This window comes from Clostridium sp. Marseille-P7770, assembly GCF_902143525.1.
GTDB lineage: Bacteria > Bacillota > Clostridia > Lachnospirales > Lachnospiraceae > Pilosibacter.
Genome location: NZ_CABFVC010000011.1, coordinates 1 through 57,671 on the forward strand (window position 1 = coordinate 1; position 57,671 = coordinate 57,671).

A 57,671-nucleotide genomic window follows, 5' to 3' on the forward strand; every position below is an offset into this window, starting at 1 on the left:
GTGGGAAGACTGCGTAAGCAGGATTCCCATAGCTGAAAGAGAAAGCCAGCGCCTTGAGACGCTGGCCTAGTAACGGTGGGCTTATAGCCCTAGTGCAAACCACCCTTTTGAAGGGTGGTGGTGACTTTCAAGGAAGATCCTGATCAGATCCGTTTCAGCTCATACTGTCTCGTGCCGAGACCGATCTTTTCCGCCTGATCGAGAGTCGCCTGCCATTCGATATTTGGGTTGGAATCCTTGAAATGATCATGGTGGCAGTGCCATCCCGGCTGGGAGAGATGTTCTCCAAGCTGGCTATTGGCGATTGGAGCTGCCTTCAGACAGGCATCCGCGCAGGCCTGGTCCAGAGCCACCGGATCGAAGCTTGCGAACATTCCGATATCCGGAAGGATCGGGGCATCATTTTCACCGTGGCAGTCACAGTTCGGACTGATATCCTGCACAAGGGAAATATGGAAGCACGGGCGGTCATAACAGACAGCCTGCGCGTACTCTGCCATCTTGCGGTCTAAAAGCTCGTTGGCATTGTAGTTCGGATTGTAGATAGCATCAAAGCTGCAGGCACCGATACAGCGGCCGCATCCTTTGCACTTGTCATAATCGATGACGGCTTTCTTATTTACATATGTAATAGCATCGCTTCCGCACTCCTTCGCACAGCGTCTGCAGCCGCGGCATAGCTTTTCACGGACGGACGGCTTCCCGCTTGCATGCTGCTGCATTTTTCCGGCACGGCTTCCGCAGCCCATACCGATGTTTTTGATGGCACCGCCGAAACCGGTGGACTCATGACCTTTGAAATGGGTCAGGCTGATAAAAACGTCGGCGTCCATAACCGCGTGTCCGATGAGGGCCGTCTTGCAGTACTCTCCGTTTACGACCGGAACTTCCACCTCGTCGGTTCCTCGAAGACCGTCACCGATGATGATCTGGCAGCCGGTGGAGATCGGGTTGAAGCCATTGAGGTTTGCACAGTCTAAATGATCCAGAGCATTTTTTCTGCTGCCCGGATACAGGGTGTTGCAGTCGGTCAGAAACGGCATGCCGCCCTGTTCCTTACAGAGATCTGCTACCGCTTTTGCGTAGTTTGGACGAAGGAAGGCGAGGTTTCCAAGTTCACCGAAATGCATTTTGATCGCGACGAATTTTCCGTCCATGTCAATGTTTTTGATTCCTGCAGCAACGCAGAGCTTTTTCAGCTTGTCCAACTGGCTGGTTCCAACCGAACACCGGAAATCGGTAAAATAAACCGTTGATTTTTCCATACTTATAAAGTCCTCCTTTAATAAATACTTCGCAACGCTCCAGTACCGTAAAGTCTGCGTTTTACTGCGGCGAGTACGGCCGGCGCGACCAGTGCGGTCAGCGCGCAGCCTGCTGAACCGTTACGATCTTTCTAATAAAAGTATCCCCGTAAGTCTTAAATTAGTCAAGGATAAATTTTGCAGAATTTTTTTAAGGATAAATTTTGCAGAAATTTTTACATTGTGGTATAGTAAACGGGAATCGGTGTGTGCCGATGCATACCAGAAACAAAAAAGGAAGCTGTGAAGAACAGTTATAAAAGGTGATCGTATGAACATAAGAAAACTGGCAAGACCAGCGGCAGCGCTTTTGGCCGCCGCAGCCCTGATGGCGGGGATCCCTGAACTTCGGATGGAAGCGCAGGCGGCGTTTCCGGAATACTTAAAATCCGTGACCTACTTCGGCGATGCCTGGCCGATCAACTACTGGGGAACTGAAGATGATAACATGGGGGCAAATTTTGCCCGCATCAAGGCGGACGGCTTCAACAGCATCATTCTCGTGATCCCGTGGAGAGAGTTTCAGCCGGGGGATATGGGAAATATGTACAATGAGGCTGCTTTCGCCAAGCTCGATCAGGTCATGAAGTGTGCGGATGACCACGGACTTATGGTGACGCTGCGGATCGGTTATTGCTGGGATTACAGCGGTGAAGCGTCCCTTCCGGAGCGATATGCCGGTGTGGTGCAGGACGGAAGCAATGACAGGAAGATGTGGATAGATTACTGTAAGACGATCTATGACCGGGTATCCGACTACGGGAACTTTCAGGGTGGATTTATTACCTGGGAGGACTTCTGGGACTATACGTCAAACATGGACCGGGATCTCACAAGAGCCCTCAGTATCCGTCTGGCATCCAGATGCGGATATCAGGATTACCTGAAGGCCCACTACTCCCTTGCGGAGGTCGGCGCGGTCTACGGAAAGACATTCCAGGATTATTCCGAGATCTGGATCCCGGAGAGAAAGCGCCCGGAGGCGAAGCTGTTTTTTGAGTTCTATGACAGCTTTTTAAATAAGCTCCTCTCCGAGAGTCAGGGAGTGTTCCCCGGACTATCCATGGAGGTTCGGTCCGACGGAGACCCGATCTACCAGCTGGATGGAAGCTATACCTACTATTCCCACTCCGCCACGTATCCGTGTGCCGATGCCGAGTACTCTGCTCTTATGTACAGCGTGTCCCTCGGACAGCAGAACGTGGGAGACCATATTTCCGCGGAAACAGCGCTGGCATCCATGCAGAACAGCATGAACGGTCTGGTGGAAAAGAGCGGAAAGAAGTATTTTATGGAGCAGTTCCTCTATGCGGATTCCACAGAGGCATTCTCCTACAATACCCAGATCGAGGAGTCTCAGGTGGCGGACTTTGTGAAGAGATCCGCTCCGATCTTAAAAGATACCACCTGCGGCTACGGTCTCTGGGTATACCGGAATTATGTAAATGATTGTGTATACAATGGTCAGTTCGCGCTGGGACTCACGGGGTGGGATACTACCGGAAATGTTGAGAAAACGGAACATGACAGATCAAAGGCAGTCACCCTGTCAAAAGACAGTGTGCTCAGCCAGAATGTCCATGGACGTCTTGGAAAAAGGGACAAGATCTATGTAAAATTCTGGGCGGCACCGAAGAACGGTGCAGCGAAGGTCACCTTCCAGATCGGTGACGCTAAAAAGTCGGTCCAGGTGACGGAAGCGGGAAATTATGAGTGTTCCATCCCGTGGCAGGAAAACTACAATCTCTCGATCACGACAGACCGAAGCGTGACACTGGACAATATTAAAATGTATTCCCACGAGCAGTACGGCAGGATCTATGACACAGACGGCAACGAGCAGGATCTTGCGGCGGCGTTTCGGGAGTTAAATGCGGCACTGGATCAGACACAGACTTTGGAGCCTGTTCCGGCAGCCGATTCCAGTAAATAAAATTTCTGTAAAAAAAACATAAAGAAATTTGAAATTCCTACTTGCGGAATTGCTCAGACTACGATATAATCTCCGGGATAGTTTGACAGGGATCGATAAAAACCTGTCAGTATCCCGGAGATTTTTATGCGGGCAATGAGTCTAAGCCTGTGTCCGCATATCAGGAATGTTTTGGAGAGCCGCCCCAAAGCTTATGTTTCCGGGTGTGTTGCGCGGTTAAAAAAAGGAGGATTACATGGAGAAAAAGAAAAGTTCACTCGCTGTCAGAATGAGTATTTCCCTCGTCTGCGGTCTGGTAGCAGGTCTTCTGTTAATGTTCTTAAGAGAAAACCTCAACAGCACAGGCAAGGAAGCCGTATGGGCAACGATCAACAGCATCCTGTTCCAGGACATCACAGCGGCAGGCGCTGAAAAGGCACTCGGTATCTTCTATATTATTGGTCAGTTGTTTATCCGTTCTTTACAGCTTGTCATCGTACCGATGGTATTCACATCCATCACACTTGCGATCGGACAGATTTCCGATACAAGAACTCTCGGCAGAATTTCCGTAAAAACGATCGCAGGTTTCCTGATCTGCTCTTTCTTCGCATTACTTATGGCATGCGTAGTCGGAATCATGATCTACAATGCAGGTGTATTCAATATTCAGGTGGAGGGTCTTGAAGGTTCCGCCGGATCTACCGGTTCCAACCCGTTAAATGTGATCCTTAACATTGTTCCGTCCAATATCACAGCGGTATTCAGCACAAACACTTCCGTTCTCGCGATCGTGTTCTTAGCGGTTTCCCTCGGTCTCTGCATGAAGGCAGTCGGCGACGAGAAGAGCGCAACATTAAAGAAGCTCATCACAGAAGTAAACGATATCGTTGTTGTATTCTTAAACTACGTTGTTACAAAGTTTGGTCCGTTCGCGATTTTCGTTCTCCTTGCAAGAACATTCGCGACATACGGAATCAATCACTTAAAACCGGCTCTGGCATACGTTGTCGTAACCGTTATCCTGCTTCTCTTATTCCTCTTCGTAGGATACCCGATCTTTGTAGCAGTTACAACAAAGCAGAATCCGGTGAAGTTCGCAAAGAAGATCTTCCGTGTAGCAGTATTCGGATTCTCCACTTCCTCCAGTGCGGCTGCTCTTCCGCTTAACGTGAAGACGACCACAGAGGAGCTCGGTGTTGATGAGAAGATCGCTTCCTTCGTACTTCCGCTCGGTATGACCATCAACATGAACGGTACCGCGATCATGCAGGTCGTTGCGACTCTGTTTATCGCAGGCTGCGCAGGCTACGATGTAACCCTGTCCCAGCTCATCGTGATCGCTCTCTTAGCCCTGATCGCATCCGCCGGTACACCGGCAGCTCCGGGCGCAGGCGCGATCATCCTGTTCACGATCCTTTCCGGTCTTGGCTACATCAACGACGGTGCACTCTTAGCATACAGCCTGATCCTTGCGATCAACCGCCCGATCGAGATGTTAGTAACGGCGCTTAACGTTGTCGGCGACTCCGCAACTGCAATCTACGTTGCGAAATCCGAGGGAATGTTAAACGAGGATATCTACAATTCATAAGGAAAATACCGGCCTGGTTTACGGTCGGTGTGCAAAGCTCCGGAAGACCTGAGGGAAGAAGCCCAGGCCTTCCGGATTTTTTTATGTAACAGGAAATCCCGGGGAATTCCCTGTTACATAAAAAGGCACTGACGTGCCAAAGATGCGCACTCGCGCGAAGATGTAGACTGTCGCAAGCGACCGCGCGAGGCGCGAGAATGTGCCAAGGCACATTCTTTTTTATGAAACAGTGTGTCTGTGAAGCGCCTCCGCTTGACATTTTCTAAACAAATAAACAGAAAAATGTGATATGATAAAAACATGTGAAAGAGGCAGACAAGAACATTCAGTCTGCGGGGACAGGGGGAGCTTTATGACAGGAACCATGTTTTTCAACATGCTTTTAAATATCGGACTGCTGGTGCTTCTGGCAACGCTGCTCACCAATATGGCATCGGTGCGGAAGCTGTTCCGGGGAGAGAGCAGCACGATCATCCAGAAGATGGCGTTGGCAGTGATCTTCGGTGCCATCAGCATCGTGTCGACCTACACAGGGACAAAGACCGGCGGGGCCATCGTCAATACCCGCGTCATCGGCGTCCTGACCGCGGGGATCCTGGGAGGACCGTTTGTCGGAATGATGACGGCACTCATCGCCGGAGCCCACCGGTTCCTGTTTGATATCGGCGGCTTTACAGCAGCCTCCTGCGCGGTCTCAACGCTGGTGGAAGGCGTGCTGGGAAGTCTGGTCTATAAAAAGTACAAGGCAGGAGAGATGGACAGCGTCGATCTGTTTTTCCTGACTGCAGAGGCGGAGATCCTGCAGATGGTGATCATTCTGATGATCTCGAAGCCTCTCAGCGCGGCCATGGAGCTTGTGGGAAAGATTGCCGTCCCGATGATCGTCATGAATTCTGTGGGAATGGTGCTCTTTTTCAAGACCTTTGATATGGTATATATGCGAGAGGACAGTCTGTTTGCGGAGCGGATGCGTCTTTCCATGGGGATCGCGGACAAGAGTCTCGTCTATCTGAGAAAAGGTTTCGGAAAGCGGGAAAATATGGAAGCTGTGACTGATATCATTTTTGGTGAGATCCCATGTCAGGCGGTAATCATCACGGATGAAAAGGAAGTTCTGGCGGTGAGTTCCCTGATCGATGACAGCCGTTTCCGCCGGGAAAAGTTTCTGGAACATCTGACAGGACCGGCAAAAGGAATGAAAGCAGAATGTATCTGGGAGGAAGATCTCGATGAGGAGATACGGCCGCTGTTTCACTCCCTCGTGACGGTGACAGTTCCGGTCATGACCGGAGATGAGAAGATCGGAAGTCTGTCCATTGTCGTGAAAAAGAGACGCCGTGTGGAACGAAGCATCGGGGATTTTCTGGAGGAACTTGCGAAGATGTTTTCCACACAGTTAGGGGTCTACAATGTGGAATATCAGAAGAAATTGCGGAAAAAAGCGGAGTTTAAGGCGCTGCAGTCTCAGGTAAACCCGCATTTTCTCTACAACGCGCTGAATACGATCTCCTGCATCTGCGATGAGGATGCGGGAAAGGCCAGTGACCTGATCTTAACGTTAGCGTCCTACTACCGTCAGACTCTGGAGAACGACCAGTACATGCTGGATATCGATACGGAGATCAACCATGTCCGGACGTATCTGGAGATCGAGAAGGCGAGATTTGAGGAGAAGCTCCGGGTGGAGATCAACGTGGAAGACGGTCTCTCCTGTCAGGTCCCGTCCTTTATCCTGCAGCCCATCGTGGAGAACGCTGTCCGGTATGGAAACAGCGCGGACGGGGTGCGCAGAGTGGAGATCTCAGCAAAACGGGTGCAGAGCGGGCCCGGGGAGGAGCTGGTGAGGATCGGAGTCAGGGATCATGGAAAAGGTTTTGAACCGGAAGAGGCAGAGAGGATCCTGACCGGAAACAAGACCGGCAGCGTTGGATTAAAAAATGTGAATGAACGTTTGAAGAGTACATACGGAAAGCGTTATGGGCTGGAGATCCGGAATACGGATGACGGGGCGGATGTTTCGTTCTGTATTCCGTATCAGGCAGAGAGCTGACAGGAAAATACTGTGACCGGACGTAACTATTCAGTACCTTCATAGTTACGTGCAAAAATCCATTCCAGATCAGCTTCGCTGATGGGATTTTTGCCTTCCAGCCTATGTTTTCTTACGGTCAGCGCAGCAAGTGCGCAGACCTACTGAACAGTTACGACCGGACTATTTTATACATTGGGGAAACTATGAGAGACAGGGGGAGATGTTTTGAAGATCGCAGTGATCGATGATGAGAGACCGGCAAGAAAAATGCTGATCCGCAGGGTGAAGGAAGTGCGTCCGGACTGTGAGATTACGGAAGCGGAGAGCGGAGCGGACGCCTTAAAGATGTTTAATGAGGCAGATTCGTTTGATCTGATCTTTGTGGATATGGACCTCGGGGACATGGAGGGGACGACGCTGGCGGCCACGGCAAAACGGCTGTTTCCCGGGGCGAAGATCGTCTTTGCCACCGCCTATTCCCAGTATGCCGCGAAAGCGTACGAGATGGAGATCGATGACTATATTTTAAAACCGTTCGATCCGGAGCGGGTGCACCATGTTGTGAAAAAATGCATGGGGGAAGGAAAACGTGATCCTGCGGGGAAAATGGAGGAGCCGGAGGAAAAAACGGAACCGGCAGCAGCTGAAAAACAGGGAGCAGAGCAGGAAACCGCAGGCGTGGAAGAGAGGCGCGAATCAACGGTATTCGGCAAGATCCCTGTGACGGCCAGCCACGGAATCCTGTTTCTGGAGATCGCCCAGATCGTGTATGCGGAGACCGACGGACACGGCTGTGTGGTCCACACCACATCGAGATCCTATGAGGTCAACCAGCTTTTGGGAGAACTTGAGAAAAAGCTGGCGGACTTCGGATTCTTCCGGATCCATAAGAGTTATCTCATAAATCTGTCATTTATTTCGGAACTTTTCGCGGGCAGCGGAAACGGACTTTCCGTACATATGAAGGGGTATGAGAGCCGGGAACTCCCGGTGGGAAGAGAAAAACTGAAAACGTTAAAACAGCTGTTGAAGATCAGCTGACAGAAAGAGAAGCTGCGGCACTCCGTTCATGATGAAAGGAGTGCCGTTTGTGCAGATATCCATGCTGTTCATGCGGACCATCTTTAAATATTGTGCAAAATATACTATAATACATTTGCTTGAAGAAAAGAACTAAGCATAATGTATATTCAAGGAGGGATTTGTATGATTAGTTTTCTCGTCTGTCTGGCACTTTTAATCGGAGGCTACTTCGTTTACGGCAACCTCGTAAACAACATTTTCAGCCCGGATGACAGAGAGACACCGGCAGTCAGAATCAACGATGGCGTCGACTATGTGGTCATGCCCCAATGGAAGCTCTTTCTGATCCAGCTTCTTAATATCGCTGGTCTGGGCCCGATCTTCGGAGCCATGCAGGGTGCATTGTGGGGACCGATCGTATTCCTGTGGATCACCTTCGGTACGATCTTTGCAGGCGGTGTTCACGACTTCTTCTCCGGCATGATGTCCGAGAGAAACGACGGTGCTTCAATCTCAGAGGTGTGCGGAATCTACCTCGGCGGCCTGATGCAGAACGTAATGCGTGTATTCAGTGTTGTACTTCTTGTGATGGTCGGTACTGTTTTCGCAGTTGGTCCGGCCGGTCTGATCGTAACCCTGTTCAGCAACAGCGGAGCACAGGGCATGGTCGCAAACAAAGAGATGTGGCTCTGGATCATTCTGGCTTACTATTTTATCGCAACCTTTATTTCTATCGACAAGATCATTGGTAAGATCTATCCGATCTTTGGTATCTGCCTGATCATCATGGCACTCGGTGTTGCTTTCGGTATCTTCACAAAACCGGAATATGTGATCCCGGAGATCTGGAGCAATTTCAGAAACATGCATCCGAGTGGAACACCGATATGGAGCTTCATGTTCATCACCGTTGCCTGCGGTGCGATCTCCGGTTTCCACGCAACACAGTCACCTCTTATGGCGCGCTGCATGAAATCTGAGAAACAGGGTCATTTCGTATTCTACGGAGCAATGGTATGTGAAGGCATTATCGCCCTGATCTGGGCAGCAGCAGGATGCTCTCTCTACGAAGTAACAGGTGGTTTAAACACAGGTCTCGCAGAGATCATGAAGAACGGTCAGTCCGCAGCCATCTATGATGTCTGCCAGAAGACCATGGGCGGTGTCGGCATTGCTCTTGCCATGTTAGGTGTTATCGCCTGCCCGATCACTTCCGGTGATACAGCATTCAGAAGCGCACGTTTAACACTTGCTGACTGGTTCAAGGTTGACCAGAAGAACTGGAAGAACCGTCTGCTTCTCTGCGTACCGTTACTTGGAATCGGCGCTATCGTCGGACATATGGATTACAGCATCGTATGGAGATACTTCAGCTGGACAAACCAGACACTGGCTATGATCGTTCTCTGGACAGCAAGCATGTACCTCTACAAGGCAAAGAAGAACTACTGGCTCACAGCAGTTCCGGCAACCTTCATGAGCGCTGTTTCCATGACATATTTCTTCTGCGCAAAAGAGTGCTTAAACCTCGGTACTGCAGTTGCGTATCCGGTAGGCATCGTACTTGCGGTCGTATTCCTTGGAATCTTCATCCGCGCAACGAAGAAACAGACCGTATAATGTAAGATTATAATGACACGAAAGACAGGCTGCAAAGCTGGGAGTGTCTGACTGCAGATGATGCAGAAAGTATAAGCTGCCCCGGTGAAAGGCTGAGGGCAGCTTATACTGGTTATTCAGTATTTGGGAGGCGAGAGTTATGTTCTTAAAACCGGCAAAACTTGGAGAAAAAGAGATCCCGGAGAGTATTCTTTTGGAGGACAAAAAACACTGTAAGAAGATCGGGCCCTGCGGAATCGGAAAAGAGGCATTATACCTCAACAGCTTTTATCTGGAGCGGCGCTTTTACATCCCGGTATCTTCCGTCTCCCGTGTCTTTAAGCGCGTGGCGATGAGCAAAGGCGGATTCACCGGAAAGGGTCTGTTTGCGACGATGCCGTATCTGGTGGTTGTCTATGAGGACGGTAAGGAAAAACAGTGCAACTTTAAGTATGAGGACCAGGTGGACGCTTTTGTGGCATCCGTGAAGGAACGGTTCCCGCAGGTAAAGACCGTGAGTGAAGCGGCGGAAAAGCGCCTTGCGGAAGCTGAAAAAAAGCAGGCGGAGAAATGTCTCGTTCCGCTTTCTGAGCAGGCGAAGGAGACGGTAAATGTTCTGGAACAGGCAAAAACAGCCCTCACGAAGCGGTTGTCCCTGTTCACAGAGCTCACCAATGCGGCAAAGAAAAAGAGAACGTATGAGAAGACAAAGCCGTTTTACAAATGGCTCGCCTTATTCATGGTAGTCATGGGGGCGGCGGCACTTGCATACGGAGTGTTCTCCTTTATGAATCATGACGCGTTTGCCGTATACTTTGTCCTCTTCGGAATGGCGGCGATCTTCCTGTTCTCCGGAGCGAATGTCATGCCGACGAGTACGAATAACCGGAAAGCCATCGAAAAACGTCTTGCGGCGGCGGAAGAAGCCGTTACAGGCTATGTGGATAGTCTCCATCTCGGACTTCCGGTTCCGTCCTGTTATCTTCATCCGGTGACTGTAGAGCGGATGCAGCGTGCTGTCCGTGAGGGGCGCGCCGAGTCTGTGGAGGACGCGTTTGCCGTTGTAAAAAATGATCTGAAAAAGATTAACGCGGATGTATCCGTTACCCAGGAGGAATTCGACGAGATCATGGCGATCAAGCCGGTGTTCTTAGTCAGAGATTACGCGTAGATGAAAAATTGACTGCCGTATCAGCAGGCGTATGCTGGACGGCAGTCTTGTTTTATAAAAATTAAGGATTCCTGGTATTATATAAAAACCGGGATGCCGCGCAGATAGACGGCATCCCGGTTTTCTTCATACGATTTTAATAGATTTCTGCTATTTGCCTGCAGCCATCTGATAGATCTTAAGCATATCTTCCGCTTCCAGCTTCTTCGCGGATCCCTTCGGGCCGCCTGCAGCGATTCTCGCGTTTTTCGCCATGGTCTCAAGCTGTTCTTCTGTCGGATCGATGCCGAGTTCCTTTAAGTTTGTCGGCATATTGATGGCGCGGTAGAAGTCTTCCATGGCCTCGATGCCCTTTAAACCCGTCTCCATATCATCTTTTCCAGGATCAACACCCATGACATTCACTGCAAATTTTGCGAACCGCGGTGTACAGTTATCGATCACATATCTCGCCCAGCTTCCCCAGATCGCAGCCAGTCCGGCACCGTGGGCAACATCGAACATGCCGCCGATCTCATGCTCTAAGAGGTGGGAGGCAAAGTCTCCGCCGTCGTTTCCGCAGCCGGTGAGACCGTTGTGGGAGAGACTTCCGGACCACATCACCTCGGCTCTCGCGTCATAGTTATCCGGATCGTTCACAAGGATCTTCGCGTTCGTGATCACAGTGCGCATAAGACCTTCCGCAATGGCATCGGTGATCTCCATATTTCCGCCGTTTGTGAAATAGCGCTCCATGGTATGCATCAGAATATCGGTGCAGCCGCAGGCTGTCTGGTACGGCGGGAGAGTCATTGTGATCTCCGGGTTCATGACAGCGAATACAGGGCGGGAGATATCATTGTTGTAGCCGCGCTTTTCCAGTGTTTCATCGTTTGTGATAACAGAGCTGTTGCTCATCTCGCTTCCGGAAGCCGCGATGGTCAGAACAACGCCGATCGGAAGGCATGCGGATGCCTGACGTGTGTGCTCATAGAAATCCCAGACATCACCGTCGTTCGCGAGACCGTAACCGATGGCTTTCGCGGAGTCGATGACACTGCCGCCGCCGACAGCGAGAAGAAAATCAACGCCCTCCTTTCTGCAGAGCTCGATTCCCTCGCGGACCAGGGAAAGACGCGGATTTGGGACAACGCCGCCGAGTTCCACATAGGTGACTCCGGACGCGTCCAGGGACTCTTTGATCCGTCCAAGAAGACCAGAGCGGATCACGCTGCCGCTTCCGTAGTGGAGCAGGACTTTTTTACAGTTTACATTTTTTACAAGCTTTCCGATCCGGTATTCGGTTTCTTTTCCGAATACGACGCGGGTCGGGGTATAGAAATTAAAATTAAACATAAGACACCCTCCTGATAGATCAAGTATACTAAGGATCGCAGTGATCTGCAAGAAATACCTCCGGAATTTTCCGGATTTCCGGAAGTGTACCTGACACAGATTTTACACAGGCTTTAGATGATGACGGCAGCAGATTTTACAGAGGACGCATAGGATAAAGGCAGAAGCTGACAGACAGGTATAAAAGAAAAAGGCAGAGACGATCTGCAGGAGGAAACACATTATGAAAAAAATAAGACTGACAGCGCTTACTATGGCGGGATTGATGGCGGCGGCATCCATGACCGGCTGCGGTGCGAAAACAACGGAGACCACAGCGGCTCCGGAGACAACGACAGCGGCAGCAGGGACGATGGCGGCAGAGACAACAACTGTGGCGGAGACGGCTGGGAAGGTGTCCCAGACCAAACCGCTTGTAGTATATTTAAACGACTTCGATGAGATTATCCCGGAGATGTTTAAAAAGGCGACCGGATATGATGTGGAAGTCGTAGCAGGAAACGGTGCGGAGACGCTTGCAAGGATCGAGACGGAGGGCGACAACCCACAGTGGGATATCGTATGGCTGGATTCCATGCCAAGCATCAACTCTCTCGGAAAGAAGGGAATGCTTCTCACAGACTGGGAACCATCTAACGCGGGAAACCTCACCGATTTCTTTAAGGAGATCGTTCCGGCGGACAAGGCATACTATCCGACCGGGGCACACGCGGCAGGCGTGATCGCGTACAGGAATGATGTTTTCACAGAAGAAACAGCTCCGAAGACCTGGGAAGACTTCGCAAAACCGGAATATAAAGATAAGATCGGAATTGCAGACCCGAGCGTAGCGGCTCCGGCATATCCCTTCGTGTCATACTTCTTCAACTCGAAGGGAATGGACAGCGGAAAAGAGTACTTCAGTTCCTTATTTGAAAATGGCTTAAAGGTCTATCCGAAGAACCCGCAGGTGGTTCAGGCCCTTGCCAGCGGTGAGATCGCGGTGGCAGGACTTCAGGAGAGCAACGCATACGGCATGATCGCTTCCGGAGAGCCGATCAGCATCATCTGGCCGGAAGAAGGTGCACCGGCATCTGTCCGTGTGGCAGCGATCAGCGCAAAGACAGATCAGCCGGAGGTTGCAAAAAAATTCATCGAATTCCTTTTAAAGCCGGAGACACAGCAGCAGCTTGTGGATGCGGGAGATGAAGGATATTTTGAACCGTCCGTTGCAGGTGTAAACGAAAAAGAAGACCGTGAGAAAGATGGAAAGCTTGTCTATGCTGAGGCATCCTGGGCATCTGAACACGAAGCAGAGATCAAGGAGTGGTTTGCAGATGAGTCCGCGAAATAGTGGTAAATTAAGAAGTGCGGCACATAGAGGACAGGCAGAAGGGGCGATCGGCTGGATCGTCCTTTCCGTGCTTGCAGTTTTAATTATTTTGCCGCTGGGGGCCGTTCTTTTACAGATCGTAAGTCCCGGTTTTTTTGGAAATACGGAAAAAGCAGATGGAATGAGCCTGCTCTTTGAGGTCTTTGAAAAACCGCTCTGGTATAAGGCGCTCGGAAATTCCATGTCTCTTGGCATCTGGACGACATTTTTCGGTACGGTGTTTGGGGCGTTTCTTGCAAATTTCCGGGTAAAATGGGAGTTTAAGACAGCGAAACTTTTAGACATCGCGGCGTGGATCCTGATGATCATGCCGTCCTTCATCATTGCCCAGGGCTGGGTCTATTTCGCTTCCGGAAACGGGATCGCGAGATCCTGGCTTCACTGGGACAACATAAGCAGTCTGGTATTCAGCTTTCCGGGTCTGGTGTTTATCATGGTACTCAACAAGTTCCCGTTCGCTTATGTAACGATCAAGGCGGCTCTGGAGTGGAAACCGGAACGGCTGTCTCTGGCAGCAAGAATGAATGGGGCATCTCCGTGGGAAGAGTGGAAGACTGTGCAGGCACCTTTGTGCATTCCGGCCTATTGTTCCGCGGCGATCCTGATCTTTATGGATACGATCGGTGATTTCGGACTTCCGGCAGCGATCTCCGGAGTATATCGTTTCCCGACACTGCCATACGCGATCTACACGGCACTTTACAGTTCCCCGATCCGTCTGGATATGGCAGGCGTGTTATCCTTCTATCTGGTACTGATCATCATCGCAGCCATGCTCGTCCAGTATCGGATCATTGGGAAAAAACGGTACGATTTCCTTGATACGGGAACCGTGAAAGCGGTGCCGGTCCGCCCTGCCGCCGGAATCGGGATCCTTCTCAATCTTTCAGGTGCGTTCCTTGCGTTTCTCACGCTGTTTGTTCCGCTTGGTTCCACGGTTGTCATGTCCTTCTCCGACTCGATCTCCGTTGCAAATTTCAGTTTCACGTTAAAGAATTATGAGAAGGTCATCGTAGACAGCAAAGAGCTCTTAAATGGTCTGGAGCATTCCCTGATGATTGCCTTTGCGGCAGCCATCATTGGGCTGGTTCTCGGATTTTTCGTTTCCTATGTGCTGAACTATTCAGACTTCGTTTTAAAGCGCGTGATCGATGTGCTGTCCCTGGTTGCGCTGGCGGTTCCGGGAGTGGTTTTAGGTATCGGCTATATCTTTGTATGGAATCAGAGCTGGATAGAGGCAATGGGGCTTAAGATGTACGGAACGCCCAGGATCATTGTCCTTGCCAGCGTTGCGGCGGCGATCCCGGTCATCACGAGAGTTCTGACCGGCGGCATGGCAAAGATCCCGAGACCGATCCTGTTTGCAGCCCGGCTTTCCGGTGCCGGTCTTATCACACGGGTCCGGACGATCCTCTGGCCTCTCTTAAAGGCAACCGTCCTGTCCGCGTTTTTGTCCGCATTTGGCGGAAGCGTGTTCAACCTTGCGATCAATACGATCCTCTATCCGCCGAATTACCAGACACTGCCGGTCTACATCAGCAAAGGAGTGGAAAATCTGAAATTCGGATATTCCGCAGCGGCAACAGTGTTTGGCGGCGGAATCGTGGTCCTTCTCATTCTGGCGATGGAACTTTTGGGAAGAGACTGGAAGAGAAAGCCGGAAAAAGAACGAAGATCAGAAAAACTGCACGGAAAGCTTGACTTTAGAGGCAGGGAAATGCCGGGAGAAAATATGGCGGAACATGGGACGGCAGCCGGAGCATTCACGGCTTCCGCTGTTTCATCGGTTTCTGCGGCAAAGAGCGTATAGGTATGTGGAAGCTGTTTTAGGAGGAAGATATGGATATTCAGAATCAGGAAGTCATCTTAAAAATAGAAGGTCTGACAAAAAGCTTTGGAAAGACGGAAGTGCTTAAGGGAATCAGCATGGAAGTCCATAAAAACGAGATCATCAGCGTATTGGGTCCGTCCGGCTGCGGAAAATCCACCTTGCTGAACATTATCGCAGGCATGCTGGCTCCCGATGGCGGGCGCGTGACCATGAACGGGCAGGTGATCTCTGAGGCGGGAAAAGTCCTGCCTCCGGAGAAACGCCATATGAACATGGTGTTTCAGGATTTTGCACTGTGGCCGCATATGACAGCGTATGATAACATTGCTTACGGCTTAAAGCGGAGCAAAACCGGAAAAGAGGAGACCGAGGAGCGGGTACAGGAGCTCTTAAAGCTCCTGCATCTGGAGGGACTGGAAAAACGGTATCCGGCGGAGCTTTCCGGCGGTCAGCAGCAGAGAGTCGCGATCGCCCGGGCACTGATCACGAAGCCGGATATTCTCCTGATGGATGAGCCGCTCTGCAATCTGGATGTCCAGCTCCGCGTGGAGATGAGAACCGAAATGGCGTTCTTGTTCCGGAAGCTTGGGACAACCGTCTTTCACGTCACCCATGACCCGTCGGAGGCGTTCGCGATGGCGGACCGGATTGTGATCATGAACAGGGGAAATATCGACCAGATCGATTCCCCGAAAAACTGTTACAGGAATCCGGGAACGGAGTCGGCGGCGGCTCTTTTAGGTGCAGGAAACCGGGTACATGGATACGCGAGGGAGGACGGCGGCACGCAGATCGATCTCGGCGGCAGTGTCTGCGGAACACTCGGAAGGAACGGGATCCGCAAAGATGATATGGTGACTGTCCGCTTCCGCGCGGAGAACACGGTGTGGACCGGAAGCGAACGGCAGGAGAACAGCTTTCCGGTGGCGGTCGAGTATTCCTCCTTTGAGGGGGATTATTACCGCGTTATGGCGAAGATGGGAATGGGAGAACCGCTCTGCTTCTTAAGCCGTGACTATCTGGAAAAAGGTACGGAAGGCTACGTGAATGTGGAAGGGGACCGTCTCTATGTGTACGGCCCGGAGACAGCGGCATGAGCGGGAACCTGTATCTGATGAGCGACGTTCACGGATATTTTATTCCCTTTCTGCAAATACTGAAAAAGATCCGGTTTGAGGATGCGGACCGGATGGTGATCCTGGGGGATCTTGTGGCGAAAGGACCGGATTCCCTGGGACTTTTGCGCTTTGTGATGGAACATAAGAATATTCTGGCGCTGAGAGGGAATCATGAACAGCGGCTCTTACAGTATTTTGGAACAGACCGCGCGGCCGGGATCCCGGATTCCACGATGCGGTCCTGGGTGGCCGGAGACGGGGCGGGGATCATCAGGCAGATGAATATGCTGTCAGGGACAGGACGCAGGAAGGTTCTGGAGTTTATCGGAACGATGCCGTTATGGGCAGTCATGGAGATCTGCGGCAGGAAGTATGTGCTGGTTCACGGAGCGCCGGATAATGAAATGAAAAAAGAACTTCTGGCAGGGCAAAAAGATCCCGGAGGGAAAAGAAAAACAGCGGATTATGATATCCTCATAAACCGTTATGAATCCCCGGATTCGGATAACCGGCTTCCGGCGGGAATGACTGCCGTTGTGGGACACACGCCGACGTTCAAATATGGGACACAGTATGCAGGAGATATGATCATCAAGGACGATAAGATTTTTCTGGACTGCGGAGCCGGTCAGGGCTATGGATTGGGCTGTCTGGAAATATTGTCTGGCAATGACAAAAATTCCTATCGAAAATACTTTACAAATACGGAGAACGGGAGTATATTGTAAACAACCGCTGATGGAAATGACGGTCAGCGATGGGACAATTCAATAATACGTCTTCAGGGCAGGGTGCAAGTCCCTACCGGCGGTAAAGCCCGCGAGCCGAGAGGCATGATCCGGTGAGATTCCGGGGCCGACAGTATAGTCTGGATGAAAGAAGAATTTCAGGTTTGTTTGTGATATGCGGAAGCGATCCGGTGTTCGAAAAAAGAGGACAGGATCGAGAGATTCCGGATCACGGAAGATCGGATCGGTAGCTCTGGAATAGGAAACTGTTTCAGGGCTTTTTTGTGTAATAGGAGATTGATCCGGGAAAGCTGTGAATAGCAGAGAAAGTTATATTTCCGAATGAAACAACGGACCGAATATGGAAAACCCTGTAGGCATCTGCTTTACAGGGCTTTTTTTAACAGAAAATTCCTATGGAACTTCCTGCTTGCGCCCGTAAGGCAGGTTTGCGGAAAGGAGTGAAAAAGATGACGGACCGGGATTATATGCTGCGGGCCATTGAGCTTGCAAAAGGGGGACTTGGCTGGACGAGTCCGAATCCCCTCGTGGGAGCCGTGATCGTGAAAGACGGAAGGATCATAGGGGAAGGTTATCATGAACGGTGCGGCCAACTCCACGCGGAGCGAAATGCCATTGCGTCGCTTACGGAAAGCGCGGAGGGCGCGACACTCTATGTGACGTTAGAGCCGTGCTGCCATTACGGAAAGACACCGCCCTGCACGGAGGCGATCCTCGAGCAGAAGATCGCAAGAGTTGTGATCGGCTCAAGAGATCCGAATCCCCTGGTAGCAGGAAAAGGCGCGGCGATCCTAAGAGCAGCGGGAGTCCGGGTGGAAGAGGACTTTATGCGGGAGGAATGCGATGAGTTAAATCCGGTATTCTTCCATTACATCACAAAGAAAACGCCCTATGTGGTCATGAAATACGCCATGACGGCGGACGGAAAGATCGCTGCGCGGACCGGTGACTCCAAGTGGATTACAGGAGAAAGCGCAAGGAAAAAGGTGCAGGAGCTGCGCCACCGGTATATGGGGATCATGGCGGGGATCGGTACGGTCCTGGCAGACGATCCGATGTTGAACGTCCGGATCCCCGGGCTGAAGAGCCCGGTGCGGATCATTTGTGACAGCGGACTCAGGATCCCGATGGATTCACAGCTCGTGAAGACGGCAAAGGAGTACCGGACCATCGTAGCGTATGCGGGGGAATGTTCCGGGGAATGCTGTAAAGAAGCGGAAAAGAAAGCGGAACAGCTTCACGCGGCGGGTGTGGAGACCGTGTCGGTCCCGGACGCAGACGGGCGTGTGGACCTTGGGAAGCTCATGGAATATCTCGGAAACCAGGGCATAGACAGTGTACTTTTAGAGGGCGGCGGTACCTTAAATGACGCGGCGCTGTCAGCCGGGATCGTAAACGAGATCTGCGCGTTTATCGCCCCGAAGATTTTCGGCGGTGCTGATGCGAAGACTCCGGTTTCCGGGATCGGTGTGGCGCATCCGGCGGAAGCCGTGATGCTGACGCTGAGACAGGTGGAGACGATCGGGGACGATCTGATGCTCAGATATTCAGTAGATTGAAAATGGGAAAGGAAATGAGATCATGTTTACAGGGATTGTAGAAGAACTCGGACAGGTGAAGGCACTTTCCCTGCGCGGAAATTCCGGTACGCTGACGGTAAAAGCGAAAAAGGTTCTGGAAGGAACAAAGATCGGTGACAGCATCGCGGTCAATGGTGTCTGCCTTACGGTCACGAATATGAAAAATAGCGAGTTTTCCGCCGACGTGATGGCGGAGACTGTGAGGAGAAGCAGCCTCGGAGCACTGCAGGCTGGAAGTTATGTAAACCTGGAGCGGGCCATGGCGGCGGACGGCAGATTCGGCGGTCATATCGTTTCCGGTCACATTGACGGAACCGGGCAGATCGAATCGATGAGACGGGAAGAGAATGCAGTCTGGGTCACGATCGCATGTGCAGATAAGATCCTGGATCTGATCGTGGAAAAAGGTTCGATCTGCATCGACGGGATCAGCCTCACGGTGGCGGCGGTGACAAATCGGAGCTTTTCAGTGTCGGTGATCCCGCATACCGGCGAGGAGACAACGCTTTTGAAGAAAAAAGCAGGAGAGCCGGTCAATCTGGAAAACGACATTGTGGGGAAATATATTCAGAAATTTGTGGATATCGGAAGAAATTCCGGTGCGGACCGGGGAAAAGCGGAGGACGGCAAGGATGCCGGGGACAGCACGAAAGGAAACCCCGGTCTCAGCATGGAGTTCCTTCAGAAATATGGATTTTAAAACAGATGCTTTGAAGATATTTAGAAACATCCAGAAAATATGAGATCAGAGCGGTTAAAGTTTCAGCAGTAGGAATCCTGCTGAAAGAAAAACTTTTAATAAAGGACTCTGGAAAGGCAGGAAAATATGAACGAGCAATACAACACAATCGAAGAAGCGATCGAAGATCTGCGGGCGGGAAAAATCATTCTCGTGACAGACGACCCGGACAGGGAGAATGAGGGTGATATGATCTGCGCGGCAGAGTTCGCGACACAGGCAAATATCAATTTTATGGCAAGCCACGCAAAGGGACTGATCTGTACGCCGATGAGCGCGGCAGTGGCAGAGCGGCTGGGACTTCCGCAGATGGTATCCGAGAACACGGATAACCACTGTACGGCATTCACGGTCTCCATTGACCATGTGGACACGACAACAGGAATTTCCGCGGCGGAGCGCTCTTACACGATGATGAAATGCGTGGACCCGGCGACAAAGCCCCAGGATCTCAGAAGACCGGGACACGTATTCCCACTTGTAGCAAGACGGGGCGGAGTGCTCGTGAGAAACGGCCACACCGAGGCAACCGTTGACCTTATGCGTCTGGCGGGACTTTCCGAGTGCGGCGTGTGCTGTGAGATCATGGAGGAAGACGGAACCATGATGCGGACCACGAATCTGTGGAAGCTGGCGAAGGAGTACGGACTGAAATTTATCACGATCAAGGAACTGCAGGATTACTGCCGTGTCCATGAAAAACATGTGGTGCAGGAAGCCTGCGCGGACATGCCGACCCAGTATGGACACTTTAAGATCTACGGCTATGTGAACGATATTACCGGCGAGCACCATGTGGCTCTTGTGAAAGGTGATATCGGGGACGGCGAGGATGTGCTCTGCCGCGTGCATTCCGAGTGCCTGACCGGGGATGTGTTCGGTTCCATGCGCTGTGACTGCGGAAAACAGCTCCAGACCGCGATGCGCCAGGTGGAGGCGGAAGGCCGTGGCATCATCCTCTACATGCGCCAGGAAGGCCGTGGCATCGGTCTGATCAACAAACTGAAGACGTATGTGCTTCAGGAGCAGGGCTTTGACACGGTGGAGGCCAATATCAAGCTTGGTTTTGCTCCGGATCTCAGGGAATACTGGATCGGGGCACAGATCTTAAGGGATCTCGGTGTGAAGTCCTTAAGACTTCTCACGAACAATCCGGAGAAGATCTACGGACTTTCCGGCTTCGGACTTGAGATCCATGAGCGCGTGCCGATCGAGATCGATCCGCAGCAGTACGACAGTTTCTATCTGAAGACGAAGCAGGACAAGATGGGGCATATCTTTACAAAAATTAAAGTGTGATAGGATGGAACGTCCGTAATTATGAAGACTTTTGAATAGCAGAAAACATAAGAAAGAAAAGGAGAAACATCATGAAAGAGATCAAAGTATTAGAAGGAAAAGTTGTAGCACCGGAAGGCATGAAAGTGGGGATCGTAGCTTCCCGTTTCAACGAGATCATCGTAAATAAGCTCTTAGGCGGAGCAGTTGACGGACTTGTCCGCCACGGTGTGGAGGAAGAAAATATCACGGCGGCCTGGGTTCCGGGGGCGTTCGAGATCCCGGTTGCGGCATCTGCCATGGCAAAGTCCGGCAAGTACGACGCGATCATCTGCGTCGGCGCTGTGATCCGCGGTGATACCACACACTACGATTATGTGTGCAGTGAGGTCTCCAAGGGAATCGCTCAGGTGGGACTGGCAGAGAAGATGCCGGTACTCTTCGGCGTCCTGACAACAGAGAACATCGAGCAGGCCATCGCCCGTGCCGGCAGCAAAGGCGGAAATAAGGGATATGACTGTGCACTTTCCGCGATCGAGATGGTAAATCTTATGAGACAGTTCTAAATTCAGATCATATAGACGTAAAAGATCAGCGCCTGAAAACATTTTTCAGAGGCGCTGATTTTTGCGTAATGGGAAATTCTGTTTTATCAGAGCTTATAAGGTTTTAGTCTCTTCCGTGAATTTAGCAGCGAAATCCCGGTTCAGTTTCATGAAGAGCTGCTGCTCCTCGGGAGACCAGCTCTCAAAAATCGCATTTTCGATGGAGATCAGGCGATGGGCGGTATTTTTCATGAGTTCCTCTCCTTTTTCCGTGAGAAAAACGCAGGCCTAAAATGAAAATTTAAATTCCACTTCTCCAAAGGGCGGTGGAGTTTACTCTTGCACAGTTGATATTTACTCATGCATACTGATATGATACTTTAATCGTCCTTCTGACAGCAGTAGAAGGAGTTTGACTATGAGNGCCTAAAATGAAAATTTAAATTCCACTTCTCCAAAGGGCGGTGGAGTTTACTCTTGCACAGTTGATATTTACTCATGCATACTGATATGATACTTTAATCGTCCTTCTGACAGCAGTAGAAGGAGTTTGACTATGAGTAAATATATCCCAGGCAACCAGAAGCATCTCACCATAGAGGATCGTATCTATATCCAGAATGAACTGGATAAGGGTACATCCTTTAAAGATATTGCCCGCTTTCTCTGTAAGGACCCTACTACGATTTCAAAAGAAGTGAAGGCCAGAAGAGCCTCCGATTGGTTTCACAAAGGGACTTTTCTTAATGTGAAGAACTTCTGTACCAAGCGTTTCCGTTGTAAGAAAACGAATGCCTGCAATAAGATCCTTTTTTGCGGCGTTAAATGTGCTTCCTGTCCCACCTGTAACCAGACCTGTCCGGATTTTCAAAAAGAACGCTGCAGCAAACTTGATCGGGCTCCCTACGTCTGCAATGGATGCAGTAAAAAGATCAATCATTGTACGATTGCCCACAAATATACCTACAATGCCAGGTTCGCTGACCGGAAATACCGGGAGTGTCTCAAGGATTCCAGGTCCGGAATCGCTATGACCAGACAGGAACTCCACAAAAAGGATAAGATCATCACTCCTCTGATCGATCAGGGCCAGTCTCCTTACCAGATCGTTGCAAACCATCCGGAATTGAATCTTTCCGTCCGCAGCGTTTACAACTACCTTGATATGGGACTTCTGACTGCCAGAAACGTTGATCTGAAACGTAAAGTGAAGTTTAAACCCAGAAAAGTCCATAAATCACAGATATCTGACCGCCGTGTCTTTAATGGCAGAACTTACGCTGATTTTCAACAGTTGCACCTGGAATCTTTTGTAGAGATGGACACCGTCCACTCCGCTGTTGGTTCCTCTAAAACACTGCTTACCTTCTTTTTTACAAGGGAAAAGCTGTTTCTTGCGTTCCTCATGAACCGGAATACGGAAGGATCTGTACGACTCGTTTTGGACCATTTAGAAAAGCGTTTTGGTACCTTCGATTTCCTGACTCTGTTTGAATATATACTCACCGACAGAGGCGCTGAATTCGGTGATCCTGATTCTCTCGAAACCGGTGTTACTGGTATCCAGAGAACCAACATTTATTACTGTGATCCCATGAGAAGCGGACAGAAAGGCGGCATTGAACAGGCACACACCATGCTCCGCATGATACTGCCGAAACGAACTACCTTTGAATTCCTGACTCAATGGGATGTGAATTTAATCACCAGCCACATCAACTCAACACCGCGGGAGAGTTTGAATGGGCGTACACCGTATGATGTCGCCCTGGAGGCTTTTGGGGAAGACGTCTTAAAAGCATTTCAGCTTAGGCGTATTGACCCTGACAAAGTCATCTTAACACCTAAGCTGATCCGCTATAACCACTAACCCATGAAGAAATCTGCTGTCAGACTGGAAGTAAACTTTTCACATTTTTCAAATGTGGCTGGTGGAATTTAGTCGTGCACACCGACCTCCAGCAGCTTGTTTGCCATACAGAAAAACAGAAAATTTCGCCATAGATTACTTGTATTATAGCATAGATTCCGCTTTTCTTCTTAAAAATCACTAGATTATAAGCAACTTTTAAAAGAGCGGTGGAATTTACTTTTGCACTGGAATTTACTTTTTCAAGTCAGCAGAAAAACGCAGGTGTTCCTCCCTGTTCCGGGTTTCAGGTACAGATAACCGGCCTGTTCCATCTTGCGTACTGCAGAGTTGATCGTGGATTTTGTGGTGCCGGTCTCTTTGTAAAAAATACTTTGATTGCAGCCGGAACCGTGTTCATTGAGGGAGTAGAGAATATCAAGCTCGCTGTCCGTGAGACCGAGCTTTAATGCAGCGTCATGGTAGACACTGTTGACCTGGCTGAGCAGGTTGTAGAATTCTTTAAATGCAGAGTACATGGCAGATCTCCTGAAAATATAAGTGTATGGGGGCAGTGCAGGGCTTTGCATCCGCCTGCACGGGCTATCGGTCTATGTGTATCCGTACTTCTTTGCCTTCCGGATCAGGAAGAAGAGCGACAGGCATACCGCCATAAATTCCGCCGCGATGATGGAATACCAGATTCCGGAGACACCGAGGAAAAACGGCAGGATGATCACAGCACCCGTTTCAAAGATCATGGTACGGCAGAAGGAGATCACAGCGGAGACGAATCCGTCGTTGAGTGCCGTAAAGAAGGACGATGCGTAGATGCTGAAGCCCATGAACAGGAAAGAGATCGAGTATGAGCGGAATGCATGGACCGTCATGTCTAAGAGGTTCGTGTTATAGCGGACGAAAATTCCCGCAAGAAACGGGGCACCCGCTTCTGCCACGATCGTCAGGATGATCTGGAAGGTCAGGATCAGCCGGAAGCTTTTTCCGAGCAGATTCTTTAACTCGCTCTTATTTCCTGCACCGCAGTGATAGCCCACGATCGGGGCACTTCCCATAGAGTAGCCGATAAAGAGCGCCGCAAAGATAAAGCTCACGTACATGATGACGCCGTATACGGCAACACCGTCGGAACCGGCAAGGCGCATGAGCTGCCAGTTGTAGAGCATGTTTACGATGGACATGGAGATGTTCGTCATAAACTCGGAAGCGCCGTTTGTACAGGTCTTCAACAGGGCACTAAAGTCCATACGGGTCCTTCCGAGACGGAGTCGGCTCCTGTTTGGAAAGATAAAGTAGACCAGGGGGATCAGTCCGCCGATGGACTGACTGATCGCCGTTGCGGCGGCAGCTCCCACGACACTGAGACGCAGAACAGCGATAAAATAAGCATCGAGGATCATGTTTGTGAGTCCTGCCGCGATGGTGATCAAGAGTCCGAGCTGCGGGCGTTCCGCTACAACGAGAAAGCTCTGGAATACATTCTGCAGCATGAAGGGAATCAGAGCCAGCAGGATGATCCGGCCGTAACGGACGCAGTAGGGGAGAAGGATCTCATCAGCACCTAAGAGTCTTGCCATCGGGGCTAAAAGAATCTCACCGCCTACCGTAAAGAGGAAGCCCACCGCGATCAGAATGTAGACGAGGAGGGAAAAGATCTCCTTTGCTTTTTTTTCATTCCCGGTTCCGAAGGTCAGAGCCACCAGGGCACTGCCGCCGCTGCCGGTCATAAAGCCGATGGCACCGAGGATCATCAGAAACGGCATAATGATATTAATGGAGGCGAAGGCCTCGGAACCCACAAAGTTCGAGACGAAAACACCGTCCACAACTCCGTAGATGGACGTGAGAATCATCATGACGATAGACGGAAACGTGAACCGCAGGAGTTTTTTGTAGGTAAAGTGGTCGGAAAGTGAAATATTCATCGTGTGCCCTTTCAGTTTTTTGTCTATGTCTGACCGAGGGGAAAAATTCGTGTCTTTCCTATCAGACAGTTTTACAGATATTGATGGGGCTGTCGCATTAGCAAATATTTTTTGCTGGGCGGCAGCCCTGCTTTATGCCCAAATGGCATCGAAATCGGTCACGTTTTCGATGCCATTCTTTATAAACGCAGTTCATTCCCAGGCATCCCTTTCGGCATGCCTTATTTCAGGCTGTTTTATTTTCAACTATCAAAATCTATGCCCTTTTTAAGGGAAAAAGATAACTTCCCGTTCTTCCGGTCTGAATCTTGCAATGAAGCTTATTGATATTTCGTCCCATCGCCAGAAGGATGCTCTCTGCCAGTGCATTTGCCTTTCCACGATACAGATATCTTCGAAAATTCATGTCCTCTTTTACGTCAGCAAAAGAACCTTCTGCCTGAATACTGCGATTCATACGGAGCATCGTTCCATACTCACTTGTGATCCGTTCTAGATCTTCTGCGCGTTTCTGGCTCATTGTTTTTGAAACCATCAGCACTTTATTGCGCTTTTCCATAGGTGTTTTGCAGTTGTTTCCCTTGATACATTCCGTTTTATAAGGACAACCAGTGCAGTCTGGGCTTCTGTAATAAGTTTTTACACTGACATATCCGCTAGTTGTTTTACTTCTGCGTTCATTTGTGACAGTTAGTTCCCTTCCGTTGAGGCAGATGTAGCTGTCCCTGTCTGCATGGTACTCCATGTTTTCCCTTCTACTGATGTCTTTTTTGTATTTTCGGGTCTTCGAAATCTCATAGTTCTGCGGCTTTATATAGGCGGTCTGTCCGTTTTCCTCAATGAAAAGATAGTTTTCTTCACTTTCGTACCCGGCATCTGCAACGACTTCTGAATACTTAAATCCCAGGTGATTCTCCATGTCTTTCAAAAACGGGATCAGGGTACGTGTATCGGTAGGGTGCGGGCTGATATCGATCCATGTGATGTATTCGGAATCCACTCCATGCTGAATGTTATAAGCAGGCTTTAACTGTCCATTCAGCATCGCGTCCTCTTTCATTCTCATGAAGGTTGCGTCAGGGTCTGTTTTGGAATAGCTGTTTCTATCCCCAAGCGTATACAGCTTTTTTGTATATTCCTTTAGTTTCTCCAGATATTGATCCAGCTGTTCCAGAGATTTCTGTAATTGTGTTTTTCTACGCCCGATTCCATGTACAAACACAATTCCCTCCTGCACTTTTATGCGGCACAACTGCTTCTTTAACCGTTTTAATGTGTGGATGGATATCCGGTCTTGGTATACGGTCCTGATTCCATAGAGTTCTTCACATTCAGCCACAAAAGAAGATAGTTTTGTGTATAACCGGGCCTGATTTTTCGTAATAGCCCGTTTCCATACAAAGGTATATTTATTGGCTGCAGACTCGATCTTGGTGCCATCAATAAAAATGGTCTTTCCTGAGATCTCACCAAGAAGATAGAGCAGATCTGACATTTGGGCAAGCAGTACCTTTGCACAAGCTGAAAAATGCAGGGAGATAAAACGCGCGATCGTTGCATGGTCAGGAGCCGGCATTCCTTCCAGGAGGTACATAAAGTTGATATCCCGTTTGCATGCCTTTTGGATATCCCTGCTTGAGTAGATTCGATTCATTGCTGCATAGATGACGAGTTTCAGCATCTGACGCGGCGTTGCCTGATTTTTTCTGATCCTGCTGTAAGTTTTATACAGTTCAGAAAGGTCCATTTCCTCCACAAAGGCACTTACCAGACGAACCGGATCATCAGATGGAATAGAAATCTCTAAATCCAGCGGAAGTTTGATTTGATAATACAGAGAAAAAGAGGTATAATCTCTCTGTATTATTTTGTTTAGTCGCATAAACTGATTATACCACGAACGCCGGGCTTTTCGAAGCTCGGCGTTTTGTGTTGGGAATATGAAATGAGCTGCCGCACGTTAGTGCGACAGCCCCATATGTCAAGGAGAAATTTGCGCCATGTATCACGGATATGAACTTTGTGTCATATCTCACAGATATAAAATTTGCGTCCTGTCGCACGGAGGATCGACTCGAATTAAGATGGAAATCTCACAGAATGTAGTTTTACACAGATTTTACATTCTTTTACCGGAGCGTGATTGTTCCTTTCTATTTTCTGCTATATGATATAGAGGTGAAAATGAGAGAGAAAAGAAAGAGCAGTCACGAGCTGGGTCGACTGCGGCAGAGGAAAAAGAATATGACATATAAGGAAATTAAGAAAAATCAGGAAGTACTGGCATACCTGAAAAAAGGAAATGACAATCTCGGAACCATGGGATTTACGGATCATTCGGCAGCACACTGTTCAGTGGTGGCAGAGCGCGCAGGTGTGATCCTTCAGAAATTCGGATATTCCGAGCACGATATTGAGCTGGTAAAAATTGCAGGCTTCATGCATGATATGGGGAATGCGATCAACCGGCACGCACATGCAGAGTATGGCGCGCTTTTGGCTGCACAGGTCCTTGAGAAGACTGATCTTCCAATTGAGGATCGTGCGGTGATCATCTCCGCCATCGGAAATCATGATGAGTCAACGGGCGGAGCCGTAGATCCGATCTCTGCGGCGCTTATCATTGCGGATAAGACAGATGTCCGGAGAAATCGTGTGCGGCAGAAAGAAATGGCCGCCTTTGATATTCATGACCGGGTCAATTATGCAGTCACTGAGGCAAAATTAAAGATCAATGAGGAGAAGAAGGTCATCACGCTGAATTTAAAGATCGATGAAAACATCTGCTCCATGCTGGAGTACTTCGAGATCTTCTTACAGCGCATGCTCATGTGCCGCCGTGCGTGTGAAATGCTCGGAGCGAAATTCAAGATGACAGCGAACGGAAGCAAGATCGTATAAAATAAAATATGGAACATGCATCAGAGACACTCTTGGAACAGACCGTAAACTGGTCTGCGCTGAGAGTGTTTTTTTGTAATAGGAAATTCGGGGGAGTTTGCTGTTGAAAAAAGGCACGAATGTGCCAGGGCATATTCTTTTTGAGCATTTTAATTCCGATATTCGAAAAAATATTTTTTACCGCAACATTTTCGTTTGGCTGGTTGTATATAGGGTAGAAAGGCAAAAATGCCAGAGTCAAAATGAAGAATTGTGAGGGAATCAATATGTATAAGAAGAATTTAGTAATGCTTGCAACAGTAGTTATGATGGCGGCTTTCGTGAGCGCCTGCGGAAATGGAAAACAGGAAATAAAGGAGACTGCAGTAATCGAGACAATGAAAGACTCACAGGAGGCATCTGAAAATGCTCAGATTGCGAATCCATGGATCGAGGTAAAAACGATGGAGGAGGCGAAAAATATGGCTGGTTTTGACTTAAAACTTCCGGAAATTCCGGCAGAATACGGAAAGAAGATGATCCAGGTGCTGGACTCTGCTGATGCTCTGACGATCGAAGTGATCTTCTGGAATAATGAGGATAAGGAAATACGAATCCGGAAAGCACCGGGAACCGGGGATATCAGCGGAGATTACACTGCTTATGCGCAGGAGCAGAAAGTTCAGGCGGAAAATCGTGAACTGACCTTAAAGGGAGAGGAAGATAAGGTATTCCTTGCCACCTGGACGGAGGATGGTTATACTTATTCTATGTATGTAGAAGCCGGAATTTCAGCGGATGAGATGACTGGAATGGCGGGACAGGGCTGCTGAGAATGGATATCGGAGCGGGCTACAGATAGAGCTTCATATGACAGGATACGATAAAACAGGGAGAAAAACGGGAATGGGAATATGGACAGCATGGGAGCTGCCGGGATTTCGCCTGCTCCGGTGGCTGCAAGCCCTTATCTGGGCCTTTATGCCGGGGGTAAAGGACGAAAACCGGCAGAATATGGTCGAAAAAGAAGAATGGGAAGCGCGGATGCGTCAGGCGGAGACGAACGGCCGGGCGGAAATGATTCTGACCAGGTTTGGAGACAGCATCCTGCGCTATGCTTATACATATCTTCATAATATGAGCGATGCAGAGGAAGTTCTTCAGGACACGTTGGTGCAGTTTTTAAAGACAGCACCGGAATTTGAAAGTGAGAATCATGAAAAAGCTTGGCTTCTGCGAGTCGCTGCGAACTTGAGCAAAAACAGGATCAGGTATAATAAACTTCGGGAGACGGATGAACTGAATGATGAGCTTGTCGCGGAAGAGCGTGAGGATCTGTCCTTTGTGTGGGAGGCGGTAAAGAGTCTGCCGGTAAAATACCGGGAGGTGATTCACCTATTTTACCATGAAGGTTATCAGACGGCACAGATCGCGAAGGTTCTTGGAAGAAATGAATCGACGGTCCGTTCTGATCTTCGCCGGGGAAGGGAGAAGCTTAAGGAAGTTCTGAAGGGAGAGTACGATTTTGAAGAAATATGATGAGATCATGAACAAAATCGAGGTAGACGAGGCGATGCGCAAACGGATCCTCAGCTATGTGGAGAACTTGAATCTGGAAACGGAAAAGGCGGCAAAAAGCAGAGAAGAGTCAAAGATCCGCCAGTTCCGCAGACGAACGGTGAGAAATATAACAGCCGCGGCGGCCTGCATTGCGATCCTTCTGGTATGCACCTTCGCCTGGCCGAAGCTCACGGGACCGGGAGAACTGGAAACGAAAGAAAGCGTAAGCATCGCGAACGGCATGGTGGAAGTAAAATCTATCGATGAGCTTTCCGCGGCAGTAGGTTTCACGGTAAACGAAGTGGAGGGACTCCCGTTTACTGTTGAAAAAGAAGTATACATCTCCTACTGGGGAGAGATGGCGCAGATTGAGTATACCGGAGAAGGCGAGACAGCCGTATTCCGAAAGGGCATGGGAACGGATGATGTCTCCGGAGATTATAATGTGTATTCCAGCGTAAAAGAAATTATGGTTGGAGCGAATCCTGTGACATTGAAAGGCGAGAATGATGTTTTCACGCTGGCTGTCTGGACAGATGGGAATTACGCGTACTCTTTGGATATTTCCAAAGGATTAAGTGAAGATGAATGGAGTGAAATGATTCAACTTGCATGTGCAAATGCCAGATGGTAAAATGAAGAAAACAGCACAGGGAAAGGAGGAGACACATATGACAGAGCTTTTGAAACTTCCAGTAGGAATCGAAAATTTCGAAGAAATAAGAAGAGATAATTTCTATTATGTAGATAAAACAAAATTGATCGAACAGCTTTTGAGCCAGTGGGGAAAGGCTAACCTATTTACACGCCCGCGGCGTTTCGGAAAGTCACTGAATATGAGTATGCTCCGCAGCTTCTTTGAAATTGGGGCGGACCCTGAACTTTTCCGGGGATTGTATATTTCGCAGAAGTCAGCACTATGTGAAAAATATATGGGTCAGTTTCCTGTGATCTCCATTAGCCTGAAAGGTGTAAATGCCAGTGATTTTTCAGGTGCCTGCAGCAGCCTTATAAAAATTATGAATGCAGAGACGAGGCGGGCATTTATTTCCATGGATAGCCAGAAACTCAGTGATGTCGACAAAAAGCTGTTTGAGGAATTAATGGACCGCGGTATGACGCAGGATACACTTGTATACAGCTTAAAGGAACTTTCAGAATTGCTCGAACGAAGCTATGGCAGAAAAGTTATTGTCCTTATTGATGAGTATGATGTTCCGCTGGCAAAGGCAAATGAGAATGGATATTATGACGAGATGGCATTGCTGATTCGGAACTTATTTGAGAATGTTCTGAAAACAAATGATAGTTTGAAATTTGCGGTTCTGACCGGGTGTCTGCGTGTAGCGAAGGAAAGTATATTTACAGGACTTAATAATTTTAAAATATTTCCAATCACAAAAGTTGCATTTGATGAATATTTCGGTTTTACAGACGATGAAGTGAGAGATATGCTTCACTATTACGAATTGGATTCGGATTATGAAACAGTAAAGAACTGGTATGATGGATACCGATTCGGAAAAGCGGATGTTTATTGTCCGTGGGATGTGATCAATTATTGCAGTGACCATATTGAAGATCCATATCTTCCGCCTCAGAATTATTGGCTGAACACAAGCGGAAATGAAATGATCTACCACTTTATTGATGGACTGGAAGATCAGACGGGAGTAACGAAAGAAGAACTGGAACTTCTTGTCAATGGTGGTTCGGTTCAAAAAAATATTAATCAGGAACTTACCTATAAGGAATTGTATTCATCTATGGACAATCTCTGGAGCACTTTGTTTATGACAGGGTATTTAACGCAGAGAGGGGAACCGGTTGGAAACCGATATGATCTGGCAATTCCCAATCAGGAGATTCGCAACATCATCACAGAACATATTTTGCAAATGTTCCAGAAAAATGTAAAAAACGATGGAACGATGGCCGATTCATTCTGCAGCGCATTGGAAGTGGGAAACGCAGAACAGGTAGAAGCTCTATTTACAGAATATATGAGACAGACGATCAGTATCAGAGACACTTTTGTACAGCACTCGCGGAAAGAAAACTTTTATCAGGGAATCCTGCTTGGAATTCTGAGTTATAAGAGTGATTGGATCGTCAGATCCAACCGGGAATCAGGGGAAGGATTCAGTGATATTACGATCCGGATCTCAAATTCTGGCACAGGAATTGTTATTGAAGTAAAATATGCGGAAGCAGGTCATGAGGAGGAAATGGTTCAAAAAGCGTTAAGGCAGATACAGGATAAAGACTATGGATATGAGTTTCGACAGGAAGGGATGAAAAGAATCCTGTATTATGGAATCGCATGCAATAAAAAAGCGTGCAGGGCAGAGGTGCTGGAAGTATAGAAATTGGGGAGATTCATCATATGAAATTTACACCGATCGACCGAACCACCTGGGAGAGGAACTCCCATTACGAGTATTATACAAACCTGTTAAAATGCGGGTACAGTGTGACGGTGTCTCTTGATATCACCGAACTGCACCGCCAGGTAAAGGAAAAAGGGCTGAGATTTTATCCGGTGTTTGTGTACTGCGTGTCGAGGCAGATCGCGGCGACGAAGGAATTTCGAATGGGACGGGACAAAGACGGGAATCCGGGATATTATGATATCCTTCATCCGAACTATACGATCTTTCATGAGGATGACCACACCTTTTCCGATGTGTGGACCGCCTATACGGAAGACTTTTCGGCGTTTTATAAAAATATGTGCAGTGACATGGAAACGTACCGGCATGTAAAGGCGGTAAAAGCAAAACCCGGACAGCCGCAGAACTTTTATTGTATTTCCATGGTGCCGTGGCTTGATTTTACCGGATATTCTGCGTATACGGAGAGCGGAACGCCGATGCTGTTCCCGATCATCACCTGCGGAAAATTTACGGAGCGGGATGGACGGCTGACGATGCCATTCTGCGTGAATATAGCTCATGCAGCGGCAGATGGATATCATACGTCCATGTTTATTAACGAATTACAGAAACGGCTTGATACGATCACATTGAAAGAGCTGTGATCAGATCATTGTCCGGATATGACAGGGAAGGAACAGGAGGCGGGAATTGATGGGGACACAGACGAAAACACTTGCGGAGCAGGTTGCAAACGGAATCATGAATCTGATCCAGGAGACACCATACAAAGCGGGAGACAAGCTTCCGACAGAAAAGGAGCTCTGTGAGAGAACGGGAGCAGGAAGAAATACGGTCCGTGAGGCCTTAAAGATCCTTGCATCCAGAAATGTCTTGGAGATCCGTCAGGGAGCAGGAACCTTTGTGTCTGAAAAACAGGGGATCCCGGATGATCCTCTTGGATTTTCAATGGTGAATGATTACGTAAAGCTTACAAAGGATCTGCTTCAGGTGAGGATCATGCTGGAGCCGCAGATCGCGGCACTTGCGGCCCAGTGTGCAAAGGAGAATGAAATCAAAGAGCTGGAAGAGATCCTGGAAGAGATGGAAGCGGCAATGAAAAAGAGGGAGGATTATTCGGAATTGGATACGAAATTCCACACGAAGATTGCCCAGTGTACACATAATATCGTGATGGAAAATCTTCTTCCGGTGATCGGAAAAGGTGTGGCTGTTTTTGCAAGGGAGGTTGCACAGACAGAATATGACCGGACATGGATCTCGCATCGAAAGATCTTTTGTTATATCCGGGATCACAAGCCCTTTGAGGCAGAGATGGAGATGCAGTATCATCTCCTTTATAACACGAGCCGGTATGAAGAAGAGCAGAGCGGACTATGAGCGATGATGGCTTTGTGTCTGCCCGGCTAATTTGAATATGAAAAGTCTTCGAAAATTTGTAGGATAAATTTTCGGAGACTTTTTTTATAAAGGGAAAGAGAGACCCAAAATTCCTGCGTGCCGCTCCCCTTTGGGATACTGCGAAAAAACAATGAAAAAATATCAGGAAAATCAAGAAAAGTCCTTGTAAAACGCCGGGATCTATGATATGATTCAAACATAAAATAGGTAGGATGAATTTTGACCTGACCATTGTAGAAAATAATAGCAACGAGATAAAATATCCAAAAAGGAGAAAAGTTATGGGACGATTTGATGTGCTTATCATTGGCGGCGGTGTTGTCGGCAGTGCAATCGCAAGAGAGCTTACAAGATATCAGCTCCGGAGCGGTGTGCTGGAAAAGAATCTGGATGTCTGTTATGAGACGAGCGGACGAAATTCCGGAGTGGTCCATGGTGGATTCGCATATGATGTAGGAACACTGAAAGCAAAGCTTTGTGTGGACAGGATTTCAAGATCGAGATCCGTCCGGAGCTTGCGCCGCATGCAGTGAACCTTGTAGGAATCGAATCTCCGGGACTTACGGCAGCAGTTCCGATCGGACGTATGGTGGCACGGATGATGCAGGAATACGAAGCATTTAAGGAAAATCCGGAATTTAACCCGAAACGTGAGGGAATTATCCGGTTTGATGAACAGGATGACGAGACAAAAGCAAAGCTGATCGCAGAAGATCCGGATTACGGTGAGGTGATCTGCCGCTGTGAGAAGGTAACAAAGGCAGAGATCCTCAAGGCGATCCACAATCCGCTCGGAGTTCATACAATGACAGGAATCAAGTACCGTACAAGATCCATGATGGGTCGCTGCCAGGGCGGTTACTGCCAGATGAGAATTGAAAAAATGATCGAGGAAGAGCTCGGTGTGAAGGATACGGATATCCGGTACGCAAGACAGAATTCCTGGATGTTTACCGGAGAAGTGAGAAAGGAGGAACAGTAGGATGGAAACACGTGATGTGGTAATTGTCGGCGGAGGTCCGGCCGGACTTGCGGCAGCCGTAGAGCTTTATAAAAAAGGGATCAGGAATGTTCTGATCGTAGAACGTGAAAAGACCATGGGCGGTATTTTACGTCAGTGTATTCATGACGGTTTCGGTCTGACGAGATTTGGAGAGACCTTAAGCGGACCGGAATATGCACAGAAATTTATTGATGAGGTCATGGAATTAAAAATCCCGTATGTGACTGATACGACTGTTCTTTCTGTATCTCCGGATAAGGTTGTAACCCTTGCTTCTTCGAATGGTTTAAAGAAGATCCAGGCAAAAGCTGTGATCCTCACCATGGGCTGCAGAGAGAGGACAAGAGGTGCTCTGGGAATCCCGGGTGAACGTCCGACAGGAGTCTTCACAGCAGGTGTTGCGCAGGCTTACATCAATCTTTATAACCGTATGGTCGGAAAAGAAGTCGTGATCCTCGGCTCCGGAGATATCGGAATGATCATGGCGAGACGTTTAACCTTAGAGGGTGCTCATGTACAGGCTGTGTTTGAGATCCAGCCGATCCCAAGCGGACTTCCGAGAAACATCGAACAGTGTCTGAATGATTACGGAATCCCGCTGTATCTGAGCCACACGATCACAGATATCCACGGAAATGAGCGTGTGACAGGCGTTACCGTTGCACAGGTGGATGAGCACATGAAGCCGATTCCGGGAACGGAGAAGGAATACAATTGTGATACAGTGATTCTCTCCGTCGGTCTGATCCCGGAAAACGAGCTTTCCATCGATGCCGGTGTTACGCTTGATGCAAGAACAAAGGGTGCGGTGGTCGATGAATATTTCCAGACAGAAAAATCCGGCTTCTTTGCAGCAGGCAATGTCCTCCATGTTCATGATCTGGTAGACTTTGTGTCCATGGAAGCAGAAAAGCTGGCAGACGGTGTTGCGGAATATGTGGAAAACGGCAGCCTGCCGGAGTGCACGATCCCGGTGAAAGCAGCTTCCGGCATCAATCATACGGTGCCGATGAAGGTCAGCGGAAAGAAAGATGTGACGATCTCCATGCGTGTCGGACGGAAGTTTGAAAATTGTACGATCGAGGTCAGACAGGGAGAAAAGGTTCTTACGAAAAAGCATTTAAAGAAGGCGCTTCCGGCAGAGATGATCCAGATCCCGGTTAAGAAAGAGGCGTTTGAAGGAGAGCAGGAAGTGGAGGTGTGCATCTTATGATTAGAAAAATGACATGTATCGTATGTCCGAATGGCTGTGAGCTTGAGGCGAAGATCGTGGATGGAAAATGCATCTTCGTAAGTGGAAATTTATGCCCGAAGGGAGCTCAGTATGCGGCGCAGGAGGTCGAGGCGCCGAAGCGTACGATTGCAAGCTCCGTGGCTGTGAAAAATGGAGTTCTCCCACTTGTCAGCGTGCGGTTAAACCGTGCGGTGCCGAAGGAGAAGCTGTTTGAGGTGATGGCGGAGATCCGCAAGCTGTCCTTAAATGCACCGGTCCATACCGGTGATCTGATCGTAGAAAATATTTTAGGTCTTGGAAGCGATCTGATCGCGACGAAAAATGTAGAGAAACAGTAGTGTAGAAGATCATTTGGAAGAGTCCGGTGGTTCTCTTTGAAAATGCGAAGGAAGCGGCTGCTTTTTGGCAGAAATTCCTACGAATTTCTTAAAAGAGTGCAGCCGGACTCTTTGTCTGATTGAAAAGAATCTGAATCTGTGCTATGATACCTCCATATGAGAATGAAAGAATCTGCAGAAAAAAGGAGGACTGTTACATGAAAAAGACATCTCTTGTCATCATGGCAGCAGGAATTGGAAGCCGTTTTGGCGGCGGGATCAAGCAGCTTGCCCCGGTTGGACCGAGCGGTGAGATCATTATGGACTATTCGATCCATGACGCTCTGGAAGCGGGTTTTGATAAAATTATTTTTATCATCAGAAAAGATCTGGAGAAAGATTTTAAGGAGATCATCGGAAACAGGATCGAGAAGATCGCTCCGGTCGAGTATGCGTACCAGGAGATGGATGATCTCCCGGAAGGTTTTTCTGTTCCGGAAGGTAGAAAAAAACCGTGGGGAACCGGTCAGGCGATCCTTGCGGCGAGAGATCTGATCAAGGAACCGTTCCTTGTCATCAATGCCGATGACTACTACGGAAAAGAAGGCTTTAAGATCGTCCATGACTATATGGTAAATGAGATGGATGATACGAAGGATACATTCGATATGTGTATGGCTGGTTTTATCCTCTCCAACACGTTAAGCGAAAATGGTCCGGTGACCCGCGGCGTGTGCACGGTGGATGCCAATGGATATCTCTCCAAGGTCACAGAGACATACGACGTCTACAAAGCGGAAGACGGCATGCATGCGGCTGACCACGATGGCAACCCGGTTATCGTAAAAGAAGACCAGCACGTTTCCATGAATATGTTCGGACTGCCGGCATCTTTCGTAAAAGAACTGGAAAAAGGATTCCCGGAATTCCTCTCCGGCGTGAAAGAGGGGGATCTGAAAGCGGAATACCTTCTCCCAGCGGTGATCGACAGCTGTATTCATAACGGAAAAGGTACAGTCCGCGTCCTTGAGACAAAGGATAAATGGTTTGGTGTGACCTACAAAGAGGACAAACCGGCAGTTGTCGCGTCGATCCAGAAGCTGGTCGATGCGGGTGTTTATCCGAAAAAACTGTTTTAGCCGGTCCGGCGCCGACATGTCAGACTTCATGAAATTGCCGGCTGTGGATCGAAATTATCATAAAATGAGATGGTAGCTTTCCCGCTCCTTTTTGCATATGATAATCCTGTATAGGGATCAGCAAAGGAGCGGGAACGTTTTTATGGAGAAGAGATACCGGGGATACCCCCCGGAAGTGAAAAAAGTGCCCTGGATGCTTTATCGGAGAGAGGAACAGAGCGCAGGACCGGTCCTGACCGGAAATGAGCTCCGGTCGGAGATGGACTATCTGAGAGGACTCTATCCTTCAGCAGCGAAGAGAAAACAGGTTTTGGCCGAGGAGGCGTGTGACCTTTTGGAATACCCCGGGAGTCCGATGTATGACGAATATCCGGACCGGGAATTCTTATACCGGGAACTGTTAAAAGTCAGAGAACGCCACCCGGAGGAGACTATGGGCGGAACAGAAGAACAGGATCTGCTGCAGGTCCTGTTTGTGAATGAGATTTACCGTAGAAGAATTTTAAACAGAGTTGAAAATTGATAACTGTTCAGCAGGTCTGCGCACTTGCTGCGTTGACTGTAATAAAGCACGGGTTTGAAGGTACTGAACAGTTACGGAAATTGAAAAATTCTGCCGACAGGCAGTGACAGATAGACAGAGTGAGGAAACAGTGAGATGAAGACCGGAAAGAAAGTCATGATCCTGCTGCTTGTTTTTGTAGCGGCGGCAGTGGTATATTTTGTACACCCAGTAGGGAAGAAAGAAGAGCACGGAGTCACAGAGTACACGGCGATGGAAAAAGCAAAATTCCCGGTGCTCTATGCGACGATGGGAGAACGGGAGATGGCACCCGTGTTCGGACAGACGGAGGAGCGCGGCGTGACCGCAGGGCGTGACAGCCTGATCCTGCTTCCGGAGGACCGGAAACTAAAGATCCGGTTTGCAGGGACTACGAAGATCCAGGGAGTGCATTATGAAATCCGCAGTCTCGATACGGAGGATCTGATCGAGAGAACGAGAATTGGATCGTTTGAAACGTCATTAAACGGGGACAGTGAGAACGCCTTGAGTACAGAGCTTCCGATCCAGAACCTTCTGGATGCAGGAAAGGAATATCTGCTCGGGGTATGTGCAGAACTCTCTGATGGATCCGAGGCCTGGTACTATATGCGGATCACGGAACAGGACCAGGGACATGCGAATGAGATGCTGTCGCTGGCGGAGGACTTTTCTTCAAAAACTTATAAGTATAGTGATGCCCAGAGTCTGACCATGTATATGGAGACATCCCCGACCGCAGGCAGCACATCCCTAGGGACGGTGACACTGAAGGACACATTTACCCAGCTCACCTGGGGATCGCTCGGTGTGGAGCGGTCCGGAGAGGCGTACACGAAGCTGAAGGAACTTTCCGGCAATCTCGCGAATGTGGAGATCACGTCGAGAGTGACGGCGAAAAATGGTGAAAAGACAGAAAACTATGAAGTGACAGAAAACTTCACGATGAAATGGTCATCCCAGAGGATCTACATGATGGATTACGAGCGCACGATGACGGAACTTTTCACCGGAGACACGGAACTGCTCTCCGGAAAGAGGATCCTTCTGGGGATCGGAAACGGTGACGGAGTTCACGCCGTAAAGAGCACAGGTGGCCAGTATACGGCATTTGTGACAGACCGGGAACTGTGGGCTTACGACAGCGGTGAGAACGTGGGGGCGCGGGTGTTCGCGTTCGGCGGAGCAGCGTCCGATGATATCAGGGACAATGTGCCGGAGCATGGCGTCGAGATCCTCGCTGTCGATGAGGACGGCGGGATCGATTTTATCGTTTACGGGAGAATGAACCGCGGAACACATGAAGGAAGCACGGGGATCGCGTACTATCATTATGATATGGGACAGAATGCGCTGGAAGAAAAATTCTTTATTCCATCGTCGGAACCTTATCAGGAGTTAAAAGATGATCTCTCGGTACTTGCCCATCGCGGAACGAATGGAATCTTCTACTTCTATATGGATCACGGGATCTATGGGATCGACTTAAAGAGTCTGGAGTATGTGGCACTTGCCTCCGGACTTACAAAAGAGCAGTTCGCGGTCAGCGCGGACCATTCCCGGGCGGCATGGCAGGAGAATACCGGGATCTGGGATTCACAGACGATCCAGATCATGGACCTCGACACCGGGGACAAGACTCAGGTGGGCGGACAGAGTGGTTCTGTAACGAGGATCCTTGGTTTTGTCGGAAACGACTGTATTTATGGAACCGGGGACAGCGGAGACTATCTGATGTCCAATGACCGTGTGATGGGGGCTTATCTGAACAGCATCGATATCGTTGACCGGGAGATGAAGTCGGTCATGCATTATGAGAAGCCGGGTTCCTGGATCCGTGAGGTGTCTGTGGATGACAGCAGGATCCATATGAAGACTGTGAACAGCCGGGACGGATTTTTCGGAGCATATTCTGAGGACACGCTTGTCTGCAATGCGGAGATCCTTCCGGGAAAGACGGATGATATCGGCTGGTACGCATCAGACCGGAAAGGGCAGATCATGTTTGTACAGCTTGACCGTGATGTCGATGCGTCAAAGAAAAAGATCCGCCAGACATCTCCGAAGCTTGCGGAGAGCAGTTCGACAGTCAAACCGATCGCAGCGGCAGCTTGTAAGACTACGGAGTTTTATGCGTATGGACGAGGACGATTCCTCGGACGTTTTGTGGACTTTGCCGATGCGGCGCAGGCAGCATACGATCATATGGGATTTGTGACCGCGGGACGTGACCGGACCATCTGGGTCCGCGGAAACCGCGCGAGCGCCTTCTATATCAGGGATCTCACCGCGGGTTCCGCTCTGCTGGAGCGCTATCGGGATTCCTTTGAGAAGAACCAGACAATGGAAGACGGAACCTTCCTTCTGGATGCGTCGGGCAGCAGTATCGTTCAGGTCCTGTACTTTGTGGGACAGAATATCCCGGTACTGGCGTATACCGGAGAGGGAATCTGCATGTACCTGACCGGCTATGACCAGACGCATGTCCGCGTGTACCATCCGGAAAGCGGGACAACGGAAGTCCTGTCCATGGAGACGGCGAACCAGATGTTCGGCGCAGCGGGGTATGATTTTATCTGCTGTGTACCGGTATAGGGGGAGTATCTTAAGAAAAACTTTACATTTTTCCCAGATATGTTATAATCATAACGAAAACGAGCTGGGACGGATGCAGGATAGCCATGTCCTTTTTTAGATATATAGATAGAGGTGCGTAATGGAACAGTACATTATGAAGGGCGGAAACCCGCTTGTAGGTGAAGTGACTATAAGCGGCGCGAAGAATGCGGCTCTGGGAATCTTAGCGGCGGCGATCATGACGGATGACGATGTTGTGATCGATAATCTCCCGGATGTCAGCGATATCAATGCTCTCCTGGATGCGATCAGTCATCTTGGAGCGAAAGTTGACCGGATCGACCGCCATACCGTAAGGATCAATGCCGCAAATATCCACGCCGTGACCGTGGAAGATGAGCATATGAGAAAGATCCGCGCGTCATATTATTTTATCGGCGCGCTTCTCGGAAAATATAAGAGTGCAGAAGTTCCGCTTCCGGGCGGATGTACGATCGGAAGCCGTCCGATCGACCAGCATTTAAAGGGTTTCCGTGCCCTGGGATCCGATGTGAAGATCGTCCGCGGAGCAGTTGTAGCCCACGCGATCGATCTTGTCGCAAGCCATATCTACCTTGATGTGGTTTCTGTCGGAGCAACCATCAATATCATGATGGCGGCAACGATGGCCGAGGGCGAGACGATTCTTGAGAACGTTGCAAAAGAGCCGCATGTCGTTGATGTTGCGAACTTCTTAAACAGCATGGGCGCGAATATCAAAGGCGCAGGTACGGATGTGATCAGGATCAAAGGAGTGAGACGTCTTCACGGAACAAATTATTCGATCATCCCGGATCAGATCGAGGCCGGAACCTTCATGTGTGCGGCGGCGATTACCCGCGGTGATATCACCGTAAAGAATGTGATCCCGAAACATCTGGAGGCGATCTCCGCAAAACTGATGGAAATGGGCTGTGAAGTGGTCGAGTTCGATGAGGAGATCCGCGTAGTCGGAAAACCGAAACAGCGCCACATGAACTTTAAGACTCTGCCGTACCCGGGATTCCCGACCGATATGCAGCCGCAGATGACGGTGGCACTTGCTCTGGCGGACGGAACAAGCGTGGTGACAGAGAGTATTTTTGAGAACCGCTTCAAATATGTGGATGAGCTTTCCCGCATGGGAGCAAACATCAAGGTAGAAGGCAGTGTTGCCATTGTTGACGGTGTCACAAACTTCACAGGTGCCCAGGTCGTTGCTCCGGATCTCCGCGCGGGCGCAGCTCTTGTGCTCGCAGGACTGGCTGCAGACGGATATACGACTGTTGATGAGATCGGCTATGTCGAGCGCGGATACGAAAATTTTGAAGAGAAACTTCGTTCTCTCGGTGCTGTGATCGAGCGTGTAGATTCTGAGAAGGAAGCACAGAAATTCAGACTGAGAGTCAGCTGAGAATAAAGAAACGGTCCGAAACCCCGGAATTTATGGGAATTTTTTCCGATTTTCCAGGTTTTCGGGCTTTTTTTATGATTCCCGCTTGACATTCTGTTCTGAATCGTATAAGATACAGTCCGTGAGTCATTCATGGGATGGCTTACGGCCATAATGTGAAAAAGTTCGCAATATCCCTTATTCAGAGTGATGGAGGTACATAGGACCGGTGAAGTCACGGCAACCCCTGTTAATCGCGTTCGCGAGAGGGCAGGAAGGTGCCAACCTGAGCGAGTAATCGAGCAATAAGAGGATTTGACCGATGATAAGTTTGTCAAGTCCGCTTAGCATGAGCGGACTTTTGTTTTGCTTAAAATCGAAAGGAGTTACAATGGAAAAGAGATTATTTACTTCCGAGTCCGTAACTGAAGGACATCCGGATAAGATGTGCGACGCGATCTCCGATGCGATCCTCGACGCTTTAATGGAGCAGGATCCGATGAGCCGTGTTGCGTGTGAGACATGCACAACAACAGGTCTTGTTATGGTAATGGGTGAGATCACAACAAAGGCATACGTGGACATCCAGAAGATCGTCCGTGAGACAGTCCGCGAGATCGGCTATGACCGTGCAAAATATGGTTTTGACTGCGATACCTGCGGTGTTCTCACTGCGATCGATGAGCAGTCCAGCGATATCGCGATGGGTGTTGACAAGGCACTTGAGGCGAAAGAGAACAACATGACCGATGACGAGTTAGACGCGATCGGCGCCGGTGATCAGGGTATGATGTTCGGCTTCGCTACAAATGAGACACCGGAGTACATGCCGTACCCGATCGCTCTTGCACATAAGCTTGCAAGACGTCTCACAGAGGTAAGAAAGAACGGAACTCTTCCGTACTTAAGACCGGATGGAAAGACCCAGGTTACTGTTGAGTACGATGAGAACGGAAAGCCGTTCCGCCTCGATGCAGTCGTTCTCTCCACACAGCATGATGAGAATGTGACTCAGGAGCAGATCCATGAGGATATCAAAAAATATGTATTCGATGAGATCCTTCCGCAGGAGATGGTAGATGCAGATACCAAATTCTTCATCAACCCGACCGGACGTTTCGTGATCGGCGGACCGCACGGAGACAGTGGACTTACAGGAAGAAAGATCATCGTTGACACCTACGGCGGATATGCACGTCACGGCGGCGGAGCTTTCTCCGGAAAGGACTGCACAAAGGTAGACCGTTCCGCAGCATACGCAGCCCGTTATGTTGCAAAGAACATTGTAGCAGCAGGACTTGCAGATCAGTGTGAGATCCAGCTTTCCTATGCGATCGGTGTTGCTCATCCGACTTCCATCATGGTCGAGACAGAGGGAACCGGAAAGGTATCCGACGAGAAGTTAGTTGAGATCATCCGTGACAACTTTGACCTTCGCCCGGCAGGAATCATCAAGATGCTTGATCTCCGCCGTCCGATCTACAAGCAGACCGCAGCATACGGTCACTTCGGAAGAACCGATGTAGATCTTCCGTGGGAAAAGCTCGACAAGGTTGAGGATTTAAAGAAATATCTGTAGGATAAAAGAACAGAAAGATCATGGACATATATCATGAAAATGATCGGAAGCAGCGGCACAGTCCCCGGGGTGATCGGGAAACTGTGCCGTTGTTTCTATTTACGCGAACAATGAGCCAAAGTCCGCGATTCCGTAAGACTCTGGCGACTGTCGCAATAACAACGTGCAGATCCCACATTTTAGAATACTTTTATAAACACCACCCCTGAGTTGTGTTATACTTATCATATGTCGGTTTTCTGTATACAGACAGGAGTCCTGACAGCGGACGAATGACCGGAAGACCGGATGAAAAATAAGAAGGGAGCGCGCGGACGCTCATGAAAATACGAACAAAATTACTGGTAACCTTTTGTACGATCACGGTGGTGCCGATCATCCTGATCTATATCGCGATCATGGGACTCAGCTCATATCAGAACCGGGTATTCAGCGAGACATATGGAGTCGGCCAGGTGGATCTCTCGGCAGGCGCGTCGATCCGCGTGTTCAGCCATCTGACAGAGAGTATCCAGAAGGAGATCGAGGAGGAGATCAAAAATGATCCGTCTGATTTCGAGAACCTGACGTATCTGGCAACGCTGAATGACCAGATGAAATTAAAGCACTCCTTTTTGATGGTGACAAAGAATGGAAAACTCTTCTATTCGGGAAATGAGGAAGCGGCATCGGCGCTCGAGAGCCAGATCTCGGATTATGCGGAGATCAATGATGTGGATTCGTGGGGAAATTATCTGGATAAGAATACGGAACACCTGATCAAACAGCGTGAATTTGAACTTTCGGATGGATGCCGGATCGGGATCTATCTCGTGACAAACGTGGTGGACGTGATCCCGGAGGTGAAATCCCTGATCACGGAGATGTTCCTCAGCAGCGCGATGATCCTTTTTATCACCGGAGGTATGCTGACGGCGTGGGTATACCGGTCGATCTTATGGCCGATCGGAAAGCTCCAGGAGGCGACAAAACAGATCCGTGACGGCAATCTGGACTTTACTCTTGACGTTGAGGATGATGATGAGATCGGGCAGCTCTGCCAGAACTTTGAGGAGATGAGGATCCGGCTGAAGGAATCCACGGAGGAAAAGATCCAGTACGACAAAGAGAGCAAGGAACTGATCAGCAACATCTCCCACGACTTAAAGACCCCGATCACAGCGATCAAGGGATACGCGGAAGGACTGATGGAAGGTGTCGCGTCCTCGCCGGAGAAACGGGACAAATATATCCGGACGATCTACAATAAGGCGAATGATATGGACCGTCTGATCAATGAGCTGACATTCTACTCAAAGATCGACACAAATAAGATCCCGTACACATTTTCAAAGATCAATGTGGCAAACTATTTCCGTGACTGTGTGGAGGAAGTCGGCCTGGAGCTTGAAGCGAGAGGGATCGAGCTCGGCTACTTTAACTTTGTGGATGAGGACGTGATGGTGATCGCCGACGCGGAGCAGATGAAGCGCGTCATCAACAACATCATCGGAAATTCATTGAAATATATGGATAAAAAGCATGGGATCATCAATATCCGGATCCTTGATGTCGGTGATTTTGTCCAGATCGAGATCGAGGATAATGGAAAGGGGATCGGCCAGAAGGAGCTTCCGTACATCTTTGACAGGTTCTACCGGACTGATTCTTCGAGAAATTCCAGCAAGGGCGGAAGCGGCATCGGACTTTCCATCGTAAAGAAGATCATCGAGGATCACGGCGGAAAGATCTGGGCGACGAGCAAGGAAGGGATCGGAACAGAGATCCATTTTGTGCTGAGAAAGACGACAGCAGATTAATAGGAGGAAACAACAATATGAGCAAAATTCTGATCGTGGAAGATGAGGAAAGTATTGCAGAGCTCGAGAAAGACTATCTGGAATTATCGGGCTTTGAAGTTGAAATAGAAAATGATGGGGAAGCAGGCTTAAAGAGAGCCATGTCGGAAGAATTTGATCTTTTTATCCTGGATCTGATGCTTCCGGGCGTTGATGGATTTGAAATCTGCAAAAAGATCAGGGAGACAAAAAACACCCCGATCATCATGATCTCCGCGAAAAAAGACGATATCGACAAGATCCGCGGTCTCGGCCTCGGCGCGGATGATTATATCACCAAGCCGTTCAGCCCGAGTGAGATGGTAGCGAGAGTTAAAGCCCATCTTTCCCGTTACGAGAGACTGATCGGAAGCGGAACCCCGGCAAACGACATTATCGAGATCCGTGGTTTAAAGATCGATAAGACCGCCCGCCGCGTCTATGTAAACGGCGAGGAGAAGAACTTTACGACAAAGGAATTCGACCTTCTGGCGTTCCTCGCCCAGAACCCGAACCATGTATTTACAAAGGAAGAACTCTTCTCAAAGATCTGGGATATGGAATCCATCGGCGATATCGCGACCGTCACAGTCCACATTAAGAAGATCCGTGAAAAGATCGAGATGAATACGGCAAAACCGCAGTATATCGAGACGATCTGGGGAGTCGGCTACCGGTTTAAAGTCTGATCTGCAGGAGACGAAGATGGGCAGAAGAAAACTTTTAGAAAAGATGCCGTGAAATCCCGCTCAGACGCATGGGAAACATGATATGTGAGAAGATACCTCTGAAGCAGACTGGTTGAAAAAACAGATCTGCTTCAGAGGTGTTTTTTGTTTAACAGCAGTGGTCACCGCGATGTTTTGCGCTTGACATTTCGACTGTATCCGTTTAAACTTGAATTATGCGAATTTTCTGTAAAAAGTGAAGTAAATACAGAAAAGATAGAACAGTTCTTGATGGATAAACGCATCCGGATCGCAATATGGCTCTGTGTGCCATGATGCAGGCAATGTTGCCGACTGGAAATGCCTGCCCGGCAGAAACTGAATAAAGACAAAGGAAGACACCGCCTATGAAGTACAAAATGAGATTTTTCGCCTTTTTTGCCGCCATGGTCGTATTCAATCTGGCAGCGAACTTTGCCCATCCGGTAACGCCGACGGTGATCCAGGAACTCCGCCTCCACGACTATATGTTTGGCGTGGCGCTGGCAGTCATGCTGATCACGAATTTCCTGCTGTCACCGTTCTGGGGAAAGATCAATAACTATATTTCCTCGAGACTTTCCTTATTGATCTGCTGTCTTGGATACGGCGTGGCACAGATCTGGTTCGCCTACGCGACTACGGAACTCATGATCATCCTCGCGAGAATGTTCGCGGGACTCTTTACCGGCGGGATCTTTGTAAGCTTCCTGACTTACATCGTAAACAAGTCAAACCCGGAAGACCAGGGAAAATATCTGACTTACAGCGCGACGATCAAGAGCGTGGCCAGTGCGTTCGGCTATATGATCGGCGGCTTCTTAGGCGAGTCTTCCGTTCGGCTGGCATTCCTGGTGCAGGCGGGAACCCTGATCGCGGTCGCAGTTGCGTTCTTTATGATCTGTGAGCCGGACAGTACCGCAAATTTAAAGGATATTCCGGCAAAACAGCTCACGAAAGAGGCAAATCCGTTCCAGGCGTTCATCGACAGCAAAAACTTTATGTGCATGGCGTTTGTGTTCCTGTTCGCGATCAATATCTTTATCAACTTCGGAAATACCGGTTTTGACCAGGCTTTCAACTATTACTTAAAGGCACAGCTTGGTCTGACTTCCTCCTACAACGGAATTATCAAGGCAGGCGTTGGTTTCGTATCCTTTATCGCGAATATGAGTCTCTGCATCTGGATCATCAAGAAGACGAATGTCAAAAAGTCCATGGTCGTCCTCACCGCCTTCTGTGCACTGGCGGCGATCGGAACGTTGATCTCCGTGAATATCGGAATTTTCATCTTCTTTAGTATTCTCGTTTATGCGGGCTATTCCGTCAGCGTCCCGGTCCTCCAGAATATGGTGGCAAATCAGGCGGATCCGAAACAGAAAAACCTTGTCATGGGATTCTTCAACGCGACCCAGTCCCTGGGAAGTATCGCGGGTTCCCTGACAGCCGGATTTATCTATTCTGTAAATGCAAAGCTTCCGTTTGCATGCACCTTCGTGATCTACTCGGTTGGCGTTGCGGCGGCGTTCGGATATCTGTGTTACCATAAAAAAGAGGTGTAGAGGATGTTCATTTACCGTGTATAGCGGAAAGAATCATACACGGTTATAAAAAGAATCATTTTATGACATGATACAGGCAGTTGTTCAGATTATTTCACGTATGACCGAAACACTGCAAATCAGGCAGTTTCCCCGGAAAACATGGCGTCAAAAACATGTTTTCCGGGGTTTTCTGTTTCCATGCAGGCTTTTGCTTGACTTTTTTCTTCCTATGTTATAAGATATTTTACATTTGCACCCCGCACGGCTGGGAATCAAAAGGCAGCCGTCAGCATTGTATATAGAATTCTGTGACCGGTATGGAAATCCGGGAATCCGGATGAATCGTTATAGAAAAGTAAGGAAGAAATATCGTGACTTTTCACGGGCAGGAATTTTCTGAACGGAAAATTCCATATGATATAGGAATATATCCGAGGCATGGAATCGTTATGCAGACAAAACAGAAAGGATATTGAATGGAAACAATTAGATTTGATGAACTTAATTTAGACCCGCGGATCCTCCGCGCAGTTACCGATATGGGATTTGAGGCAGCGTCCCCGATCCAGGCCCAGGCGATCCCGGTTGAGATGGAAGGCCACGATATGATCGGTCAGGCCCAGACAGGAACCGGTAAGACAGCAGCGTTCGGAATCCCGCTTCTTATGAAGATGGATCCGGAAAACAGAAAGACACAGGCAATGATACTCTGCCCGACAAGAGAACTTGCGATCCAGGTTGCGGAAGAACTTCGCCGGCTTGCGAAATATATGTCCGGAATCAAGATCCTTCCGGTATACGGCGGACAGGAGATCGTAAAGCAGATCCGTTCCTTAAAGGGCGGAGTCCAGATCATCGTCGGAACCCCGGGACGTGTGATGGACCACATGAGAAGAAAGACGATCCGCACCGATGCGATCCACACGGTCGTTCTCGATGAGGCGGATGAAATGTTAAACATGGGATTCCTTGAGGACATGGAGACGATCCTCGGTGAACTTCCGGAGGAGCGCCAGACCGTGATGTTCTCCGCGACGATGCCGCACGCGATCGCCCAGATTGCCCAGAAGTTCCAGAAAGACCCGAAGATGGTCCAGGTCGTAAAGAAGGAACTGACGGTTCCGAAGGTAACCCAGTATTATTATGAAGTAAAACCGAGAAACAAAGTGGAAGTAATGTGCCGTCTGTTGGACCTCTATTCCCCGAAGCTCTCTGTTGCATTCTGCAACACGAAAAAGCAGGTAGATGAGCTGGTACAGGCGCTTCAGGGACGCGGATATTTCGCGGAAGGTCTTCACGGAGACTTAAAGCAGGAGCAGCGAGACCGCGTTATGAGCAGCTTCCGGAACGGAGCGACCGAGATTCTTGTTGCAACGGATGTCGCTGCACGAGGAATCGACGTGGACGACGTGGAAGCGGTATTCAACTACGATATCCCGCAGGATGACGAGTATTATGTACACAGAATCGGGCGTACCGGACGTGCCGGAAGAGAGGGACGTGCGTTCAGCCTTGCAGTCGGAAGCGAAGTCTACAAACTCCGTGACATCCAGAGATTCTGTAAGACAAAGATCGTTCCGCAGCCGATCCCGTCCTTAGACGACGTCACAGCGATCAAGGCGGAGAAAATCTTAGACGATGTGCAGCAGCATATCGGTGAGGACAGCGACCTCGAGCGCATGACAGATATTATCGAAAAGCGCCTGCTCGCGGAGGATTATACTTCCTTAGAGCTCGCAGCAGCGTTCTTAAAGATGGCGATGGGAGATGACTACGAGGATATCGTGGATGAGGGAAGACCGCTCCGCGACCTTGATGATCTCGACCGCCGCGGCGGCAGAAATGACCGCGGAAGAAACGGACGCAGACGCGGCAGAGGCGATGACGAGGAATATGTGGACAGAAAGAATGCCAGAGGCGGCATGACGAGACTGTTCATCAACCTCGGAAAGAACCAGAATGTGAAGCCGGGAGACATTTTAGGCGCGATCGCCGGAGAATCCGGAATCCCGGGCCGTCTTGTCGGCAGCATCGATATGTACGACAAATACACCTTCGTCGAAGTACCGAAGGACCAGGCCGATATCGTCACGGATGCGATGAACCATGTGAAGATCAAAGGTAAGAGCGTTCATGTGGAGAAGGCGAACAGAAGATAAAACAAAACCCCCGAAGTCTGGTACACTTCGGGGGTTTTTATCGTCAATTACTTATTCTCAATATCCATGATCATATCCACACGTCTCTGGTGGCGGCCGCCCTCAAAGCTTGCGTTCAGCCACTCGTCAACGATCATCTTTGCGAGCTCACTTCCGACAACGCGTGCACCAAACGCGAGAATGTTGGAGTTGTTATGCATTCTGGAAAGCTTTGCGGTGTACGGCTCGCTGCAGACACATGCGCGGATGCCTTTTACCTTGTTGGCAGCTAAAGAGATGCCGACGCCGGTTCCGCAGATGGCAATTCCGAGATCTGCTTCGCCGTCAGCGACTGCGCGGCCAACCTTCTCACCGTATACCGGGTAATCACAGCTCTCTGTGGAGTCTGTTCCGAGGTTTAATACTTCGTAGCCATTGCTCTCGAGGTGCTCCTTGATGATGTTTTTCAGCTCTACAGCTGAGTGGTCGTTAGCGATTGCGATTTTCATTTCTTTCTTCTCCTGTTATTTACTATTATTCCATGAACAGAGAGCAGACTCTCTGCCATGTGGGAATCGGATCAATATTACTGTTCCGGTGAATCATCGACATTCTCCACCTGGAAGAACATCTGGATCAGGTCAAGTCTGGAAGTCATGGACATTAAGAGCATATCCATCGCGGTGATCGCAGCCATAGATTCGACTACAACAACAGCTCTCGGAACAACCACCGGGTCGTGACGACCGTGGATCACGAGATCGATATTCTCGCCGTCCTTTGTCACTGTCTCCTGGGATTTTGCGATCGATGGAGTCGGCTTGAATGCGGCGCGGAAGATCACATCACTTCCGTCGCTGATGCCGCCGAGAACGCCGCCGGCATGGTTCGTCTCCTTCACGATCTTATCTCCATCCATACGGAATTCATCGTTATTTTCCGATCCGCACGCTTTCGTCGCGGCAAATCCGTCTCCGATCTCAAAACCTTTGACAGCACCGATCGAGAGGATCGCTTTTGCGAGGTTGGCATCCAGTTTTTCGAAGACCGGCTCGCCGAGACCGGCCGGAAGACCGGAGATCACACACTCAACGACTCCGCCGACGGAGTCACATTCTGCGATCTTCTGGTCAAGATAGTGCTCCGCCTCCTTTGCGGAGTCCGCATCCGGGAGACAGAACCGGTTATTCGGGATCTCTGAAAGGTCCATGCGCTCCGGGGATACCTCAACCGGACCGATCGATTTCGCATAGGCAGTCACAGAGATATTTAACTGTTTTAAGAACTTTTCAGCGATCGCACCCGCCGCAACACGGCCGATCGTCTCACGGGCGGAGGAACGTCCGCCGCCGCGGTAATCGCGGAATCCGTATTTTTCCTCAAACGTGTAGTCGGCATGTCCCGGGCGGAAACAGGAAGCGATATTGGAGTAGTCTTTGGAACGCTGGTCTGTGTTCCGCACGATCATGGAGATCGGGGTTCCGGTTGTTTTTCCCTCGAAAACGCCGGAGAGGATCTCGACCTCATCTCCCTCTTTTCGCTGGGTCGTAAAGCGGCTCTGTCCCGGTTTCCTTCGGTCTAAAAGTTTCTGGATATCGGATTCCTCTAAAGGAAGTCCCGCCGGGCAGCCGTCAACGACAACGCCGATGGCTTTTCCGTGGGATTCTCCCCAGGTTGTTACTTTAAATATTGTGCCGATGGTAGAACCTGCTGCCATGTTATTTTAATCTCCAATCTTTACAATTTCACAGCAGTTCGGCTCATTGACCTTGATGCTGCGGTCGCTCATGACGAGAAGACCTTTTTCATAGTCGATCTTAAAGAAGGAAATACTTCCCTCGTGGTTGATAGAAGCGAGATGTTCTCCGCCCGGGAAGATCGCGATATCCTTCGGATAATCCCCGCTGATCGGAAGACAGAAGCGCAGGGTCAGCATTCCGGTCTCATCATCGCGGTCGTACATGGACACCGTATTGTCGCCGGCATTGCTGCAGAATACATGTTTCTCATCTGGGGAGAAATGCATCGCACAGGCAGCGGTCAGCTGGTTCGGTTTGTTTCCTGTGGATGAGATCGTCTGGATCTTCTCGACGATCGGAACACGTTCGCCTTCTTTATAGGAATAAACCTCGATCACATTTTTCATCTCATACAGGACATAGAAGAAACGGCCGTCGGAGCTGAACATGAAGTATTTCGGGGCGGATTCGAGCTCACAGCGGATCGTGTCCACGAGAGCGATCTTTCCGTCTTTATGGTCAAAACGGTAAACTTTGATCTGGTCGATCCCGAGGTCTGCGACCATTAAGAAGCGCTCGTCCGGAGTCAGGCGGCTGCAGCTCACATGCGGACGGAAGCTTCGCTCAGCGACGGAGCCAAGTCCCTTGTGGAAGACACCGTCGGCGATATCTCCGACCGATCCGTCCTCGTTCAGATGAAGGACCGTGATCTTTCCATCGTGGAAACCGGAGATAAAGATATAGTCATCTGCTTTGCTCGTAGAAAGGTGGCATCCGCGCATGCCCTTGATCTTCGCACTGTTTAAACGTGCGAGACTTCCGTTCGGAAGAACGCGGAACGCGACAACGCCCTCATCGGCGATAGAGTACAGGATTTTTCCGTTCTGGGATGATTTTAGATAGGAAGAGTTGTCCACTTCCACTTCGCAGCGGTAGATGAATTTTCCTGCCGCCACATCAACATCATATACGGTGATCCCTTTTGCCTTTCCCGTATAGGAATAAGAGCCAACATAAGCCATGTATTTTCCAGTCATAGGTAAATTCCCCTTTGCTTTCGATGTCCGGAGACGCAAAAACTGCCGATTTTGCCAACCTCCTCCGGAGATTCATAGATGTACTCATTTTATCATAATCTGACCGGTTTGTTAACTGAAATCTGAAAATTGTATGGATGCGATCATGTACAAACAACAGGAAAAAGAAACAAGAGAAAATCTATTGACAGAACGGGAAAACCATGCGTAAATATACTATGATAGGCATTTTGCCGTTTTTCGTATATCTGAAGAAAACCATGTATAAAAATACATTCAAGCTGAACACAAAAACAGCGGAATCTATCGTATGAAATCTGTTTACATCAGGAGGAAAAAGGAATGGAGCATCCGCTCATTGATTTGTCCCACATTTTTAAGAGTTATGACGGGGATCTGATCCTCGACGATCTGAGCCTTTCCGTAAAGGAAAACTCCTTCGTGACGCTGCTCGGCCCGAGCGGCTGCGGAAAGACAACGACCTTAAGAATCATCGGTGGGTTTGAGAAACCGGATAAAGGTCAGGTGATCTTTGACGGGGAAGACATCACAAGTATGCCGCCGAACAAACGCCAGTTAAATACAGTGTTTCAGAAGTACGCCCTGTTCACGCACATGAGTATTGCAGAGAATATCGCGTTCGGTCTGAAGATCAAAGGCAAATCGAAGAGCTATATTGATGATAAGATCAAATATGCATTGAAACTTGTAAACCTTGACGGATTTGAGAACCGGAGCGTGGATTCTTTAAGCGGCGGCCAGCAGCAGCGGATTGCCATCGCCCGCGCGATCGTAAACGAGCCGAAACTTCTGCTTCTCGACGAGCCGCTCGGCGCTCTCGACCTGAAGCTCCGCCAGGACATGCAATATGAGCTGATCCGCCTGAAAAATGAGCTGGGAATCACCTTTATCTATGTCACCCACGACCAGGAAGAGGCGCTCACGATGTCCGACACGATCGTTGTCATGAACCAGGGCTATATCCAGCAGATGGGAACGCCGGAGCAGATCTACAATGAGCCGGAAAATGCCTTTGTCGCGGACTTTATCGGCGAGAGCAATATCGTGGGTGGAACGATGATCCGCGACGAGCTTGTGGAGATCTTCGGCGCGAAATTCGCCTGTGTGGATAAAGGATTCGGAAACAACAAGCCGGTCGACGTGGTGATCCGGCCGGAGGATATCGATCTTGTGAAGCCGGAGAACGGCACTCTCCAGGGCGTTGTTACACACCTGATCTTCAAAGGCGTACACTACGAGATGGAAGTTACGACCCCGGACGGCTACGAGTGGCTGGTCCACAGCACGGACATGTTCCCGGTCGGACAGAAAGTCGGCATTCATGTGGATCCGTTCGATATCCAGATCATGAACAAGCCGGAGTCCGAGGACGAGGAGGCCGTTGGAGTCAATGAATAGAAAAACATCCAGATTTCTGGCTTATCCTTATATCATATGGATGGCGGGATTTACCGTGATCCCGCTGCTCATGGTATTTTACTATGGTCTGACGGACCGCAGCGGCGCGTTCACGCTGGCAAATATCCTGGCGATCGGTTCCTCCGAGCATTTAAAGGCGCTGTGGCTGTCCTTACTTCTCGCGGGTGTCAGTACGGTGATCTGTCTGATCCTCGCATATCCGCTGGCGCTGATTTTACGAAAGCGCCATATCGGAAAAGGAAGCTTTGTGGTGTTTATCTTTATCCTTCCGATGTGGATGAACTTCCTTTTAAGAACCATGGCGTGGCAGACCCTGCTTGAGAAGAACGGTGTGATCAATACCTTCCTCACGCTGCTGCATCTGCCGAATGTTGCGATCATCAACACTCCGGCGGCGATCATTCTCGGCATGGTCTACAATTTCCTGCCGTTCATGGTCCTGCCGATCTACAACACACTCGTGAAGATCGATGACAATGTGATCAATGCTGCGCGGGACCTCGGAGCGGATAATTACCAGACACTCACAAAGATCCTGATCCCGTTGAGCGTTCCGGGCATTGTCAGCGGGATCACGATGGTGTTTGTCCCGGCGCTCACGACGTTCGTAATCTCAAACCTCCTGGGCGGCAGCAAGATCCTGCTCATCGGAAACGTCATCGAGCAGGAATTTACAAAGGGAAGCAACTGGAACCTCGGTGCCGGACTTTCCATGGTGCTCATGATCTTCATCCTTCTCAGCATGACCATGATCGCAAAATACGATAAGAATGGGGAGGGCACTGCATTCTGATGAAAACCGTAAGAGAAAGACTGAAGAAATTTTTTGAGGATTTTTATCTGGTGCTGGTACTGATCTTCTTATATGCACCGATCCTCGTCATGATGGTCCTGTCCTTCAACAGCTCGAAATCGAGATCCCAGTGGGGCGGGTTCACGTTACAGTGGTATAAACAGATGTTTGAGAGCGCGTCGATCATGGACGCCCTCTATAATACGCTGCTGATTGCCTTCCTGTCGGCGCTGATCGCGACGATCCTCGGAACGGCCGCGGCGATCGGGATCTCCTCGATGAAGAAGCTCCCGAGAACGATCTGCATGGGACTCAACAACATCCCGATGTTAAACTCCGATATCGTGACAGGTATCTCCCTGATGCTGATGTTCATCGCGTTCGGTATCTCCCTGGGATTCAAGACGATCCTTTTTGCGCACATCACGTTCAACGTGCCGTATGTGATGTTAAGCGTTATGCCGAAGCTAAAACAGACAAGCCGGAACACCTACGAGGCGGCCATGGACCTCGGAGCAGGCCCTGTAAAGGCATTTTTCAAGGTTGTCTTCCCGGATATCCTTCCGGGCGTGTTATCGGGCTTCCTGATGGCGTTTACGATGTCTCTGGATGATTTTATCATCACCCACTTCACAAAAGGCGCCGGGATCAATACTCTGTCCACGCTGATCTACAGTGAGGTGCGCCGCGGCATCAAGCCGTCCATGTACGCGCTCTCCACAGTGATCTTTGTGACTGTGCTCGCGCTGCTGCTCATTACAAACTTTGCTCCGGCAAAACCGCAGGCGAAGGCGGGAGCGGGCAGCTTCGGACCGAACGCAGCACCGGACCGCGGAAAGAAACCGGCATGGACCGGAAAGGCAGCGATCGTGCTTGCCTCCTTCCTGATCGTTGGAAGCGTGGCATATACCAGCTACCTGCACTTTTCTTCCTCCCACTCGGATGAGCTCTATGTATACAACTGGGGCGAATACATCGATGAGAGCGTGATAGACGAATTTGAGGCGGAGACCGGGATCCATGTGACCTATGACCTTTTCGAGACGAACGAGGAGATGTACCCGGTCATCGAGGCCGGCGGCGTGAATTACGACGTCGTATGTCCATCCGACTATATGATCCAGAAGATGGCGGAGAACGGACTTCTTGCGGAGATCAATTTTGACAATGTTCCGAACATCAAAAACATCGACCAGGTTTACCTTGAAAAGTCGAAGGCATTTGACCCGGATAACCGCTATTCTGTTCCGTATACATGGGGAACCGTCGGGATCATCTACAATGTCCAGAAACTGGAAGAACTCGGGGTTCCGGCGCCGACGAAGTGGTCGGATCTCTGGGATGAGCGCTTAAAGGGCGAGATCCTGATGCAGGACAGCGTCCGCGACGCCTTTATGGTGGCGCTCAAGGAACTCGGCTATTCGATGAATACGACCGATGAGGCGGAGCTCCAGGAGGCGAAGAAGCTGCTTCTCGCACAGAAACCGCTCGTACAGGCCTATGTCGTGGATCAGGTCCGCGACAAGATGTTGAACGGTGAGGCGGCGGTCGGAGTCATCTATTCCGGCGAGCTGCTCTATCTGCAGGAAGAGGCGGAGACGCTGAATCTTGATTATGATCTGGAGTATGTACTTCCGGAAGAGGGAACAAACATCTGGATCGATTCCTGGGTGATCCCGTACAATGCGAAGAACAAAGAGAATGCGGAGAAGTGGATCAACTTCCTCTGCCGTCCGGATATCGCGGTGAAGAACTTCGAGTACATCACCTACGCGACGCCGAACAAGGCCGCGTTCGACCTTCTGGATCCGGAATATCAGGAGAACAAAGCTGTATTCCCGGATACCGATAAGCTGGAAAACTCTGAGGTATACAGTTATCTCGGAACCGAGGCGGATGACCTCTACAGTGCGCTGTGGAAGGAAGTCAAGTCAGAATAAAGAATTGAAAAGTGACAGGAAAAGCTCCCTGTACCGGAGGACATGACCGGTGTGGGGAGTTTTATTTTACGCGAACAACGAGTCAAAGTCCGCGCTTGCGCGAGAACTTGGCGACTGTAGCGATAACAAGTGGAAACTCGCGAAGCTTGTTTAGAGAATTTTTTATTCAATAAAGAGGCACTGCGTGTCTGAGATGTACACTCGTGCGAAGATGATTCATTAAAAAAATCCCCACACACCGCTATGAAACATTCACCGGTGCATGGGGATTTTTAAAAATTTATGGAATTGCGATCCCTTATAACTCTGTCTTTACAAAAATATCATAGATCGCGCGGATCGCCGGCTCGAAATCGTCATCTGCGACACCGATGATGATGTTCAGTTCACTGGATCCCTGGTCAATCATCTTAACGTTGATCTTTGCGTGTGCAAGTGCTGCGAAGATTCTTGCAGCAGTCCCGCGCATTGCTTTCATGCCGCGTCCTACGACTGCGATCACTGCGAGATCGGACTCGAGAGTCACGATATCCGGGTGAACTGCACGCTGGATTCCTGCAAGAACGGACTGCTCTTTCTCCTGGAACTCATCCTGATGGACGAGAACGGACATCGTATCGATCCCGGACGGCATATGTTCGAAGGAGATGCCGTTCTTCTCAAAGACCTCAAGGACTTTTCTCCCAAAACCGACTTCGGAGTTCATCATTGCCTTGTCGATGTTCATTGCGCAGAAGCCTTTCTTTCCTGCAACGCCTGTGATCGTGTAGCGCGGGCGTTTGCTGGTGTTCTCAACGATCATGGTACCCGGATCTTCCGGACGGTTTGTGTTGCGGATGTTGATCGGGATTCCCTCTTTTCTTACCGGGAAGATCGCATCCTCGTGGAGAACGCTTGCGCCCATGTAGGAGAGCTCACGGAGCTCTGTGTAAGTGATCGTTTCGATCGGAGCCGGATTGTCGACGATCCTCGGGTCAGCGACAAGGAAACCGGAGACATCGGTCCAGTTCTCATAGAGATCAGCCTGGATCGCACGGGCAACGATGGAACCTGTGATATCGGAGCCGCCGCGGGAGAAGGTGTGGATTGTTCCATCCGGCTTAGCACCGTAGAATCCCGGGATGACAGCCTGCTTTAAGGAAGCGAGGTGTTCTCTCATCTCCTCGTTTGTCTCCTCGGAGAGGAAGTTTCCGTCTGCATCGAAACGGATCACGTCAGCCGCGTCCACGAAGGTGAATCCGAGGTAGTTTGCCATGATGAGACCGTTTAAATATTCTCCTCTGGAAGCCGCATAGTCGCGTCCGACTTTATTTAAGAAATTTTCTTCGATCTTTGAAAATTCAAAGTCAAGGTTTAAGTTGAGCTCAAGACCGTCGATGATGTCTGTGTAGCGCTTTTTGATCTGGTCGAGAATGCGCTTGTAGCTCTGTCCTGTGCTGGCTGCATCGTAGCACTGGTATAACATGTCAGTTACTTTTGTGTCCTTGCTGTCTCTCTTTCCCGG

General features: G+C 49.5%; 48 protein-coding genes and 2 riboswitches (1 of these 50 running past the window's edge). Of the genes, 38 read left to right on the plus strand and 10 right to left on the minus strand.

Going from position 1 to position 57,671, the window contains the following annotated elements:
• Positions 1-143: 143 nt before the first annotated feature.
• Positions 144-1,265, minus strand: coding sequence for a DUF362 domain-containing protein (locus FN001_RS17250; protein WP_142412676.1), 1,122 nt, complete (start codon positions 1,263-1,265; stop codon positions 144-146).
• A gap of 310 nt (positions 1,266-1,575) precedes the next feature.
• On the opposite strand from FN001_RS17250, the gene FN001_RS17255 reads away from it, so the two are divergent.
• From FN001_RS17255 to FN001_RS17280, 6 genes are all read left to right on the plus strand, one after another.
• On the plus strand, positions 1,576-3,237 hold the full coding sequence (locus FN001_RS17255; RefSeq protein WP_142412677.1) for a glycoside hydrolase family protein: 1,662 nt from the start codon (positions 1,576-1,578) through the stop codon (positions 3,235-3,237).
• A 235-nt stretch (positions 3,238-3,472) separates the two neighbouring features.
• The gene (locus tag FN001_RS17260) at positions 3,473-4,810 is read left to right on the plus strand and encodes a dicarboxylate/amino acid:cation symporter (RefSeq protein ID WP_117469123.1); all 1,338 of its coding nucleotides are present in this window, start codon (positions 3,473-3,475) and stop codon (positions 4,808-4,810) included.
• 352 nt (positions 4,811-5,162) lie between these two features.
• Positions 5,163-6,860 (plus strand): LytS/YhcK type 5TM receptor domain-containing protein, encoded by a 1,698-nt coding sequence (locus FN001_RS17265; protein WP_142412678.1) that lies wholly within the window; start codon positions 5,163-5,165, stop codon positions 6,858-6,860.
• 207 nt (positions 6,861-7,067) lie between these two features.
• Entirely contained in the window at positions 7,068-7,883 is an 816-nt protein-coding gene (locus tag FN001_RS17270; RefSeq protein ID WP_142412679.1) for a LytR/AlgR family response regulator transcription factor, read from the plus strand.
• 165 nt (positions 7,884-8,048) lie between these two features.
• A complete protein-coding gene (locus FN001_RS17275) occupies positions 8,049-9,485 on the plus strand; it encodes a carbon starvation CstA family protein (RefSeq protein WP_142412680.1) in 1,437 nt (478 codons plus the stop codon).
• Positions 9,486-9,624: 139 nt separating this feature from the next.
• Positions 9,625-10,635, plus strand: coding sequence for an ATPase P (locus FN001_RS17280; RefSeq protein ID WP_142412681.1), 1,011 nt, complete (start codon positions 9,625-9,627; stop codon positions 10,633-10,635).
• Between the two features lie 150 nt (positions 10,636-10,785).
• On the opposite strand, the gene FN001_RS17285 is transcribed toward FN001_RS17280, so the two are convergent.
• Positions 10,786-11,970: an iron-containing alcohol dehydrogenase gene (locus FN001_RS17285; protein WP_142412682.1), complete on the minus strand. Its 1,185-nt coding sequence runs from the start codon at positions 11,968-11,970 to the stop codon at positions 10,786-10,788.
• Between the two features lie 223 nt (positions 11,971-12,193).
• Here FN001_RS17285 and FN001_RS17290 point away from each other — a divergent pair, with 223 nt between their 5' ends.
• The 8 genes from FN001_RS17290 (at position 12,194) to ribH (ending at position 21,203) form a co-directional block, all read left to right on the plus strand.
• Positions 12,194-13,303, plus strand: coding sequence for an extracellular solute-binding protein (locus FN001_RS17290; protein WP_142412683.1), 1,110 nt, complete (start codon positions 12,194-12,196; stop codon positions 13,301-13,303).
• On the plus strand, positions 13,287-15,152 hold the full coding sequence (locus tag FN001_RS17295; RefSeq protein WP_142412684.1) for an ABC transporter permease: 1,866 nt from the start codon (positions 13,287-13,289) through the stop codon (positions 15,150-15,152). The genes FN001_RS17290 and FN001_RS17295 overlap by 17 nt, the downstream gene beginning before the upstream one ends.
• Before the next feature lie 29 nt (positions 15,153-15,181).
• Positions 15,182-16,270 carry an ABC transporter ATP-binding protein gene (locus tag FN001_RS17300; protein WP_142412685.1) on the plus strand — a complete coding sequence of 363 codons (1,089 nt, stop codon included), beginning with the start codon at positions 15,182-15,184 and terminating at the stop codon, positions 16,268-16,270.
• On the plus strand, positions 16,267-17,019 hold the full coding sequence (locus tag FN001_RS17305; protein ID WP_142412686.1) for a metallophosphoesterase: 753 nt from the start codon (positions 16,267-16,269) through the stop codon (positions 17,017-17,019). Before FN001_RS17300 ends, FN001_RS17305 begins: the two co-directional genes overlap by 4 nt.
• Before the next feature lie 45 nt (positions 17,020-17,064).
• Positions 17,065-17,179, plus strand: a riboswitch (FMN riboswitch).
• 310 nt (positions 17,180-17,489) lie between these two features.
• Positions 17,490-18,599, plus strand: a complete 1,110-nt coding sequence (ribD, locus tag FN001_RS17310; RefSeq protein ID WP_142412687.1) for a bifunctional diaminohydroxyphosphoribosylaminopyrimidine deaminase/5-amino-6-(5-phosphoribosylamino)uracil reductase RibD — start codon at positions 17,490-17,492, stop codon at positions 18,597-18,599.
• Between the two features lie 22 nt (positions 18,600-18,621).
• Positions 18,622-19,320, plus strand: a complete 699-nt coding sequence (gene ribE, locus FN001_RS17315; RefSeq protein WP_142412688.1) for a riboflavin synthase — start codon at positions 18,622-18,624, stop codon at positions 19,318-19,320.
• 126 nt (positions 19,321-19,446) lie between these two features.
• Complete coding sequence (locus FN001_RS17320; RefSeq protein WP_021904510.1) at positions 19,447-20,658, plus strand: bifunctional 3,4-dihydroxy-2-butanone-4-phosphate synthase/GTP cyclohydrolase II; 1,212 nt, start codon at positions 19,447-19,449, stop codon at positions 20,656-20,658.
• A gap of 80 nt (positions 20,659-20,738) precedes the next feature.
• Complete coding sequence (gene ribH, locus FN001_RS17325; protein ID WP_425518591.1) at positions 20,739-21,203, plus strand: 6,7-dimethyl-8-ribityllumazine synthase; 465 nt, start codon at positions 20,739-20,741, stop codon at positions 21,201-21,203.
• Positions 21,204-21,296: 93 nt separating this feature from the next.
• Here the strand turns inward: ribH and FN001_RS18250 are convergent, their stop codons facing one another.
• Positions 21,297-21,434, minus strand: a complete 138-nt coding sequence (locus FN001_RS18250; RefSeq protein WP_185911980.1) for a hypothetical protein — start codon at positions 21,432-21,434, stop codon at positions 21,297-21,299.
• 304 nt (positions 21,435-21,738) lie between these two features.
• Between FN001_RS18250 and FN001_RS17330 the strand changes: the two genes are divergently transcribed.
• Entirely contained in the window at positions 21,739-23,052 is a 1,314-nt protein-coding gene (locus tag FN001_RS17330) for an IS30 family transposase (RefSeq protein ID WP_142411495.1), read from the plus strand.
• Positions 23,053-23,294: 242 nt separating this feature from the next.
• On the opposite strand, the gene FN001_RS17335 is transcribed toward FN001_RS17330, so the two are convergent.
• The 3 genes from FN001_RS17335 to FN001_RS17345 all read right to left on the minus strand — a co-directional run bounded on the left by FN001_RS17335 (position 23,295) and on the right by FN001_RS17345 (position 26,856).
• Entirely contained in the window at positions 23,295-23,570 is a 276-nt protein-coding gene (locus FN001_RS17335) for a MarR family transcriptional regulator (protein WP_185911981.1), read from the minus strand.
• Positions 23,571-23,642: 72 nt separating this feature from the next.
• Complete coding sequence (locus FN001_RS17340) at positions 23,643-24,974, minus strand: MATE family efflux transporter (RefSeq protein ID WP_142412690.1); 1,332 nt, start codon at positions 24,972-24,974, stop codon at positions 23,643-23,645.
• A 256-nt stretch (positions 24,975-25,230) separates the two neighbouring features.
• The gene (locus FN001_RS17345; RefSeq protein ID WP_142412691.1) at positions 25,231-26,856 is read right to left on the minus strand and encodes an IS1182 family transposase; all 1,626 of its coding nucleotides are present in this window, start codon (positions 26,854-26,856) and stop codon (positions 25,231-25,233) included.
• Between the two features lie 362 nt (positions 26,857-27,218).
• On the opposite strand from FN001_RS17345, the gene FN001_RS17350 reads away from it, so the two are divergent.
• The 20 genes from FN001_RS17350 to FN001_RS17440 all read left to right on the plus strand — a co-directional run bounded on the left by FN001_RS17350 (position 27,219) and on the right by FN001_RS17440 (position 49,239).
• Positions 27,219-27,875 carry an HD domain-containing protein gene (locus tag FN001_RS17350; protein ID WP_142412692.1) on the plus strand — a complete coding sequence of 219 codons (657 nt, stop codon included), beginning with the start codon at positions 27,219-27,221 and terminating at the stop codon, positions 27,873-27,875.
• A gap of 266 nt (positions 27,876-28,141) precedes the next feature.
• The gene (locus FN001_RS17355; RefSeq protein WP_142412693.1) at positions 28,142-28,687 is read left to right on the plus strand and encodes a hypothetical protein; all 546 of its coding nucleotides are present in this window, start codon (positions 28,142-28,144) and stop codon (positions 28,685-28,687) included.
• Between the two features lie 73 nt (positions 28,688-28,760).
• Positions 28,761-29,393: an RNA polymerase sigma factor gene (locus FN001_RS17360; protein ID WP_243122063.1), complete on the plus strand. Its 633-nt coding sequence runs from the start codon at positions 28,761-28,763 to the stop codon at positions 29,391-29,393.
• Complete coding sequence (locus FN001_RS17365) at positions 29,380-30,048, plus strand: hypothetical protein (protein WP_142412694.1); 669 nt, start codon at positions 29,380-29,382, stop codon at positions 30,046-30,048. Before FN001_RS17360 ends, FN001_RS17365 begins: the two co-directional genes overlap by 14 nt.
• A gap of 37 nt (positions 30,049-30,085) precedes the next feature.
• Complete coding sequence (locus tag FN001_RS17370; RefSeq protein WP_142412695.1) at positions 30,086-31,780, plus strand: AAA family ATPase; 1,695 nt, start codon at positions 30,086-30,088, stop codon at positions 31,778-31,780.
• A gap of 20 nt (positions 31,781-31,800) precedes the next feature.
• Positions 31,801-32,454 carry a chloramphenicol acetyltransferase gene (locus FN001_RS17375; protein ID WP_142412696.1) on the plus strand — a complete coding sequence of 218 codons (654 nt, stop codon included), beginning with the start codon at positions 31,801-31,803 and terminating at the stop codon, positions 32,452-32,454.
• Positions 32,455-32,503: 49 nt separating this feature from the next.
• Entirely contained in the window at positions 32,504-33,190 is a 687-nt protein-coding gene (locus FN001_RS17380; protein ID WP_142412697.1) for a FadR/GntR family transcriptional regulator, read from the plus strand.
• Positions 33,191-33,492: 302 nt separating this feature from the next.
• Entirely contained in the window at positions 33,493-33,744 is a 252-nt protein-coding gene (locus FN001_RS18560; protein WP_243122064.1) for an FAD-dependent oxidoreductase, read from the plus strand.
• Positions 33,687-34,193 carry a (2Fe-2S)-binding protein gene (locus FN001_RS17385; protein WP_243122065.1) on the plus strand — a complete coding sequence of 169 codons (507 nt, stop codon included), beginning with the start codon at positions 33,687-33,689 and terminating at the stop codon, positions 34,191-34,193. The genes FN001_RS18560 and FN001_RS17385 overlap by 58 nt, the downstream gene beginning before the upstream one ends.
• A gap of 1 nt (position 34,194) precedes the next feature.
• Positions 34,195-35,427: an NAD(P)/FAD-dependent oxidoreductase gene (locus FN001_RS17390; protein ID WP_142412698.1), complete on the plus strand. Its 1,233-nt coding sequence runs from the start codon at positions 34,195-34,197 to the stop codon at positions 35,425-35,427.
• On the plus strand, positions 35,424-35,786 hold the full coding sequence (locus FN001_RS17395; protein ID WP_142412699.1) for a DUF1667 domain-containing protein: 363 nt from the start codon (positions 35,424-35,426) through the stop codon (positions 35,784-35,786). The genes FN001_RS17390 and FN001_RS17395 overlap by 4 nt, the downstream gene beginning before the upstream one ends.
• 197 nt (positions 35,787-35,983) lie before the next feature.
• Positions 35,984-36,904: a nucleotidyltransferase family protein gene (locus FN001_RS17400; RefSeq protein ID WP_118297173.1), complete on the plus strand. Its 921-nt coding sequence runs from the start codon at positions 35,984-35,986 to the stop codon at positions 36,902-36,904.
• A gap of 142 nt (positions 36,905-37,046) precedes the next feature.
• Positions 37,047-37,427, plus strand: coding sequence for a hypothetical protein (locus FN001_RS17405; RefSeq protein ID WP_118530892.1), 381 nt, complete (start codon positions 37,047-37,049; stop codon positions 37,425-37,427).
• A 135-nt stretch (positions 37,428-37,562) separates the two neighbouring features.
• Positions 37,563-40,040 carry a hypothetical protein gene (locus tag FN001_RS17410; protein ID WP_142412700.1) on the plus strand — a complete coding sequence of 826 codons (2,478 nt, stop codon included), beginning with the start codon at positions 37,563-37,565 and terminating at the stop codon, positions 40,038-40,040.
• A 121-nt stretch (positions 40,041-40,161) separates the two neighbouring features.
• Positions 40,162-41,454: a UDP-N-acetylglucosamine 1-carboxyvinyltransferase gene (murA, locus tag FN001_RS17415; RefSeq protein WP_142412701.1), complete on the plus strand. Its 1,293-nt coding sequence runs from the start codon at positions 40,162-40,164 to the stop codon at positions 41,452-41,454.
• Between the two features lie 174 nt (positions 41,455-41,628).
• Positions 41,629-41,745, plus strand: a riboswitch (SAM riboswitch).
• A gap of 79 nt (positions 41,746-41,824) precedes the next feature.
• Positions 41,825-43,012, plus strand: coding sequence for a methionine adenosyltransferase (gene metK, locus FN001_RS17420; protein ID WP_142412702.1), 1,188 nt, complete (start codon positions 41,825-41,827; stop codon positions 43,010-43,012).
• Positions 43,013-43,332: 320 nt separating this feature from the next.
• On the plus strand, positions 43,333-44,811 hold the full coding sequence (locus FN001_RS17425) for a sensor histidine kinase (protein WP_142412703.1): 1,479 nt from the start codon (positions 43,333-43,335) through the stop codon (positions 44,809-44,811).
• A gap of 17 nt (positions 44,812-44,828) precedes the next feature.
• Positions 44,829-45,518 (plus strand): response regulator transcription factor, encoded by a 690-nt coding sequence (locus FN001_RS17430; protein ID WP_118297167.1) that lies wholly within the window; start codon positions 44,829-44,831, stop codon positions 45,516-45,518.
• 386 nt (positions 45,519-45,904) lie between these two features.
• A complete protein-coding gene (locus tag FN001_RS17435) occupies positions 45,905-47,098 on the plus strand; it encodes an MFS transporter (protein ID WP_142412704.1) in 1,194 nt (397 codons plus the stop codon).
• Between the two features lie 458 nt (positions 47,099-47,556).
• Entirely contained in the window at positions 47,557-49,239 is a 1,683-nt protein-coding gene (locus FN001_RS17440; RefSeq protein ID WP_142412705.1) for a DEAD/DEAH box helicase, read from the plus strand.
• Positions 49,240-49,286: 47 nt separating this feature from the next.
• On the opposite strand, the gene rpiB is transcribed toward FN001_RS17440, so the two are convergent.
• The 3 genes from rpiB to FN001_RS17455 all read right to left on the minus strand — a co-directional run bounded on the left by rpiB (position 49,287) and on the right by FN001_RS17455 (position 51,994).
• Positions 49,287-49,727: a ribose 5-phosphate isomerase B gene (rpiB, locus tag FN001_RS17445; protein ID WP_118530885.1), complete on the minus strand. Its 441-nt coding sequence runs from the start codon at positions 49,725-49,727 to the stop codon at positions 49,287-49,289.
• A gap of 77 nt (positions 49,728-49,804) precedes the next feature.
• Positions 49,805-50,935, minus strand: a complete 1,131-nt coding sequence (aroC, locus tag FN001_RS17450) for a chorismate synthase (RefSeq protein ID WP_118530883.1) — start codon at positions 50,933-50,935, stop codon at positions 49,805-49,807.
• A gap of 6 nt (positions 50,936-50,941) precedes the next feature.
• On the minus strand, positions 50,942-51,994 hold the full coding sequence (locus FN001_RS17455) for a lactonase family protein (RefSeq protein ID WP_142412706.1): 1,053 nt from the start codon (positions 51,992-51,994) through the stop codon (positions 50,942-50,944).
• Between the two features lie 342 nt (positions 51,995-52,336).
• Between FN001_RS17455 and FN001_RS17460 the strand changes: the two genes are divergently transcribed.
• From FN001_RS17460 to FN001_RS17470, 3 genes are read left to right on the plus strand one after another with little or no spacing between them, the layout of a single operon-like run.
• Positions 52,337-53,413 (plus strand): ABC transporter ATP-binding protein, encoded by a 1,077-nt coding sequence (locus FN001_RS17460; protein WP_142412707.1) that lies wholly within the window; start codon positions 52,337-52,339, stop codon positions 53,411-53,413.
• Positions 53,406-54,227 (plus strand): ABC transporter permease, encoded by an 822-nt coding sequence (locus tag FN001_RS17465; RefSeq protein ID WP_142412708.1) that lies wholly within the window; start codon positions 53,406-53,408, stop codon positions 54,225-54,227. Before FN001_RS17460 ends, FN001_RS17465 begins: the two co-directional genes overlap by 8 nt.
• Positions 54,227-56,167, plus strand: coding sequence for an extracellular solute-binding protein (locus FN001_RS17470; RefSeq protein WP_142412709.1), 1,941 nt, complete (start codon positions 54,227-54,229; stop codon positions 56,165-56,167). The genes FN001_RS17465 and FN001_RS17470 overlap by 1 nt, the downstream gene beginning before the upstream one ends.
• Positions 56,168-56,465: 298 nt before the next feature.
• On the opposite strand, the gene FN001_RS17475 is transcribed toward FN001_RS17470, so the two are convergent.
• A protein-coding gene (locus FN001_RS17475) for an aspartate kinase (RefSeq protein ID WP_142412710.1) crosses the window boundary here: on the minus strand, positions 56,466-57,671 show its 3' portion. The gene runs 114 nt beyond the window's last position; 1,206 of the gene's 1,320 nt are visible here — the last part of the coding sequence; the start codon falls outside the window, past its right edge; its stop codon occupies positions 56,466-56,468.

Excerpts from the sequence above, each read along its gene's own strand:
- rpiB (WP_118530885.1), bottom strand. The coding sequence starts at position 49,727 with ATGAAAATCGCAATCGCTAACGACCACTCAGCTGTAGAGCTGAAAAAC.
- FN001_RS17435 (WP_142412704.1), top strand. The coding sequence starts at position 45,905 with ATGAAGTACAAAATGAGATTTTTCGCCTTTTTTGCCGCCATGGTCGTA.
- FN001_RS17425 (WP_142412703.1), top strand. The coding sequence starts at position 43,333 with ATGAAAATACGAACAAAATTACTGGTAACCTTTTGTACGATCACGGTG.
- FN001_RS17395 (WP_142412699.1), top strand. The coding sequence starts at position 35,424 with ATGATTAGAAAAATGACATGTATCGTATGTCCGAATGGCTGTGAGCTT.
- FN001_RS17355 (WP_142412693.1), top strand. The coding sequence starts at position 28,142 with ATGTATAAGAAGAATTTAGTAATGCTTGCAACAGTAGTTATGATGGCG.
- FN001_RS17290 (WP_142412683.1), top strand. The coding sequence starts at position 12,194 with ATGAAAAAAATAAGACTGACAGCGCTTACTATGGCGGGATTGATGGCG.
- FN001_RS17370 (WP_142412695.1), top strand. The coding sequence starts at position 30,086 with ATGACAGAGCTTTTGAAACTTCCAGTAGGAATCGAAAATTTCGAAGAA.
- FN001_RS17410 (WP_142412700.1), top strand. The coding sequence starts at position 37,563 with ATGAAGACCGGAAAGAAAGTCATGATCCTGCTGCTTGTTTTTGTAGCG.
- FN001_RS17350 (WP_142412692.1), top strand. The coding sequence starts at position 27,219 with ATGACATATAAGGAAATTAAGAAAAATCAGGAAGTACTGGCATACCTG.
- FN001_RS17455 (WP_142412706.1), bottom strand. The coding sequence starts at position 51,994 with ATGACTGGAAAATACATGGCTTATGTTGGCTCTTATTCCTATACGGGA.
- murA (WP_142412701.1), top strand. The coding sequence starts at position 40,162 with ATGGAACAGTACATTATGAAGGGCGGAAACCCGCTTGTAGGTGAAGTG.
- FN001_RS17295 (WP_142412684.1), top strand. The coding sequence starts at position 13,287 with ATGAGTCCGCGAAATAGTGGTAAATTAAGAAGTGCGGCACATAGAGGA.
- metK (WP_142412702.1), top strand. The coding sequence starts at position 41,825 with ATGGAAAAGAGATTATTTACTTCCGAGTCCGTAACTGAAGGACATCCG.
- FN001_RS17275 (WP_142412680.1), top strand. The coding sequence starts at position 8,049 with ATGATTAGTTTTCTCGTCTGTCTGGCACTTTTAATCGGAGGCTACTTC.
- FN001_RS17465 (WP_142412708.1), top strand. The coding sequence starts at position 53,406 with ATGAATAGAAAAACATCCAGATTTCTGGCTTATCCTTATATCATATGG.
- FN001_RS17470 (WP_142412709.1), top strand. The coding sequence starts at position 54,227 with ATGAAAACCGTAAGAGAAAGACTGAAGAAATTTTTTGAGGATTTTTAT.
- FN001_RS18560 (WP_243122064.1), top strand. The coding sequence starts at position 33,493 with ATGGGACGATTTGATGTGCTTATCATTGGCGGCGGTGTTGTCGGCAGT.
- FN001_RS17380 (WP_142412697.1), top strand. The coding sequence starts at position 32,504 with ATGGGGACACAGACGAAAACACTTGCGGAGCAGGTTGCAAACGGAATC.
- FN001_RS17375 (WP_142412696.1), top strand. The coding sequence starts at position 31,801 with ATGAAATTTACACCGATCGACCGAACCACCTGGGAGAGGAACTCCCAT.
- FN001_RS17260 (WP_117469123.1), top strand. The coding sequence starts at position 3,473 with ATGGAGAAAAAGAAAAGTTCACTCGCTGTCAGAATGAGTATTTCCCTC.
- FN001_RS17305 (WP_142412686.1), top strand. The coding sequence starts at position 16,267 with ATGAGCGGGAACCTGTATCTGATGAGCGACGTTCACGGATATTTTATT.
- FN001_RS17430 (WP_118297167.1), top strand. The coding sequence starts at position 44,829 with ATGAGCAAAATTCTGATCGTGGAAGATGAGGAAAGTATTGCAGAGCTC.
- FN001_RS17330 (WP_142411495.1), top strand. The coding sequence starts at position 21,739 with ATGAGTAAATATATCCCAGGCAACCAGAAGCATCTCACCATAGAGGAT.
- FN001_RS17320 (WP_021904510.1), top strand. The coding sequence starts at position 19,447 with ATGAACGAGCAATACAACACAATCGAAGAAGCGATCGAAGATCTGCGG.
- FN001_RS17255 (WP_142412677.1), top strand. The coding sequence starts at position 1,576 with ATGAACATAAGAAAACTGGCAAGACCAGCGGCAGCGCTTTTGGCCGCC.
- FN001_RS17360 (WP_243122063.1), top strand. The coding sequence starts at position 28,761 with ATGGGAATATGGACAGCATGGGAGCTGCCGGGATTTCGCCTGCTCCGG.
- FN001_RS17405 (WP_118530892.1), top strand. The coding sequence starts at position 37,047 with ATGGAGAAGAGATACCGGGGATACCCCCCGGAAGTGAAAAAAGTGCCC.
- ribD (WP_142412687.1), top strand. The coding sequence starts at position 17,490 with ATGACGGACCGGGATTATATGCTGCGGGCCATTGAGCTTGCAAAAGGG.
- FN001_RS17390 (WP_142412698.1), top strand. The coding sequence starts at position 34,195 with ATGGAAACACGTGATGTGGTAATTGTCGGCGGAGGTCCGGCCGGACTT.
- FN001_RS18250 (WP_185911980.1), bottom strand. The coding sequence starts at position 21,434 with ATGAAAAATACCGCCCATCGCCTGATCTCCATCGAAAATGCGATTTTT.
- FN001_RS17335 (WP_185911981.1), bottom strand. The coding sequence starts at position 23,570 with ATGTACTCTGCATTTAAAGAATTCTACAACCTGCTCAGCCAGGTCAAC.
- ribE (WP_142412688.1), top strand. The coding sequence starts at position 18,622 with ATGTTTACAGGGATTGTAGAAGAACTCGGACAGGTGAAGGCACTTTCC.
- FN001_RS17460 (WP_142412707.1), top strand. The coding sequence starts at position 52,337 with ATGGAGCATCCGCTCATTGATTTGTCCCACATTTTTAAGAGTTATGAC.
- FN001_RS17340 (WP_142412690.1), bottom strand. The coding sequence starts at position 24,974 with ATGAATATTTCACTTTCCGACCACTTTACCTACAAAAAACTCCTGCGG.
- FN001_RS17265 (WP_142412678.1), top strand. The coding sequence starts at position 5,163 with ATGACAGGAACCATGTTTTTCAACATGCTTTTAAATATCGGACTGCTG.
- FN001_RS17345 (WP_142412691.1), bottom strand. The coding sequence starts at position 26,856 with ATGCGACTAAACAAAATAATACAGAGAGATTATACCTCTTTTTCTCTG.
- FN001_RS17250 (WP_142412676.1), bottom strand. The coding sequence starts at position 1,265 with ATGGAAAAATCAACGGTTTATTTTACCGATTTCCGGTGTTCGGTTGGA.
- FN001_RS17400 (WP_118297173.1), top strand. The coding sequence starts at position 35,984 with ATGAAAAAGACATCTCTTGTCATCATGGCAGCAGGAATTGGAAGCCGT.
- FN001_RS17280 (WP_142412681.1), top strand. The coding sequence starts at position 9,625 with ATGTTCTTAAAACCGGCAAAACTTGGAGAAAAAGAGATCCCGGAGAGT.
- FN001_RS17300 (WP_142412685.1), top strand. The coding sequence starts at position 15,182 with ATGGATATTCAGAATCAGGAAGTCATCTTAAAAATAGAAGGTCTGACA.
- FN001_RS17440 (WP_142412705.1), top strand. The coding sequence starts at position 47,557 with ATGGAAACAATTAGATTTGATGAACTTAATTTAGACCCGCGGATCCTC.
- FN001_RS17285 (WP_142412682.1), bottom strand. The coding sequence starts at position 11,970 with ATGTTTAATTTTAATTTCTATACCCCGACCCGCGTCGTATTCGGAAAA.
- aroC (WP_118530883.1), bottom strand. The coding sequence starts at position 50,935 with ATGGCAGCAGGTTCTACCATCGGCACAATATTTAAAGTAACAACCTGG.